This window comes from Paenibacillus sp. P46E, from assembly GCF_001909095.1.
GTDB lineage: Bacteria > Bacillota > Bacilli > Paenibacillales > Paenibacillaceae > Paenibacillus_AQ > Paenibacillus_AQ helianthi.
In genome coordinates this window covers 1-57,671 of record NZ_LVYZ01000014.1, presented here as the reverse complement: position 1 = coordinate 57,671, position 57,671 = coordinate 1, and the positions used below count along the sequence as shown (strand labels likewise).

Here is a 57,671-nt window from a genome sequence, read left to right as displayed (position 1 = left end):
TATTAGTCTCCTGCTTCAAAGCTCCCATCCTGTCGCTATTTATCAAGGATAAGGACGTTGCTGCTTACGGCGTTCAATATGTATCCGTCATCGTATTCGTCTATCTGATCAATTCAGTTAAGGATGTATACGGAAATGCACTCGGCTCGATCGGAAAAATGAAGCTGATGCTGGTGGTTGGCATGATCGGAATGCTGGTCAATGTCCTGCTGGACTACACGCTGATCTATGGAAAGCTTGGATTTCCCAAGTTAGGCATTGTTGGAGCGGGATGGGCGACACTTGCTTCATCCATTCTCAGCGCAGGTATTTTAATAGGCTATGTTTATGGAAGGAAGTACTACGTCAACGTCACGCTGCGGGAGATCTTCTCCTTCAATTGGCCGTTTGTGAAAAGAGTCTATGCCACTACACTGCCGCTCATGTTCCATGAAGGCATGTGGTCGGTCGGGAATATGCTGTATGCGCTGGCCTTCGGTCATATTGGCGTGGCAGCGCTGGCGACTTATCAATTGGCGAACACGTTCAACGGCTACTTCATGATGGGGATCTATGGATTTGCTTATGCGGCAAAAGTAATGGTTGGCCAGAAGCTCAGCCAGGACGACAGGAACGAGGCAGTACTCTATGCCCGGAAATTCACTCGGATCGCTTTGTATTCCGCATTGGCCATGAGTGCTGGAATTCTGATTCTGAGCCCATATATTGTTCACTTATTTCCTAATCTCAGCCGTGAAGTGCAGTCGTCATTCCGTCATATCATGATCATTCAGGCAATCGTTATGGTCATGTTCTTCTTGAACAATCTATGGATTGTCGGACTGTTCAGAGCAGGCGGCGACAACCTGTATACGATGAATCTGGTCCTGGTCACCACATGGCTGATAGCCTTACCTCTAGTGTTTGCAGGAGCTTATCTATTTCACTGGCCGGTGGAATGGGTATACCTCATGTTTTCACTTGAGGAAGTATCAAAAGCATGTATCGGATTCTTCAGATACCGCTCAAATAAATGGGCACGCAACCTTGTCCATAACCTGTAGGAGGAACGATGGAACAACCCTATTTATTACTGACACCCGGTCCCCTGACGACAACCTCATCCGTTAAAGAAGTCATGTTAAAAGACTGGTGCACCTGGGATAGCGACTACAAGGATATCGTTCAGTCGATCAGAAGCAGGCTGCTTCAGCTGGGACAAGCACCCGAAGAAGAGTATACCGCAGTGCTGATACAAGGCAGCGGGACGTTCGGGGTCGAGGCGGTGATAGGCACCGCAGTGCCGGATGACGGCAAGCTGCTGATCCTCGCGAATGGTGCCTATGGCGAGCGCATCCAGGAGATTGCCCGTGTCCTTGGAATCCGGCACCGGACGCTTGAACATGCACCTGATGAGCTTCCCGGTGCAGACCAATTGGATGCCTTGCTCAAGCAGGATACCCTAATTACTCATGTAGCCTTCGTCCATTGCGAGACAACGACGGGGATTCTGAATCCGCTGGAAGCACTCGTTCAGGTAATCAAGAATCATGGCAAAATAGCCATCGTCGACGCCATGAGCAGCTTCGGCGGTACACCTATAGCGGTCGCGGAGCTCGGCATCGATTATCTGGTCAGCAGCGCGAATAAGTGTATCCAGGGCGTCCCGGGCTTCAGTTTTGTGATCAGCAGGAAGAGTGAGCTTATCAAATGCAAGGGACGAGCAAGATCGTTATCCCTGGATTTGTTCGATCAATGGCAGGTAATGGATAACGATGCAGGTAAGTGGCGCTTTACTTCCCCTACGCATGTTGTCCGGGCATTTTATCAGGCGTTGCTCGAATTGGAAGAAGAAGGCGGAGTCGAACAGCGATGTGCAAGATACACCAGGAATCAACAGACACTGGTGCGATTCATGGAGCAGGCAGGCTTTAAGGCCCATTTGCCCGCGGCTGTCCAATCCCCTTTTATCACTACTTTTGAATATCCGGATCTTACATCATTTACATTCGAAGCATTCTATCGATTTCTAAAAGAAAAGGGCTTCGTCATCTACCCCGGCAAATTAAGCAAAGCGCTTGTGTTCCGGATCGGAACCATCGGCGATGTGCACATTGAGGATATTGAAAGGTTATGCGAGGCGGCAGCTTCTTATCTAACTACCCTGCGACTGGAGAGCTGATATGACGAAAAGAGTGCAAGGAATCATTATGGACTGGGCGGGAACCACGGTGGACTATGGCTGCATGGCTCCTGTTCAAGTGTTCCTCGAGATCTTCCATTCCAAAGGAATAGAACCGACTATGGCAGAGGTGCGGGCCCCCATGGGTCTGTTGAAATGGGATCACCTGAAGGCCATGCTCGAAATGCCAAGGATCGGCAGGCTGTTCGAAGAACGCTTGGGCCGTCCTTATACAGACAGTGATGTAGACGAGATGCATGAAGCGTTCGAACCGAAGCTGCTGGGAATTCTGCACCGGTTCTCGGAGCCCATCGGGAATGTGGTGGATGTCGTCGATCAGCTGCGGCAGGAGGGCTTGAAGATCGGTGCAACCACCGGATATAACGGTACGATGATGAAGATTGTGGCAGAGCATGCGCGGGAGAAAGGCTATGCGCCGGACTATTGGGTAACGCCGGACTCGGTGAACGGCAAGGGCCGTCCTTATCCCTATATGATCTACGCCAACATGATTGAGCTGAATATGGGAATGCCGTCACAGGTCATAAAGGTTGGAGATACGGCATCCGATATGCAGGAAGCCAGAAATGCCGGTGTCTGGGCAGTGGGTGTCGTTAACGGCAGTTCGATGCTGGGCTTAACGCAAGAAGAGACTGCCGCGATGGAGCCTGCTGTTCTAAGGGAACTTGCCGAGGCTGCCACACAGCAATTTGTGAATAACGGAGCGCACTATGTGATTGACCGGATATCTGACCTGCCAGATATTATCGCACGGGTGAACCGCCGGCTAGGGGAAGGGGATATGCCTTGTGGACTTTAGAGCTAATACGAGAACGGAGGGGGATATTAATTTATCCTCAGAGCGGCGAAGCTTTCAAGAGGCCTGGCTCAGTCCCGAAACGAAGGAAGTATTAGCAGAAGACAGCCGTTATTTCCTGCACCAGTCCATGTCGACACCATGCCTCAATGTCATCACGAATGCGGAAGGCATCTATCTGGAAGATATGGACGGCCGCAAGATCATGGACTTCCACGGGAACAGCGTACATCAGGTCGGGTATAAGAACCGGTATGTTCTGGATGCAGTTATGGCCCAAATGGAAAATCTCCCTTTTCTGCCCCGCCGCTTTACCAATCCGGTAGCCATCCGGTTAGCGCAAAAGCTGGTCCAGCTGGCTCCAGGTGATTTGAACAAAGTATTATTCACACCCGGCGGAACAAGCGCAATCGGACTTGCGCTGAAGCTCGCCCGTAAGGCAACGGGCAAATTCAAGACCCTATCCACTTGGGATTCGTTCCACGGCGCGAGCCTGGATGCGATCTCCGTGGGGGGAGAAGGCGTATTCCGCAATGGAATAGGGCCGCTCTTACCGGGATCGGAGCATATGATGCCCTATAATTCCTACCGCAGTATTTTCGGAGATCACGATGATGGCACCTATTCCCTTAACTATCTGGAGTACATGCTGGAGAGAGAAGAAGATGTGGGAGCTATCCTCCTGGAGCCGGTTCGGAGTACGGACGTGCAGATTCCTCCTCAAGCCTACTTCCAGAGGCTGCGCCGGCTCTGCGATCAATACGGTGTCCTCCTCATCTTGGACGAGATTCCTACAGCCTTCGGAAGAACCGGAACAATGTTCGTTCATGAGCACTTCGGAATCGTGCCTGATATTGTAGTGATTGGCAAAGGCTTCGGTGGCGGAGTGTTTCCCATGGCCGGGATTATTGCCCGGGAAGGCCTGGATGTGGCACAGGACATATCCCTTGGACATTATACACATGAAAAGAGCTCTGTAGGCTGTGCAGCAGCACTCGCCACCATTGAATTCATTGAAAACAACGGCTTGCTGGAGCATGCCGTACAAATGGGAGCTTACCTTCAGCAGCGGCTTACAGAGATGATGCAAAGGCACGAAGCGATTGGCGATGTGCGTGTCATAGGAATGCTGGCAGGAATTGAACTGGTAACGAATAGGCACACGAAGGAAAAGGCGGTCGGACATACCGAAAAAGTGATGTATCTCTGTATGGAGAAAGGCCTGAGCTTCAAGGTATCGAGTGGAAATGTCATCACGCTTGTCCCGCCCTTAATTACGACTCAGCGACAATTGGACCAGGCATTGGCGATTATTGAGGAAGCTATCGGCATAACTTTCACCACATGAAAACAACTTTTAATGATTAAAAAACAACGAAAACAATATTAAACAACAACAAAACAAAAATAATACGTGGTTTTAATCCCAGGTTTACATGTCCCCTTTATACTAAGCTTGTACAGGAAAAAACAAGAAAATGTGAAAAGGCCATAAGGAGGACTTCGAGGAATGAAGAAGCTTGTTGTTACTGCTTTGAGTGTAGTCTTGAGCACAGGACTGTTGGCGGGATGCGGATCGGGTAACGAACCGGCAGAGGCAACATCGGCAGGTGAGGCGAAGATGAAGGAGATTCAGATTTCTGTCCGTGAGAGTACTTGGGGAGCGCGCAAGGACAACTTCATCGAGGCGGAAAAGCGCCTGAACGAAGAACTGAAGGCTGACAATGTTCATGTAAAGATCGACTGGTGGCCGGGAATCGGCGATGACGAGCTCATTCTTCAGGCCCAGGCCGGAAAAGTAGCCGATATCTTTATGAATTCCAGCGTGGATATTGGCTGGGAGCTCAATGCCGGTATCATCCGTGATGTGGATTGGGTTAAGGATTCTAAAGTATTCAAGAATGTGCCGGATTCCTATACCAATATCATGAAGTACGACGGTCACTATTATGGGGCTATTCAGGATATGGATGCTTCCCCGGTATTCATCAGCCGCAAAGCACTCGAAGGCCTCAGCTGGACGAAGGAGCAGATCGATGGCTTAAGACAGCGTGTGGACTCCGGCGACTTCACATTCGGGGATCTCGAAAAGCTGGCTGAGGAAGCGAAGCAGAAGAACCTGGTCAAGATGGGCTTTGCAGTAGAAGATACACGTTTTGAAGGCTGGAATTACGCGTTTGGCAACTACAACTATAATGTCGATGAGAATAAAATGGTGCTGACCAAAAAAACTAAAGACGTCTATGACTTCTGGGCGGATGCAGTGAAACGCGGTATTATCAACGAATCCATCGGTGATGTAGACACAGATAAGGCAGCGCCTATGTTTGTTAAAGGTGAGATTTTCGCGGAATTCGCCCGCACCGAGTTCTATCAGATGATGCGTGAAGCGAATGGCATGCAGAACGACCTTGAAGGCTTCAACACCTGGTTCAATAAGAATATCGTCTGGATTCCTATTCCCTCTGCTGAAAAGGGCGGCAAACCTGTATCCTACAGTAACCCGGCTATGATCTACGTGGGGCCAACAGTTGATGACGAGAAGATGCCGTATGTCCAAAGATTGATCGAGCACGTACTTGATCCGGACCTGCAAATCAATCACACGCTGGTCAGCGGTAAACTGCCGGTAACACCGGAAGCGCAAGAAGACAAACGCTTTAAGGAAATGGACTTCTATAAGGATCATGCATACCTGCTCGAATTCACGAAGACCCGTCCGGCTCAACCGGATTACGCAACCTATACCAAATCCTACATTTTGGGTGTGGATGCCATCCTGACCAAAGGCCAATCCGCAGAACAGGCATACGAGTTGTTCCAGAAGGATGCGAAGCAGAACGTACCTTCCGATCATCTCATCATTGAACAATAACAGCCTGGGATTCACTCTACGGGAAACGGATACCGTCCTTTGTAGGACTGCGTAGCCGTTTCCTCTTGTTCCATATTATGAAGGCGGGTGAAGGATCGGCATGGATCACACTACAGTTCAACCTATCTACAAAAAACCGTTTAAAAAGAAGATGTACCCTTATTTCTTCATCATGCCGTTCGCGGCATTGGTTCTTGTTTTCTTTGTCTTGCCGGCCATCGCAACGATCGCCATGTCCTTCACGGATTTGAATGCGTCGATGAAGCCGAAATTCGTAGGATTTGAAAATTTCACAAGAGTATTCTCAGACTATAATCTTCCGGCTATTTTATGGAATACGGCTATTTTCTCCATCCTGTCCTTATCGGTCTCCCTGCTCTTTGCTCTGATTATATCCATTGCCACCCAGTACTTCCTCAAGGGAAAAATTACGGCTGTCATCTACAGAGTGCTGTGGCTCATTCCCAGTATTATCCCCGCTGTCGTCTATGTTACCTTCTGGAAGTATATCTTTGATCCTACGGAGGGTGGCCTAATCAACCGCATCCTGCTTCAACTGGGGGTAGAGTCCGATCCCGTATCCTGGTTCTCCAAGGCCGCAATGGGAATTGTCATCCTAGCAACTGTCGTGTCCACGATATCCGGCGGTATGATTCTCTTGTCCGCAGCGATCAACTCGATACCCGAGGACTTATACAAAGCGGCAAGAGTAGACGGCGCAAGCGAGAAATCCGTCATTATGAAAATCATTTTGCCCACCTTAAAGTGGCCGTTAATGTATATTACCATCTCGGAGCTGATCGGCTTTGTATCCTCCTATTTCTTTATCATGCTACTTACAAACGGCGGTCCGATGAGAGATACGACAACCTTGTCCCTGTACGCTTACCAGCAGGCCTTCAATCTGAAATATTATGGCTATGGAGCAGCGGTGTCGCTGATTGTTGTAATTATCTCTTTTATCCTAACGCTACTCTTCTTGCGGTTATTTGATTTTGACCAAATGATCAAACCTTCAAGAATTGAAGACTAATCCGGGAAGGCGGCAGTCTGATGTCAACCAGTACGCTTAAAAAGTTGCTAGTGCACACCTACATGACATTATTTACGTTGCCGATTATCGCAATGATTATCTGGTATTTCCTGGCAGCTACGATGAATTTTACGACAGGGCAGTTTTCAATGGACAACTTTTCCTTCTTCACAGAGCCTGTTGAATATGCCGGGGTGAAGCTCCCCTTAATATGGCCTATTGTACTTAATACCCTTGTGTATTCCTTTTTGATTGTCCTGATCGAAGTCTGCATCTCTGTACCGACGGCATACGCCTTCTCCAGGCTGGACTTCAAAGGAAGAGTATCTGCGATGAAATTTCTGTTTCTGATGAGATCTTTCCCGGGGATCACACTAATTATCGCGACCTTTTTCATCCTCGTTCAAATGAATCTGGTCAATACGTATACGGGTGTATTATTGGTCGCGGTTACCGGTTCCCTTCCAGGGCGGGTCTACATTATGAAGGGGTTCTTTGACGAGGTGCCCTGGGATATTGAGTGGGCGGCCATGGTCGATGGATGTACCCGTTATCGGGCGTTCAAGAAAGTACTTGTTCCCTTCGTGCTGCCCGGGATTGGCGCTATCTCTGTATTTTCCTTTCTCGGAGCTTACGGTGAATGGTTCCTGTTTAAGCTGCTTATTTTCAATGACGATATGCTTACACTGGCCGGCTACTTGTCCAAGCTAGTAACCAAAGAGGATCAGATTATGAACTATGGCCTCATTACAGCGATTGGATTGTTCTACACACTCCCCATCATTCTGTTCTACATTTTCACCCAGAAGATATTCATGAAGGTCAACTTGGGAGGGGCTAAGCAAGTATGATTACCTTAAAAAATATTGTAAAAGAATACGACGGCAAGCAAGACAGCGGCAGAGCGGTAGACGGCCTGAATCTTGAGATTAACAAAGGCGAATTCGTAGCGCTGCTCGGTCCCTCCGGATGCGGAAAGACGACGACACTGATGATGCTCGCGGGGCTGCTGAAGCCGACTTCGGGAGAGATTCACTTTAACGGAAAACTGGTCAATCATGTGGAGCCGAAGGACCGCAATATAGGCATGGTGTTTCAGTCCTATGCGCTTTATCCCCATCTCTCTGTCAGAGACAATATCGCTTTTCCGCTAAGAGAACGGAAGATCCCCAAGCAGGAAGCGTATGAACGGGCCAAAGAAACGAGTAAAATCCTGCAAATTGATCACTTGCTTGACCGCAAGCCCTCACAATTGTCCGGTGGACAACAGCAGCGGGTAGCTATGGCCCGGGCACTCTCCAAAAATCCTGAAATCTTATTGCTGGATGAACCCATGTCCAATTTGGACGCACGCCTGAAGCTGGATGTCCGGGACGAGATCCGCAAGATTCAACGGAATTTGGGAGTGACCACCATTATTGTGACTCATGATCAGGAAGAGGCGCTGGCCATATCCGACCGGGTCGCCATTCTGAACGGCGGCCAGATTCAGCAATACGCGCCTCCACATGAATTATTCAACCATCCGGTGAATCTTTTCGTAGCCAGCTTTCTGGGCAACCCGCCGATGAACCTTGTTCAAGGAGAGCTCAGAGAGATGAACGGCGACCAGGTAGTCGTTACGGAAGGCTTCGAATATCTGTTGCCGGCTGACCGGAGACTGGATAAAGAGCATATGGGGAAATCCGTTAAGTTCGGGATCAGGCCGCATGATATCGCGATTTGCTCTCCGACCGATCATCAGAAGATTAGAATGAAGGTTGATCTGGTTGAGCACCTGGGCAGCGGCAAGCTGGTCAAAGTGATTGACCCGTTAGGGAAGCTGGATACGATGATCCGGCTGTTGACCGGCAATGAGGCGGAGATTGAGTCTGGTGATGAAGTGTACATCAAATTCAAAGAGAACAAATTCCATCTGTTCGATATGAACGATAACGGCCGCAATTTATTGCAATATAAATAGAAGACGAGTGCTTGAGGATGTTATGAATGCCCTTTATTATTGAATGAAGAGCCGATATAATAATAGTTCATAACGTGAAGGGGGTAGGGTAGGGTGTCTCTTGCCAGCGAAGAAAGAAAAGAGACGATCATGACTCTCCTGAATGAGAGAGGTAAAGTGATCGCAAACGAGCTCTCTTTGCTGTTCGAAGTGTCCACTGAAACGATCCGCAGAGACCTCGACGAGCTAGAGAAAGAGAATAAATTGAAAAAGGTATATGGCGGTGCGGTTAAATTCAAGGTTGAAGTGGAGCCTCCTCTTCTCGAAAGAGAGGCCGTTCATGTTGAAGCTAAACGTAAAATTGGCATCCTGGCCGCAGGACTCATTGAGGACAATGATGTGATTGTGGTGGATGAAGGAAGCACAGCGCTGCAAATCATTCATTGCCTGGAAGGCAAGCAGCATTTGACCATCTTAACGAATTCCGTGCCTGCCCTCATGCTGCTCATTGAATTTCAAAAACGCGGGACGTTCAACGGGAAGCTTATCTTTATTGGCGGTGAAGTAAGCGCCAAGCATCTCCGGGTATCCGGCCCGATCGCTGAGAAGGTTCTGGAAGGTTTCTATGTGAATAAATCCTTTGTCTCCGTTGATGGTGTCTCCTTGGAGAACGGCATCACAAGCTATGATTACGAGAAGGCTGTATTCACAAGACAAATGATCCGCAACTCAGAGATGGCAATCGTGGTCGCCGACTCCTCTAAGATTGATAAGCGTACCGTAGCCAAAATAGCCGATCTGGATGAAATCCACATGATCGTAACGGATCAGGCGCCTTCACCCAAGTGGAAGGCGCCGTTACAGAAAATGGCTGTACAGTGGATTTATCCCCAAGGTGAAATCTAAACCAGGAACATGGCGACGATCGTAGTCGCCATAAGGCCGAGCAAGACCGGCTTCAGGTTGCGCCGGGCCAGCTCAAAGGGGCTGACGCCGCAGATGGCAGCCGCAGGAATAAGCGCCCACGGAATCAGGGTGCCGCCGCCGACCCAGATGGCGGCCACCTGTCCCAGGGCGGTCAGCGTCGCCGCGCCGGAATGGATGGCGGCGGCGAACAGCTGGGCAATCGAGCCGGCCAGCGAGATGCCGGAGAAGCCGGAGCCGTCGAGGCCGGTGATCGCACCGATCGCCGTCATCGTCACGGCTCCCACTGCGCCGTTCAGCGGCACGTGATCCGCGAGGGCTACGCCCAGATCGTTCACGATGCCGTGTGAGCCATTCGGCAGCACCTTGCCGAACAGCTCAGTGAACGCCGAATCGCCTAGATAGAAAAAAGCAGCGATGGGAATCACCGGTCCAAACACCCTGAAACCAAAGGTGAAGCCTTCAATCAGGTAAGCAGTGATTTTCTCCAGCCCCTGATTACGGTGGGCCATCAGTGTAACCGAGATTAGAATCAGTACAGCAGTGCCGCCCACCAGTGCTGTGGCATCCCCGCCTTGCAGGCCCAGCGCGAACATCACCGCCACGTCGAGCAGGAAGAGCAGCGGGATGGCGATAGCCAGCGCTTGCCGGAGCCGGGCGTCCAGCAGAACCGGCCGTTCCTCCCCGCCTTCACTCTCCGGCCCCCTCAGCTTGCCCGTGCTGCCCTTAAGGGGAATCAGGCCATCTCTCCATGTACCGTTCCTCTGGTCGCGGCGCATCATCCAGAATGCCGCAACGGTGGTTACCAGCCCCATCACAAGAACCAGCGGGATACTCGCTTCCATCACACTAGATACCGGAAGACCGGCAGCATCTGCGGTGAGCTTCGGAGCGCCCTGAATAATATAATCTCCGGACAATGCTATCCCGTGACCGAACAGGTTCATGGCTACAGCGGCCCCAAGTGCAGGTAACCCCACCCGCAGAGCCACTGGCAGCAGCACCGCCCCCACCAGCGCAACAGCAGGCGAAGGCCAGAAGAAGAAAGAGGTTACCATCATAATAAGTCCAATGCCCCAATAAGCCATTGCCGGTGTACGAATAAACCGGGTAAGCGGGGCAACCATGGTCTCGTTAATGCCAGTAATCATTAGAATCCGGCTCATCGCTACAATAATAGATATAATCATTATGGTCCCTAACAGCTCTTTGGTCGCATAGACAAAAGCGTTGAAAATTCCTGATACCGAGCCGCTGAGCGTCTCTGTAGCAAACAAACCCAAAGCAAAAATCCCGGCCACACAGATCATCGTCGTATCACGCCGCCGGATCAGCAGCACAATAATGAACACAATAAAAACCAGGTAAACCCAGTGTATCGCCGTAAGCTGAATGCCCATTATTGCATACGCCCTCTCTTCACCCTGCCAGGTTGGTGCTATATGCTATGCAGGAGAATAGGCGGTTGTTCGTTTGAGCCTTTTACAGCAATTTGTTGGATCTTCTGGCCCTCATCAGCTGAATCTGGTGCAAGAAGTCATGTGCTGCTACCCCGTCTACCGGGTTCGGTGCGGATTCTGCCCCCTGCAGCGAGGCTTCCGAAGCAGACAGCAGCTTTCTCGATAAAATGGGGAGCGCCGACTCCCAGGCATGCCGCCTCTCCGCTGCCGCGCTTGTCTCCTCTGTCTGTTCTTTCAGGTTTTCCGCATCCTTAAGTTTGCTGATCCCCGCTCCCTTCGGGCTGGCCCATAGAGAACCTACGGTAACCGTACCGTCCGTGTGAATAATCAGACTATGGCTCAAGGTTTTCCCTCCACTTAGCTGCTGCAGCGGGTTCGGGCTCCTCTTATCCGTATGAATGTGCTGATCGATGGTCCCATACACTTTATTCCGCAGGGCAGAGTCTTTGGCCATCTGCTGAAGAATGTTTGGCGCAATGATCATTTCCTGGCCGCCACTTATACCGGAATGCTCCGGCTCTTGATCGTCTGGGGAAACGGTCTGAATACGCACTTTAATCCCATATTTCCGCTTGATCCGCTCCGCCTGATCCTGCGTTGCCGCATTGACTGCTGCCAGGGTTTCATTAAAACTGAGTGCAGAAACCGGGGTAGACGGGTGGAACTCCTGCTGCTGTGGAGGCCGGGTCAAAGAAACGCCCTGGATTCCCGTAATAGGAATATACATACTGCCTTCCTCCTTGGTTCATAATGTTCAAGTTATCCTATTTATCGGCTGGAACTGACCAATTTCTTATAAAGGTCTGCAGACGCAAAAGAGGGAGCCGCCGGCTCCCCCTTCCTTTGAACGTTACTTCTTATTTAGCCACCACACCTGCTGCAGCATCCTCTCCGCCCAAACGGCCGGAGGTGAAGGAATAGCCCAGACCCACGCCGTTGCCGACATAAGTATCATTGAACAATACACCCTCGGATTCGAGTCCAACCGCATATAACCCCTTGATTGGCACACGTTTGTCATTCAGTACCTGGAACTTGGTATTGACCAGCAATCCGCCAACCGAACCCAGATTGTTGACTTCGGCGATGATTGCATAGTATGGACCGCTGTCTCCCATAGGCACCAGGTATTCCTTCGCTTTGCCGAACTCCGTATCCACACCGGTTTTCGTTGCTTCCTGATACTGTTTGAAGTCATTGGCAAAGACCTCTGCATCCAGCCCGGCTTTTTGAGCCAATTCTTCAATGGTGCTGCCTTTATAGCCGTCGCCGTTTGCGACCATGGATTCGAATACTTTATCCGCATCCTTCCATGGCGTGTCCAGCTTGAACTGATCTGCAAAAGAAGCATAGAATTCAGGCGGCATTCCCGGCAGAGCAGGCGCTTTTACACCGTTCATCCCTTTAGCCTTCAAGGCATCTATCTGCGCTTGCGAGACAATAACCAAATGATACGCTCCGTTAAAAGCACTTGTGTTGGCAGCGGCTACCGAGGTGAGCGTAGCGGCCTCGTCTCTGAATCTTGCTCCGGAAGGACCGACATTCATCAATGTAGGCAGGTAAGAGAGCATCAACGGGTAGCTGGCTTCAAACGGCTTATACTCCGTCTTCAGCTTCTCGGTAGCTCTAGCCAGGGTCTGATGCAGCATTTGGCCGCCGAAATTATCGGGAACCTTAGCTCCGGCATCCCAGGACATCTGCAGCCCTTCGCCGATATTCTGGCCCAGCCCCCCGTTGACGCCTTCGAAGCCGAACGCTTCCTTAACCATTTCCTTGTTGCCGGCATACCCTCCGGTTGCCATGATGATGCTTTTTCCGGTAATCTCAAGCGTGGTGCCGTCGGCTTTCTCAGCAACTACACCGGTCACCTCACCGTTAGCGCCTGTAATCAGCTTCTTGGCGGTCGTTTCGGTAATCACCTGTCCGCCGCCCTTCTCTACTGAAGCTGCCAGCATCGCCCGCAGTGTGGGCTGGCGTGTTTCGTAGGCCGGAAGCATATGCAGCTGTTCTCCTGCGAAGTTGATAAAGGTTGTTTTGTAGCCCTTCTTGTTCAGCCAATCATAGGTTTCACCGGACTTGGTTACATACTGGCGGATTGCCGCCGCATCGACTCTCCAGTGGTTATTTACGATCCAGTCGGCGATTTCCTTCTCCACATTGACCTTTAATCCGCTGCTTACAGCTGCCGAAGAGTTGTAGAATTTACCCGCCCAGGACAGGTTGCTTGCTCCGCCAATGGTAGCTGTTTTCTCAATAATAATGACCTTGGCACCTTTATCTGCTGCGGATACCGCTGCCGAGACACCGGATGCTCCGGCGCCTACAACGACAACATCGGCCGACAACTGCTCGGTTTTGCCTTCACCGGCTTTGGCTACGGTTCTGGATTTGAACGCCTCTACGTTGCCGCCTGCCTGCTTCACTGCATCTTCTACAGCGGTCAGAATGGCTGTGCTGGATTCAGAAGCCCCGCTGACAGCATCAATCGCGAGCGTCTGGCCTGCGATGATCTCATCCTTGATCTTGTTGATGGCTTCCACGCCAATTCCTGCGGTTTCCTTCTGGCTGAGCACCTGAATATCGGTGATCTTGGACTGTGCATCCAGGGTAACCTCTACCTGGATTTTGCCGTCTTTGCCATCAGCCTCCGCCTTATAGGTTCCTGCTTTAAAAGAAGCCGGCACCTCGTTATCATTCGCTGCCTGCTGCGTCGCCTCGGGCGATGCAGACGGCTTCACGGAAGCGGCCGGCTCGGCAGCATTATTGCCGCTGCAGCCGCTGATCAGCGACAGAATGAGGACGAGACACACGGATAACATGAACATTTTGCTCTGTGCTTGCTTGCGCATTGGTTTTCCCCCTGTGTGGTTGGTTGGTGGCCCCTTTCTCTCTGGAAGGGCCACCGAATACACACAGAGTGTAAACCTTGGTGCGGCACCAAGGTCAATGAATGTTATGTGAAATTTTTCTCAAATGGAATATTGATCTCCAGATAGGTTTTGGTGCCTCTGCCCATTCGTTCCGTGAACAGGATTTTGCCGTGGATATCCCCGGTGATATGGTAGCCCTCTGCCCTGATATAATCCAGCATGAACTGAAAGGTCTCCCGTCCCAGATCCTCCTCATAAGAGCTGGCAATGACTGCGGAGATACAGGTGGACGGCTCGATATACTCTACGGTCCCATTCATGCACAGCTCCAGCTTCCGCTGATCCTCCTCCAGCAAGGCGAGCCCCCAGCTGTATTCCAGCTCTGCTGTCCCCATAATATTCTCCGAATTTTCAATTCTGAAGGTATAGAACGTAAAGGGAAGCAGCTCCATCCAAGCCTGCACCGTCCGCTTCAGGCACTCCTTCTGCAGCAGCTGATTCTTATCCGTCTGCTGGATGCGGTACATGCCCGGCACCTCTTTGATCCGGCAGGTATAAAAGGAGTCGCCCATCCGGCTCAGGTCTGCATGAATCTCGCTGATCTTCTCCAGCAGCATAACACTGCGCCTGATTTCCTCTTCCAACTGCTGCTGCGCGGCGGCAATAGACTGTATGACCTCCTCCGCAGGCGCGTCATTGATCAGCCCGGCTACATCCTGCAGCGGAATCTGCATACTCCGGTACCACCGGCTCGACAATAAGTTTCTGGCATCCAAATCACTGAAATAACGGTAGTTGTTGTGCTGATCTTTCATCGGGTGCACGATATCATGCTTCTCATAGAGCCGCAAGGTATCCGCCGTTACACCCAGAATCGAGGCAAATTCTCCGATAGAATATTTCATAAAAAGCCCCCCAGCTTCAATATCTATCTTTCCCTGTCATTTATGATAGAGGGTTTTGATGGGGGGCTTTGTGGTTTTTGTCACATCAATGGTTCAGCCAGCATTCATACAGTCAGCATGTCCGCTACTGTACCCGTCCCTCATTCAGCAGACCAACGGCTTTCTCTATACGCCGCTGGCGGGTCTCTGCGGTTTTGGCACTCTCGACGGAGAGGACCAGTCTCCGCCTGTTGCTGTAGGATAATCCGTCAAAAAAGAGTTTTGCCGCCGGCTCACGGTCTATCGCATCACGGAAATCAGCAGGCACCGTAAGCTCACGCGGCTCTGTATCCAGCTCCAGCTCCACTTCAATTTCATCTCCGCTGCTTACTCCTGCGCCTTGACGGTGTTCTGCACTCAGCGGAATCAAAAACTGGCCGCCCATCACAGCAATCGTACTGGCATATGTGTATTCTCCAATCTTCACCTTAACGGCAGGCTTCTTACTGGTCCCGAGTCCCGCCACCACCTCTTCGGGAACCGGAATGCCTGTCGCTGTTTTCCCGCTCAGTTGAACAATAGCCTGAAATTTCATCATGATTACCTCCTGTCAGAGAGCCAAGCTCTGTATATCATCATTGTAGTGGGAGATCTGGCGCTTTTCCAGTCGCTCCGCACACCAGGATCGTTTATACTAAAGGATACTAGTTAATATGATTGGGGAGGAAACCTCATGAATCTGGCGGAAAAAGTAGCAAGCCTCCCTTTGTCTCCAGGGGTCTACCTGATGAAGGACAGTCTGGGCCATATCATCTATGTCGGCAAAGCCAAACAGCTGAAGAAACGGGTCCAATCCTACTTTTACAATGCCAAGGGCCATTCTCCGAAAGTGAAACAACTGGTCCGGAACATCCGGGATCTCGATTACAAGCTGACCGATACGGAATTTGAAGCCTTCATGCTGGAGTGCCAGCTGATTAAGGAAATCAAGCCCATGTATAATAAAAAGATGAAAAACCCGCTCGCCTACAGCTATATTGCCATTCGCACGGATACAGCCTACCGGCAGCTGGCGGTGACCTATGATCCTGCAGAATACGGGGACAGCCTGTATTTCGGCCCATATACCAGCAGAAGCACCGTCGAACGGGCAATACAGGGGATCAAGGAAAGTCAGAAGATCCTCTGCAGCGCACCCCACGCCAAAAACACACTCTGCCTTAATCACTCGCTTGGGTTATGCATTGGCATGTGCGGAGGCGGGGAGGCACTGGCCCGGTACGAGGAGATTATCCACCGTGTGGTCGGACTGCTGAACGGGAACGACCTGCGAATTCTAGAAGACATGCAGCGGCGGATGAATCAGGCAGCCGGGAATTTTGAGTTCGAGACCGCCGCCAAATACCGCGATTATTGTACAGCCGTCAGCTCTCTGCTCCAGAAAGAGAAAGTAATTGGCTTTACCGAGCAGAATAAGAATATTGTAGTGCTTGAGCCCATACATGAGCAGGAACTCAAGCTGATCCTGATCCGGGGCAGTGAGATTCTTGACCGGACCCGGCTGAACACCGGTCAGATGAGCGAAGAGTTGCTGCATACGGTCATCCAATCCGCCATTAGCAGCAGCTTCAGCAAACCGGCGGGCGGGAAGCCGGACGCAATCAGCCGGCATAAGCTGGACGAAGCCCAGATTATCTACAGCTATCTGGCGGGAAGCTCCGGCAACTATTCTATTATTCCTCAGGAATGGCTGGAGACTCCAGATCGCGCGGCTCTTACTGAGGCGGTCAGTGAACTGGTCAAAGGATATTTTAAGGATGCCCCCAGCTAAACCGCTGTCAGGAATTCCGCACAAAAAGAGGCTTCCGCTTACGGTCCATCGACCGTAAGCGGAAGCCTCTTTCTCATGACAGGACGAGCCTTGTATACTTACCCGGCCCGGCTTCCGGCGGAGTAAAGCCGCCGGACTCTGTCTTATGCCTTAACGCCGAGCAAATCACTTACACCTTCACTTAGCGGTGTAAGCGGGCGCTCCAGCAGCTTCACGAAATCGCTGCTGGCAATATCGAGTGCGCCTTCGCGGATCGCACGTTGAATGCCGACTACAATTGGAAGCGCGCCTTCCGGCACTCCGGCTTTTGCCATAATGTCAGCATAAGTGGCATCATCCACCTGCTGTACTTGAACTTCCTTGCCCAGCACCCCGCCGACAACCGCCGCCAGTTCAGCCTGTGTTGCAGGTTGACCGGACAATTCATATACAGTATTCGCATGGCCTTCGCCTGCCAGTACAGCCGCAGCTGCTTCTGCATAATCGCGGCGCGTAGCCCAGCCCACCTTGCCTTCACCAGCAGAGGTCAGCCATGGCGCTCCGGCTTGAACCGCCTGGATCGTGCCAATCTCATTCTCCAGATACCAGTTATTCCGCAGGAAGGAGTATGAAATCCCGGACTCACGGATGAATTGTTCCGTAGCTTTGTGTACAGGTGCCAGGAACAGCGTGCTGCTGTCTGCATGGCCGACACTGGTGTAGACGATGAAGCTGACACCCGCACGTACAGCGGCATCAACGGCAGCCTTGTGCTGGCGAATCCGTGTGTCGTTGTCGCCATCCGCAGATACGATCAGCAGCCGGTCCACACCGGCAAAGGCCTTATCCAGAGTCTCAGGCTGGTCAAAATCACCATGACGTACATCTACTCCAAGCGCGCGGAGATGTTCCGCTTTCTCCGGATTTCTAACACTGACCACCAGGTTCTCTGCCGCTACCGACTTCAGCAAAGCTTCTGCCACAATGGAACCGAAATGTCCTGTTGCTCCTGTTAATGCAATCTTCATTGTCTATTCCTCCTAAGTAATTGAGTTGTATCGTAGAGCCCGCTGTATACCGACAGTGCAGCGGATTTTTCTTCCTGTAACTAATATAGTTACATGTCGAGAAAATGTCAAACAAAAAAACGGCCCGCTCAGAGCCGCCTCCCTGTTCTGCTTCAACTTGATGTCCTGCAGAGCGGAACACGCCCGGACATTTGTTAGCATTGCCGGTTTTTGCTATTCTTAATGAAAATAGAAATGATCTGTTATCAGAAAGGTTCTGCGCCATGTCAAAACCAAGAGCAAGCATTTATCAGCGCTATATTCCTGCCGTCACTCCCCCGCCTGAGTTCAGCGGCTCTGCCTACTGGCTGATCTTCCATTCCGGCAAGCTGCTGGTTACCGAAACGGAAGAGGGCACTGCCATTCCGCTTGTCCCATCCCTTGAACAGCTGTCCATGGCCCCTGTAAGGACCCTGTATCTCGGAACCTGGGAAGATATCCCCTGCTTTACCGCAGAGGTCCCGGCAGAGTCACTTGAACCCGAAGGCATGGCCTTCCGTCCGCTGCGCTCCCTGTATGAGCCGCTGGATGAGGATCTGTTCCATCTCGCAGGCAGGGGCATTCAAATGCTGGCCTGGGATGAAACCCACCAGTTCTGCGGCAGATGCGGCACTGCTACCGAGCTGTCGCAGGCCGAGCATTCCCGCAGCTGTCCGTCCTGCGGACTGGTCAGCTATCCCCGGATTGCCCCAGCGGTCATTACCGCGATTCTTAAGGACAACCGGATTCTGCTCGCACACTCACCGCATTTTGTGAACAATATGTACGGGCTGATTGCCGGATTCGTCGAGCCCGGCGAGACGCTGGAGGATTGCGTACAGCGCGAGACCATGGAGGAGGTCGGCATCAGGGTCAAGAACATCCGCTACTTCGCCAGCCAGCAGTGGCCTTTCCCCCATTCTCTGATGGTTGGCTTTCTGGCCGATTATGAGAGTGGAGACATATCGGTGGACGGTGAAGAGCTGGATCACGCCGACTGGTTCGCACTGGACCAGCTGCCTGTCATTCCGCCCCCTATCAGCATTGCCCGCAAGCTGATTGACTGGGTGGTCGAGAACCATTCCTGAGACCATGCAGAAGCAGAAACGGATACCCTCATACAGGAAGGTATCCGTTTCTGCTTCAACTCTTTACTAACGGGCTGTCTTGAAAAACTGATAGATCCGTTCCAGCTTGCGGGCATGCTTGCCCCGCTTACTCTCCATGCTTCCGAACTCAAAGAACTTCACCCTGCGGATGCCTACGTAATTTAACAATGCCTTGCGCATTAACACCTTGTGCGCGTTATGTAGCCACAACAGCGGGTAATGGGTCGGTCCCTGCATCGTGGAGATGCACACTGCCGACTTCCCCTTCAGCAGGCCCTCCGGTACCAGTCCTCCCTTATCCTGATAGGCGAACCCCGAAGCGAACATCTTATCAATATAGCCCAGCAGCATGGCCGGAGGCCGGCCCCACCAGATCGGATAGACGAACACGATTTGATCCGCCCACAGCAGCTGCTCCCTGTATTTAGCCAGAGCGGGGTCCGTGTGCATATCCCTCCTGCGCTTATGTTCACCAAAGACCAGCACAGGATCAAATCCCTCCTCATACAAATCAAGCACCTGAATCTCTGCCGCCTGTGCATTCTCCCGGCTTCCCCGGAGTACCTCCTGTAGAAATGCATAGCTTAGACTCTGATGATTCGGATGTGTATAGATTACCAATGTGTTCATTCTGCCACCTCTTTAATTATCATTTGATAAGTAAATCGTAGCATCTGTGTATATTGTTGTCAAATGATAATTGTTTTTTGATAATGTTTTTGCTAAGGTTCATGTAGAGGTGATCTTCATGGACAACAACAGCCTATTTCAGAAATTCGTTGCATTTACAACTTCCGTCCACCAAATAACCAGTGAAATAAGCAAAGATGTGAAATCGGAGTCCCTGACTCCCTTACAATATAAAATCCTTGAATATATTGCTGTCAGCCAGCCGGTAACCCTTAGCGAAATCAGCGATTGCATGCATATGTCGATGCCGAACACGAGCCGTGAGCTGAAGAAGCTGGGCGAGAAGCAGCTGTGTGACAAAATCACCGACCCGGCCGACCGCCGCAAGCAGGGCATTACCCTCTCCGCTGCCGGAAAAGCGATGATGAATGAAGCCTTTCAGTATATCGCTGTCCGGTTCACGGAACGGATAGGAAGCGTTACGGACCAGGAACGTAAAGAGATCGAGCGGGCGCTCGATCTCTTGCAGCAGAAGGTATTTTATTAAGGCGGTTCTGCATGGAACCAATAATTATTTTACCGGAATACTCTTCGCGGGACGCTCAACCGGAGCTTCCTTGCGTTTGATAAAGAAGGCCAGGATCAGCGCGAGCACGGCACTACCGGCGGTTACCATTGAAGCCACATTCATCCCGTGAATTAAGCTGTGGACATCACTCGTCTTGCCCAGTCCGCCGCCGCTATAGGTCATTATAGTCACAAGCAGCGCTGTTCCGATGGAACCGGCTACTGTCCGCAGCGTGGTGTTAACGGGAATTCCATGCCGGATCAGATCAGGCGCCAGTGAATTCATACCGCTGGTTACAACAGGAAGCAGGGTCAGGCTGACTCCGATCATGCGTAAGGAATAGCCGATCATCAAAAAGGCATACGAGGTGTGCTCCGTTAAATTAGAGAACAGCAGGGCGGAAACTACCGTTAAGCTAAGCCCTATGATGACCAGCATCCGGGCGCCCATTTTATCAAACAGCTTCCCCGCTACAGGTGACATCACTCCCATAAGAATTGCACCGGGGAGCAGCATCAGACCCGATTTGAGCGCGGTATACCCAAGCATGGTCTGCATATAGATCGGCAGCAGAAGCTGGGCACTCAGCATGATAATCATAAGGATCATACTGATTGCTGTAGCCAAGGTGAACGAGGGGCTTGTGAATACTCTTAATTCCAGCAAAGGATTATCCATGGTCAACTGCCGCCATACGAACAGGCCAAGCGCGATGCATCCGATTCCCAGGGAAATCAGCACTTCTGTGCTCCCCCACCCCTTACTGCCGGAGACGCTGAATCCATATAATACGCCGCCGAACCCAAGAGATGACAGCGCCATGGATAATGCATCGATTCTGCTCTTCACCTGCCGGGTAACATTCTTAATCAACCATAAGCCGGCGATGGTAATCAACAAAGCGAAAGGAAACAGAATATAGAACAACAAGCGCCAGGAATGGTCCTGTACAAGCCAGCCGTTCAACACGGGTCCGATGGCCGGAGCGAAATTAATCGCAAGCCCGATCATTCCCATCGTGAACCCCCTTTTACCGACCGGAATCAGGATGAAGGCCAACGTCTGCACCAAAGGAAGCATAATCCCCACCCCGACCGCCTGCACTATTCTTCCGGTAAGCAACAGACCGAAGTTCGGCGATACCGCACACAGGAGCGTTCCCGCAGTAAGCAGGCCCATGGCGAAGACAAAAACCTGTTTGGTTGTAAATCTCTGAATAAGAAACGCGGTAATCGGAACCACAATGCCTGTAACCAGTGCAAAAGCTGTCGTAAGCCATTGCGCTGTGCTTGTGGATAGCTGGAAATCCCCCATAATATTCGGAAGTGCTGTGTTAAGCGCGGATTGATTCAGCAGCCCCACCATCGCCCCGATAATTAATATAGCCATGATTAGAATAGTTCCCTTTGGTACCTTCTCCATTCTCTTTCCCTCCATTACTAAAATTATATAAATCCGCTTGCTTACGTTTGATCGGCATACCGCCACCAGGCGAGTGTACCCGCTATGCCAATGCCGCCAGTGAGATAAGGAAGCAGCCAGCTTAGAAGCTCTATATGTGAACTCTCGTCTCCTGAAGCACCGCTGAGTATACCGGGAACTGCCCAAGGAATATATTCTGCAAGCCCAACGCCACCGCCAAACTGGGCAATCACAATGGTAAGCACAACAAATCCCAAGGGAGACAGATAACCGCGCCCTACACTAGCCATCCAGGCCACGGGGATACTTAGGCAGATAACCATGAGAGAGAGCAGTCCGTATCCTCTGAAGCCATGAGCGATGGCTCCAAGGCTCCAGCCCTCTAACTGGACCAGCCATGCGGTTACGCAGCCGGCAATGAACATAATCACTGCCAGGACTGCACACAGTGCAGCGGCAACGATCAATTTGGCTGCGGCTACTCCGTACCGGGACAACGGCAATGCCAGCAAATCCTTGACCGTACGGTCGGTATACTCCCGTCCGAACATCCAGCTGAACACAAATCCGAATCCGATGAGCCCCCCCATGGATATCACAATGCCAAGCTCCTTCATGAATCCCTGCATATTGATTTCTCCCTCAAAGGCGTCCTGGGAGCCAAGCCACCCGGAGAAAATCAGCCCAATCATCACTGGCAGCAGTATGCTGGCGGTGAGTGAAATCCACAACAATCTGGATCGGCGAAGCTTCAAAATTTCCACCCAAAGGGCAGATAGCCATTGATTCATCCTTTCATTCCTCCCTCAGCCTCGATCATTCTAAGAAAATAAGCTTCTAAATCCTCTTCCTCCACCTGAATCAGCGTGGGCGGCATATCCGCGTACGCAAGCAGCTTGGAGATCTGGTCCGGGTGGGCTATGGCGCGCTTGTCGATAATCATTAGCGGGCCAGCTTCGGTCGGCCTGACATCATAGCCTGCCTGGAGCAGCCTCATCCGGCCCGCTTCGGGGTCACGGGTCTGCACAAGCAGACGTTTGCGGAGTACATGCTGCAGCTCCTTAACATCCGTCTCCTGCAGCAGCCGGCCCTGATGAACGATTCCAATCCTCGTTGTCAGCCTGGAGACCTCGCCGAGAATATGGCTGGAGATAAAAATCGTTACACCGTGGTTGAGTGCCAGGTCGCGGAGCAGTTCACGCACCTCAACAATCCCGGCCGGATCCAGCCCGTTCGTCGGCTCATCCAGAATCAGCACCTTCGGATGATGCAGCATGGCCTTAGCCAGGCCGAGCCGCTGCCCGTTGCCCAGAGAGAGCGTTCCGGCCTTGCGGTCCCGGTAAGCGGTAAGCTGAAGCTTGTCGATAATGCTGTCAATCGCCTTGCGGTCAGGAATACCCCGCAGCCTGCGGATAATCTCCAGATTCTCGCGGACGGTAAGTTCTGGATAAGAGTACGGTGTTTCCACCATGTAGCCCACACTGGCCCACAGCTTATGGCTGCCGGCGTCCACCCGTTGTCCTGACACATAGGAGGACCCGGAATCGGGACGGATCATGCCCAACAGCATACGGATGGTTGTCGTTTTGCCCGCTCCATTGAGTCCCAGAAATCCGTAGATTTCGCCTTGGTCCACCTCCAGTGACAGCCCATTCACAGCATGGTTGCTCCCGAAATGCTTGGTTAACTCTTTTGTCTGAATCATTGCGGCCATTATCCTCACTCCTGTCTTCAATTTAAAACTAACTAGTTGTTTATATTTTGTTCAAAAAAACAGCCGCCTCTTACAGCAAAGACGGCTCCATGACGCCATGGATGATAAACTTCGCAATCTGCTGGGTGGTCTGCTCTCTCATCTGCGGGGAATCGAGCTTACCGAGCAGTTGTTCAAATCGTGAAGATGACTGCAGTGTAGCTGTAGTCACGTTCATAATCAGAATGGGAAAGAGCGCCGGATCCAAATCCTGACGGAGGATTCCATTCTTCTGGGCAGCTAAGGCCAAGTCATGCATTTGAGTCGCATCATCAGGACGATAGGTAATTTGATTCCAGGTCTTCCAATCTTCAGCCGCTTCCCAGAATAGAATTCTCAGATAGCTCCGATGCTCCAGGAGGAAGGATACCGTTTGCCGGGTCATGGCTTCGAGGAACTCCCGAAAGGCCGCGGGATCCGTTACAAGCTGTTCATTCTTCAATAATCCGGCAATGAACGAGCCTGTAATCTGTTCGCCAATCTGGTCCGCGCGTTTGACCACTTCTGTATAAAGGCCCAATTTGTCACCAAAGTACTGATAGATCAGGCTCTTATTATATCCCGACTCCTTCGCAATCACATCAATCCGTGCCGCCGAATAGCCTAGCTCGGCAAATATCTTCTCGGCAGCATCAAGGATGATTCCTCTGGTTCGGGCGGCATCGTAAATTTTCGAACTTCGTTTGCCTTCTGTCGGTGATATGATTGCCACCCCCATTTATAACTAACTGGTTAGATTTTATATCGGGAACGGACAGAAGTCAAGTGCAAATGACCAATCCCTGTAGGGGACTGTGTGTCCCCTTATGATCCTTCAGTGAATGGATCAGATTCATTATGCTTTTCTGACAAATTCGGATTTGAGCTTCATTGCTCCAAAGCCGTCAATTTTGCAATCAATATCATGATCGCCCTCGACCAGCCGGATATTCTTCACTTTGGTACCAATCTTCAGCACCGAGGAGCTGCCCTTGACCTTCAGGTCCTTGATGACTGTAACCGAGTCCCCGTCGTTCAATATATTCCCGTTAGCATCCCTGACTACTTTGTCTTCCCCGTTGCTTGTGTTCTCTGCTCCAGGTGCCCACTCATGTGCGCATTCCGGACAAACCAGCAGTGACCCGTCCTCGTATGTATACTCCGAGCTGCACTGCGGGCAGTTTGGCAATTCATTCATAATCTCATTTCTCCATTTCTTATCGACAGCTTGGTCTTAAATAAATTCTTCTTATTGTAGCACACCCCTTGAACTCATGCACAAATTACACCGTAAGCATCCCTCCCGCAGCACCGGCCAGAACAATCACCCAGGGCGGAAGCTTCCAGAAGAACAGCAGCACAAACAAAATAGCGGCCAGCGCAAAATCCAGCGGCTTCAGGATGGCCGTGGTCCAGAGCGGATCATACAGGGCAGCCAGCAGAATCCCCACCACAGCCGCATTAATTCCTGTCAGCGCTCCCTGAACCTTCGGATTATTCCTCCAGCCATTCCAGAAGGGCAGTGCGCCGACGACCAGCAGGAACGCAGGCAGGAAGATCCCCACTGTCGCAATCACGGCTCCCCAGATTCCTGAGGTCATCGCCCCAAGGTAGCCGGCAAAAGTAAACAGTGGTCCCGGAACAGCTTGCGTCGCTCCATATCCGGCCAGAAAGTCCTCCCGGCTGACCCATCCGGTAGGTACAACCTCGCGTTCCAGAAGCGGAAGCACCACATGCCCGCCACCGAATACCAAGGAACCGGAACGGTAAAAGCTGTCGAATATCGCAAACCCCCTAGCCTCCACCGATGTTCTAAGCAGCGGCAGCAGGACAAGCAGAAGAAAGAATAACGCCAGACAAAAGACAGCCACAGGGCGGCCGATGGCAATTGGCAGATCCGGCCCTTTAGCCGGTTTTGTCCGGTATATTGCAAGGCCGATCACTCCGGCAGCGGCGAGGATCAGGATCTGACCATATGCGGCATGCCAGGACAGTGCAATTGCTGCCGCCATCACCGCAATGGTGACTCTTCCCCGGTCTGGCGTGAGCTTCTGCCCCATCCCCAGCACCGCTTGTGCCACAATCGCCACAGCCACAATCTTCAGTCCATGAATCCAGCCCGCACCCGAGATGTCGAAGCCCTGCAGCAGAAAGGCAAAAGCAACCAGCGCGATCACCGAAGGCAATGTGAATCCCAGCCAGGCTATGATTCCTCCAAGCAAGCCAGCTCTGACCACACCGATGCCAATCCCGACCTGGCTGCTCGCTGGACCGGGGAGGAACTGGCACAGTGCGACCAGATCAGCGTAGCTTCGTTCGTCCATCCATTTCCGGCGGCGGATATATTCATTATGGAAATAGCCCAGGTGGGCAATGGGTCCTCCAAAGGAGGTTAGCCCGAGCCTCAGGGAAACGCCCAGAACCTCCAGCAGGTCAGCCCCTTTTCCCCGGTTCCTGCCAGCTTCCGCTGACTTCTGCCTTTTTGTCTCCATATCCATGACCCCCTCTTTCCTTCCTCTCAGCCTCATTTATGGCATGTCATTTCATCATAGCACTGAATTGTTAACGTACTATTGGCTGAAGGTCAATTCAGTCCATATCCGCAAGCAGTTGCGCATAAAAGGACTTGAACTCTATGGAGGGGGTAATTCCGATTTCACTTTGCAAAATGTCAGCAAAATGCAGGTATTGCCGGTTGAGCGCTTCTTTATTTTTCTGCATGGCCAATGTTTTCATAAGCAGCATTTGGGATTCTTCGTCGAGTTCATTGCGTTTCAGCAGCTTCAGCAGCAGCCGCATGGCTGTATTGGTCTCTTCCCGGTCCAGCAAGGCAACGCACAGTCTCCGGGTAAACGAGGTATACATGAATGACAGCCGTTCAATCTCATTCCAGGCCCAGGCATAGACCTGATCGCCAAATAGATCGCCTCTGTACAGCCTTTCAAGCTCGAGCGCTTCTTCAATGTTCGTCTGATCTATCACAGACATCCTCCGGCAGCCCTCTTCGAAGTTCAGCACATCAACCTGCACTCCGATAAGACTCAGCCCGTAATGCATGCTGTCTGAATGCAGACTCTTTTTCAGTCCATAGGTGTCTAGCAGCTTCCTCAATTGATATACCGTTGTGTTCAAATAGATTTCCGCATTTTTATCCGGCATCCCGCCATAGATATCCTCGATTAACCGTGCTCTGGAGACAAGTCTCCCTTTATGTACCAGCAGATATCCGAACACCTCAGCACTCTTCTTTGACTTCCATTTCGTCTTCATTCCATGGGCACCATGAATTTCAATCCCGCCTAAGCAGCTGATCTGCACCTCATGGGGAATGGGCTCCGGGTCCTTTCCCGTGGCACGCTCCAGACGAATCTGCGCAATCGCCCTTTGCACTGTGAGGAGAAGTCTCTCTTGTACCACGGGTTTAACAATGTAATCGAAGGCGTACACTTCAAAGGCTGGCAGTGCAAATTCCTTATGGGAGGTAATGAAGACGATCTTCGTACCTCTGCCGCTCTCCAGCAGCCGCCGGGCAAACTCCAGACCATTTTCCCGGGGCATGCTGATATCAACGAAGATCAGGTCGACCTCATGGCTGGACAAATAGGTGTAAGCCTCTGCCGTCTCCGCAAACGTACCCACAATTTCAATATCATCAATTTTGGCCAGCATCCGTTTCATGATTAAGTGCATGGCCTTCTCATCATCAATAAGGATCGCTTTCATTGCTTCATACCGCCTTCCACCCAGCTGCCTGCCGGAACCACTGCGTCCGCTGGCGGGAGCGGGAGCGAGAAAAAGAAGGTGCTCCCCTGAAGCGGTGTGCTGTCAAACCAAATCTCTCCTCCGTTCAGGCGGACAAATTCCCTGCATAACGATAAACCAAGACCCATCCCCCGCTCTCCGTCTGTACCCAGCAAAGAAACCGGATATTGATCCTGCAGCAACGTACCGGCTTGTTCAGGCGCGATGCCTTCACCGGTATCCCTCACAGAAATGACGAGATGCTGATCTTTCCGCTCTGCCTTCAAAAAGATAAATCCCCCATCAGCCGTGAATTTAATCGCATTGGTCAAAAGATTGCGGATAATCAGCTCCAGCATTTCTTTGTCGGCATACACATAGGTTCCCTCCGGAATTTCGGAAATGATTTCAATATGCTTACGTCCGCTTCGCACGGACATCAGGCGTAAATTCTGCTCAACGGCATAGGATACGTCCCTCTCCAGCGGATGGAATACAAGGCCTCCGGCCTGGGTACGAAAAAAGTCCAGCAAACTATCTACCAAAGCAAAGGTATTGTGGATCTGATGGCCCATTTCACGAACGACTTCTTCCCGGTTCTCTCGGCTGCCTTGCATTTCTTCCTCCAGTATTTCCATCAAGTTAACGAGCACCGCTATGGGATCACGGATATCATGGGCAATCACGCTGAACATTCTGTCTTTGAACGTATTCAGCTCACCGAGCTGTCTGGCATTATCCATAAGCCTCTCCTGCGTGAGTACATTTTCAGTTATATCACTTAAGAGGAGCATCTTGCCTATAGGCTTACTGCTGTTGTTCCAGACATAGGACAGCTGTACATTGTAGAATTTGTCACCCGTCTGGCTTGGAAGCTGAAGCTTATCTAACGAGGAAGGCTCTTGCAGAATCTGCCCAAGCAATACAGAAGAGCCGGCGAATATCTCTGAGGCTGTTCTTCCTATACTCTTGTTGTTCAATCCCTGAACTCTCTCACTAGCCGAACGGTTGTAGCTAATCAGTACATGATCGAGATCAAAAACAATAACGGCCTCCTGCATCGATCGGAACACCTGTTGGAGAGCCAAGGGGGCGAGCCGCAGCATATTGAACTGATAAATCCCCCATAAGAAAAAAATCCCCGAGAACAAAAAACCGAAAGGGGATATATCAATAGGCAAGTGAAACACTCCGGTAAGATACACCAATGTAAAACCGTAGGGTCCCCAGGACCCTATAATCATCAATGCCACCGGCGTCTTCATCCGGGGAAGGGCCTTAAGGTACATTTGCACCAGGAATATCATTCCGACAGCGAAGAAACTGTACGAATACACGACATGAAGCTTATATAAGGGGCCTTTCACCAGAGTAACCAGCATAAATCCTTCCGCAGCATTGAGTGTCATACTCTTATAGAACAAATGATGCCATTCATTAGTATAATGGGCGATAAAGGTTATTACCGGTACAATCATCAGCAGCGTTACATTCCTTCGGCTCACCCAGGATTGCCGTCCTGTATATTGCAGGACCATAATAAACCAGAGGACTGTGCCAAAGGGGATGCCGATATACTCAATCCGTAGCCAAAAACGGATATGCTCCAAAGAAGTGCTGGCAATTTCAAACGCATAGCCAAAACTGTACAATGAGCCGGTCAGCATGCCGAGACCATAGCTAATAGCGATCGGAAGACTCTTTCTCTTCCAGCAAAGATATGTCAATATCAGTGAACAGCAGGTAGCTGCCATCAGCAGCGCAGATAAATACAGATTGTAGCCCATCAATGAATGACCTCTATTCTGGAAGAACCCATGCATTCTATGCCTCTTATGTTAACAGATCGACTTCTTATAGAGAACTTAATATTCAAATTTTTCGACAAAAAAAGCCCTTTTTCACCAATTCAGGTGAAACGGGCTTTTTTGGGTTAGCATCACCGGTCCGGTGGCTGCAACATGTTGGTGCCAGGCTTACTTTAAGGTGTCCAGTAGAGCCTTAATCTCCGGGTTGATCTGCAAAACGCGCAGCACAATGGTGATGGCTTCGGCTCGGGATGCCTGCTTCTCCGGCAGGAATTCTCCATTTCCGGTGCCGCTGATAATCCCGGCTGCCGCAGTTTTTTGAATCTGATCCTTATTCCATGTTGTATCAATATCCGAGAAGTCTGCCGTTGCCACTGGGGCTGCGTTGTTAAAGTCTATGATCTTAGAGATGATTGAGATCATCTCGGAACGGGTGATTTCACCGTTTGGCTTAAATGTGCCGTTTGGATAGCCCGAGACCAAGCCTTTTTCCTGCAGAGTACGAATCGAAGCCTCTGCCCAGTGGCCGGAAATATCACTTAATTTGCTTGCGCTGCCGGTACCGGTGAGATCAAACACTTTGGAAATAAGGCTTGCAAACTCCGCACGGGTGATGCTTGCATTCGGGTGAAAGCTTCCATCCGGATAGCCCTGAACCATCCCCAGCTTAACGAACGTTTCTACCGTCGGCTCCGCAAAGTGGGAGGAAATGTCGGTGAATCTCACCGCAGGCGGATTAACATTCGCCTTTTCGATCTTCTTGCTCAAGCTCAATACTACATCTTTAATATTTACTACATTGTCAGCGAAGCGGGCTGCCGGCTGCACTTCCGGCGTCGGTGTCGGTGCTGGTGTTGGTGCTGGTGTTGGTGCTGGTGTAGACGTTGGTGCCGGTGTCGAAGCTGGAACTGCCGCTTGTGCTGGCTCCGTTGGCGCCGGCGTTGTGGTTGGTACTATAGTCGGTCCAGCAGTTGCTGTTGGCAGGCTGCTCTCACTGGATGCTATGACCGTAACCTCTATTTGCCCGTATACCCCGGAACCGTCGTTAGCGGTAGCTTTTACAGTAAGGGTACCTGGGGAGGCGCCCGTTAACAGTCCGTTTTCACTGATCGTACCTGTTCCCGTTCCATAGACAACAGACCAGACAGCGGTCCGATCGGTGGCTTCTACAGGAGCAACAACCATATCCAGTTGAATGGAATCACCCGAGTTCACCAAAGAATCTCCAGCGATCGAAATGGAAGCAACCGGGATCTTGGCAGGCGACTCAGTGGGCGCCGTTGTTGGTGCTTCAGTTGGCGTTGGTGTTGGTGTTGGTGTTGGTGTTGGTGTTGGTGTCGGTACCGGCGCTTCAGTTGGTGTCGGAGCAGCCGTTATAGTTAATTCTGTACTGCCGATTACTAAGCTTCCGTCAGTGGCTTCCGCTTTTACGGTTACAGTACCCGGATCACCTGCCGTGAGCACTCCGCTTACCGCATCAATCGTTGCTGAGCCGGTTCCGTAAACTACGGACCAGACTACACTTTGATTGGCTGCGTCTACCGGTGTTATCCCGGCATTCATCACCAGGGTATCACCAGTATTCAGAGAGCTTACGCCTCCGGCTCCGTTTACTGTGATTCCGGTGGTGAGGTGAAAGATATTATCCGCAATTAATTTGGGACCCGAATATAACGAAATGGGCGATGAAAACTGCACAGTGGGAGATTTAATCAGAAAGGTGACTAAACCTTGGTCTGTATACGAAGAGAATCCTTCAAGAGCCTCATTGGTCCTGAAATTATTATCACTAGGGTCCGTGTTATAGAACACGGTATTGGGATCAGCAGCATGTGCAAAGACTTCAGCCTGGCCGCTCACCAGCTGGTTATCCGCTCCGTACACGGCAAAAGTTACACTAATATATCCGGGATAAGCTACACTCGCCTCCGGCTGCTTAGCAAGCACCACATGATCTGCAGCATAATCAGGCTTATGTGCCTTAATGTTGCTCACAGTTACATAAGAGCCGCCATTGTACGAATAACTGGGAACCCAGCTGATGGTATTGTCATTCACATACCCGCCCACAATGGTCTTTGCGGGATCCGTAGGAGCTGTTACCGAAGAAGCCGCACCGGCATCCGGAACTTGGACTACGCTTCCATCTGCATACCTGAAGAACAAATGCTCTGAGCTATCCGGCTTATCAACCGGGAAGTTCACATATACCGAGCTTGTTTTTAATACACAGCCGCTCAATACAGCGAGTGTCAAGGCTGAAACCAGAAATAGTCTCAATACTGTAGTTTTTTTCATATTGTCGGCCTCACCCTTTCAAGTTTGCAATAATTAAATTTAATAGAATGATAACGCATCTCAATGACAAACTAATGACAAACTTCGGCGAAGAGCTTATATACACACAACAGCTGCCTCAAAATATCTTGAGGCAGCTGTTGTTGTTCTATAAGGCCTGTACTTCTTTAGTTCATAAAACCGGTATACTGCATTAACCGGGTCAACATGACCACCGCTTGAGCACGGCTGGCATTGGCAGCAGGAACGAACGTCTCCGTGGTCATCCCTGTAATAATCTTTGCATTCACAGCTTGAGCCACAGAAGCCTTAGCCCAGCTCCTGATCATAGCTTTATCCTTGAATGAGGCCAATAATATATCCTGTTTTCCTGACGCATCATCTGCTTTGCCCGCCACCGTGATCGCTCTCGAAATCATCACAGCCATTTGCTCACGGGTAATGGTGTTGTTAGGTCTAAAGCTGTTGTCCTGGAATCCATCCACCAGCTTGGCTGCAACAGCTGCACCAATGGCACCGCTATACCAGTCACTGGATGACACATCAGTGAAGGCGGATGATCCTGTAGCCAGCGATAAGCCTAGCGAACGGACTAATAACGCTGCGAATTCCGCTCTTGTAATATTACTGTTCGGAGCAAATCCGTTATCAGATACACCCTTTACAACCAGCTTGGATGCCAGCAGTTCAATGTCCGCTTGCGCCCAGTGTTTGCCGATATCACTAAATGTTTTTGAAGAGGATAGCACCGTGTATACGCTATTACCGTTACGTTTAAAGGTAATCTTAGTAGATCCGTCTGTCTGTTGGTCAAAAACCGCAGGTACAAATGAGAATGATCCGGTTGATTCGTCATAGAGGGCCACCGTTGCACCTGCATTATTTACCGAAGGTTTGACTACAATACTCCGCTCCACAAATGTGGAACCAAAATGGTTAAGCTCTATCGTCTTACCATTCCCGAAGCCCTTGACGGAGAAGTCCATGGCATTCCCTAACTGCGATGCTGCAATGTCCTGTGCATGAAGTTTAATCTTGGCATTAATGTCTGCTGTCACAGGTGAAATATTCACCTGAATGCTTACACCCGTAACTGCAGTCCCTAAGCTTTGGGCGATTGCCGCAAAATCCAAAACACTCAGTGGTAATGAATACTCTCCATCGTTGGTTTGCAGAGAGATGACTGTAGCCGGCGCATTCAGGGCAGCCGCTGCCAACACGGAGGAGGACAGATTGAATTGTACACCCTCGCCAGAGGGATTATTGTAGGTTATATACACAATTGGAGCATCCCCATGATTGTCCTGCTTGGCTGCGGCAGACAGGGCATCAGACAGTGAGGCTGCGTCCTGCGTAACAGCAATCATCGGCACACCATTTGCCGGGGTCCCCGGTACAGCTAGGTTTTTGCCGATATCCACTTTGACCGGGGCAGCATTCGAACCGCGTGGTGTAATTGGTGCACCTGGAGCGGTAATTGTTCCAGTGGCTGTACCTACAGCGGGACTATCACTGCCACTTCCGGTTCCTCCACCTGTTTCTCCGCCAGTTCCTCCGCCAGTTCCTCCGCCGGTTCCTCCGCCAGTAGTTGCCGCTTTTACTACTAAGACCGCTGTAGCTACCTGGCTGCCTTGTCCAGCTATGACCTTATACATTCCGGCTGGCTCACTCTTCGCCAAGGTGAATGTACTGGAGAACTGCCCCCCGCTGACCTTGACGAGGTCATAGAATACGGTACTGCTCGCTGGACGCAACACCTGGATAATCACTTCATCCAGCGTGGAGGTGCCGGAGATCATTACACTCCCGCCAACGTCCACTGCGGCTACCGGGTTTAGCGTAACTGCTGTACTATCGGCGAATACCGCTGCAGGCACCAGTGATACACACAGTGCAATAATCAGCATTAGGCTTAACTTGCGTAACTTCACTTTTACATTCCCCGCTTCCAGGCTAGTCATTATTTTTATTATTGTTGGATTCAAGAATGGCCTTATCCAGCTCCAGCTGCGTTTTTGTCGTAGCCAGGTTTAGCCCCAGATTCGTAATATCATTACTGTATTTACTGACTACAAAAGCCTTAACCGTGTAATTAGGATTGGCGGCACCGTCACTTACATTGAAGCTCGCGGAATAGGTTCCCGTATTCACTTTAAGATTGGCGGCAACGATGCTGACAGGTGTTGTTCCGTCAAACAGTTCAAAGATGATTGTCTGATTGCCAATCGCATCTTCGTCATGGGCATTGTTATACAAATTCATGCTTGCCGTAATTCCGTTACTGCTGCTTATTACCGGAGCTGTTGTATAGAATACTTCGGAGGATTTATAAGCTCTTCCGTCAAAATATTTGCTGCTGAACCCCTCAGCATCAACGGATACCCGGTAGAAGTGCCCTTGTTGAAAGACTTCCTTGGCGAAGGTGAGCTTGCCCTCATTAAGCGTATATTCCGAACTGTTCAATTGTCTGTATACATCAATATTTTCATCATAAATCCGGACCACTCTAACATGTTCTCTCCACAGGACGTTGTCTGTGAAAGTAAACTCGCTTGCAGTATTGCTGAAGAAATACCCTGTTATTTCCGGCGTATTGTATGCAATCTCTGCTTCTACTGCGCTATTTCGGCTAGTGTCGTAAGCATTGCTCAAGACATTTGCAGCCACCTTCACTTTTATAGAACCGACCTGCTGTGCATTATGGAAGATGATATTGATCTGATGGCCTTCTACATAGACAACATCCAGAGGGTCCAAAGCTGTATAAGTAACACCATGATCTGTAGAGATTGTAATTTGCTCATTGAGATGGGATATTCCATCGACCAGGGTCTGATCAACCAAATCAGTATCAGAATTAAACCCTAAGCTCAAAAAACGACCGTCATTGGAGAAATACCCGTTATTCATGGATAGTCCTGAAAGGGACGGATAAAGCCAGTTCGTAGACACATGTGCTTTGATTATATTGCCGGCTGTGTCCTGGAAGTGATCTGGGTAGAACTGAAAGTAATACTGATAACCCGTGAGAGGGTGCGGAAAATGAAGTGTTACCTTAGGTCCGGAAAAATTCACAGAAATATCTGAGGGAAGACTGTAGACCCAGTTCTGGCTGTTGTACCATTGCACATTCTGCAGAAAGCTTGCCGCATCAGCCTTAGCACTGACTACATCCTCATCAAAAGTAAGGATGACATCCTGCTTATCCGCGGATACATAGGAATACAAATAGTTAGGCGCTGTTGTATCTGCCGGGTTGGGGTCAATTCCATCACCCGCTTTAATTAAAGGGGTGAGCTGGGGTTCGCCCTGTACGTTACCGTATTGATCTTTAATCGCTTCGCCGTTAATCACAATTTGGCTGTCCGTTCCTGTCAGTGCCTCTGCAAAATGAAGATGCAGCTTACCCGATTCGATGGCGGCTTCATCCTGGGAGACAAGCCCTTTCCAATTGTTATTGGTATTCGAGCCTTTCACTACATAAATATAGCTTCTAAGGTTACCGTCCGTGTTATCCAGAACATTCTCATCAAACGTGAGGACGACATCATGATTGTTATTGCTGATGAGAGCTCCTTGAACAACGGGAGGGCTGACATGGAGGTTCAACTCTGCATTGAGATTGCCTGCGGAATCCATGAGCGTGCCGCCGGCGATTCGAATCACTGTAGCTGAGCCCAGAATGACTTTCATATCATTATCATAGTTCAAGTATATTTGTGCGTACCCGTTCTTATAGACAGATGCTTGCAGTCCTGCAACAGGCACAAAATGAACTCCATCTGTCGCCACACTTAACCGGCTGGCCAGAAAATCATTGACCTCGGAATCGTCCAACCCTTCCGGGGCGTTGATCGTGAAGTCTTCATCGAAGTTCAGCCGCACAGCATTTCCTGCCTTGGAGATAGCACCGGTAAAAGCAGGCGGGGCCACATCCAGCGCAGTAATTTCTGTGAGCGTAATATCTTCCGCCGATGGAACCTCCTGCTTGTTCATGATAGAGCCGCCTGCCACCTTAATGGCATTGGATGAGCCAGTAAGCGGAGTACCGAGTGTAATGACAAGTTCACCGTCAGCATTCATGCTGATTTCATTCGTAGCGCTGTCCGCATGGAGTGGGGTGAACGCAGTGGAGCCGGAACGTTCAATCTCAATATTCGACATTAAATCTTCCAGGCTACGGGTTGGGAGAGCGTAAGTATTAAATGTCACGGTTACAGCTGTATTGCCGGAGGTAACTGCCGCCGCTGCAGAATCTATCGGAGGGATGGCTTGTATGGCGTATCCCTTTCCGGGTGACAGCGTTGCAACGGTCATGACTGTGAGCACGATTGCCAACATTTTGGATACATTTTGTTTGAATCTCAGCTTGCTTTTTGTAGTACTTCCTACCATTTGGATACCTCACTCCTAAATTTTAGTATTTAAAATTGATATTATTAATCAGTATAGCTGCCCCCAATGACACGAAAATGACAAACTTCAGCAAAAAAGACCCTCTAGTCTTCGAGAGTCTTTTATCGGCTATTTTGTTCCTGGCTGCGCTGCTGATTTCCCCAATCCCCTTCATTTTCAGCCTATGACACTTCCAAGGTGGTTGTATTCTTAGTATGCTGATTATATATTAGAGGCAAGATGTAAGACTTTAGACCCAAAAAACATTCATAATGACTAATAATAGCAGGAAGGTGTAATTTATTGGGTTTCGTGGTATGGATTGATCTCATTTTATTCTTCATTCTGTTCGCACTATTCGTCTATATTTTCGTTACCGTTAACATCACGAAGCTGCATAAAGTTTATTTAGCCTTCCATTTCACTATGATGATATGGCCCTTTTGCCAGTTTGCCATTAAAACAACGGATCATCCTACCTATCAGTTATTTTATGTCAAGGCTGCATTTGTAGATTCGGCACTGCTGAGCACAGGTTGGATCTTTTTCACAATTCTGCTGACCGGACAAACCCGGCTTCTGCACCGCAAAATCATACTGCCGCTGTCGATTCCGGTGATATTAACCGCTGCCGGCATCATCATCAATCCCCACAGCTGGTTTGTGCAGCCGGTAAATGGCGGTTATATTCAGAGAACCTATGGCCCTCTTTTCTGGCTCTTCATTGCCGTGGTTTTTATCCAGGTGACTGCTTCACTGTATGTAATCTCTGCCGCACTGGTCCAGGACATGACCCCGCGTGTGCGCAAGCAAGTAATGCTGGTACTCAAAGGCCTTCTGTCCATAACCTTATTTATTCTGCTGGATATCCTGCTTAATGTGGTTCTGGACCCGTATCTGCCGGTCATCCCGGGATTGACCTCACTGGGAATTTTATTATCGGCTACTTTTTTTGTGATTTCCATCAACCGCGACAAAGTATTTGATATCGTAACCATAGCCCATCAGGATGTAATGGACACGATTGGACATGGGATTCTCGTGCTTGATGAATATGACAACGTGGTTGAGATTAACCGTTCCCTGCATCCTCATCTGCATCTCAAGCGGGGCGAACGGTTTAGCATCCATTTTATTTTTTCGGAACTGTCGCCAGCCATCGAAACGTTCATTCAGACGTATTGCGAACATCCGCTGGAGCGTATCGAAATTGAAATTTTCCATTCGGGTATCCAACGTTATCTAAACATACAGTCTGCGCCTATTATTATCAGCGAATCACAGGTGGGACGGATCATCACGTTTCAGGACATGACTGAGCTGAAACAGCTGATTCATGAGACCAATCACCAGAACATGGCCCTGCAGGAACGCAACCATTCATTAATTGAGATCCAACAGGAGCTGTTCGAGAAAAACCGGCAGCTGCAGCAAATGGCCCTCACAGACAGCCTCACCGGCTGCTATAACCGCCATTATCTGACGCAGCATCTGGAGGATGAAATGGGCCGAAACAGGAAAGAGCATATCCCCTTTGCACTTATTTTGCTGGATATCGATTTCTTCAAGTCGGTGAATGATACTTACGGACACTTAGCCGGCGATGAAGTCCTCTGCCATACGGTGGAGGCATTGAAAGAGGAACTCCGTCCATCCGACGTTTTAGCGCGTTATGGCGGGGAAGAATTTATGGTGTATTTGCCGGATATCGCTCATTCTGAAGCCCAGCGTGTAGCCGAGCGGGTCAAAGCACGGGTTGAAATGAATCAGATTAGGATTGCAAACGTTGCCGAGCCTGTGTCGGTTACTGTCAGCATGGGGCTCCTGAGCATCAGCAGCTTCTCTCCGGGCAACAACCTGTTCGAAGAGGTAGACCAAGCGCTGTACCAGGCCAAAAATAAAGGACGCAACCGAATTGTCCATATCGCATACTGATACTGCTCTAATTATCATTCAACGGCTTCTTTTGGGGGTAATGTAAGTACAACACATAACTGCAAACAGAGAGGAAGTCGTGTATGACGCAGGCTATGATTATTGTGAACCCCTCTTCCGGCAAGGAGGAAGCCCCGGATTATGTCAGTAGTACCGAAGAGCTGCTGAGGAGTCAGGGTTATGAGGTTACGGTTAAGGAGACGCAAAAAGAAGGGGATGCCACTGAATATTGCGTTGCTGCTTGTGAAGCCAAAGCCGATCTGGTGGTGTCTATCGGAGGAGATGGAACGCTTCATGAAACAATCAACGGCCTGTCCGGCCAGTCACACCAGCCGAAGCTGGGGGTTATCCCCCTCGGGACGGTGAATGACTTTGCCCGCGCGCTGCAGATTCCGCTGACTCCGGAAGAAGCCATTCATACACTGGCCTCCTCCCGGGTGCAGCGGGTAGACGCAGGCAGACTAAACGGCCGGCTGTTCGTCAACGTGGTCGCTGCCGGGCCGCTGGCCGAATCCCTGTCTTCCGTATCTTCGCATGACAAATCCAGATTCGGCGCTCTGGCCTATTTCAAAGAAGGTATCAAAGAGCTGGCCGGCAACGCCGCCCATCCGCTTACTATACGGCATGATGGAAACACTTGGGTCGGTGAAACTCCACTGTTCCTTGCTGCACTGACCAATTCCGTAGGGGGTTTCGAGAAACTGGCCCCGGATGCCACTGTTGATGACGGACTGCTCCACTGCTACATCATTAAGGATCTGCATTTCCTCAACACGCTTACGGTCAGTCTCTCTTTATTGCTCGGCACGCTCAAGAACCACAAGGACGTGGATTATTTCACTGCAAGAGAAGTAACCGTAAGCTCGGCAGATGTCATGAGGACCAACGTGGACGGCGAAGAAGGCCCGGCTCTGCCGATCCGGCTGAGCGTACTCCCCCGCCATATTCAGGTAGTGGTGCCGGAGGAGGGGTGAACACGGCCACTACCCGGTTCTGACCCTGCCGCATGATACGAGCTCAGCCGGCCTCCCGGCCCGCTTATCTCCATTACTGTCCTCTTAATACAGCTTAGGCAGCTTGTCCAGGGTGATCGCGTATTCATGGTGGTAGGCCCGGCGCAGCTCCTCTTGTGTATTCCATTCCTCAGATGCACCGTATTCATTAGACCAGGTCATATACCATGTCCACGGAATTCTTGTTTCAGACAGCTGGGACATACTCGGAATCACGCCTATTTCGCCGAGTGACGTGATTTTGGGGGACGGCGTAATCTGAACCAGTTCCTCGTATTCCGGACGCAGATCTGTGTGGACATGCTTCGGCGGGTACAGGTCTCTGGAGATCACGTCGGTTACATCATCACCCGGATAGCCCTCCACGAGCGGCGAGTTCCACACCCAGATCAGGTTATTCAGCTGGTGATGATTGGTGTATCTGTCGTACATAATCCGGTACAGCTTCGCTGCAACCTCAGGTCCCTTGGCTCCCCACCAGAACCACGTACCCTCGGATTCATGGAACGGACGCCACAGGATAGGGATCTGCTTGTCACAAAATTCTTTCAGAATTCCCGCCATCACATCCATGTCCGACAGCAGCGCTTCGTATTCTTCCGTTCCTTCTATGACAGCCTTGGAGGCGTCAAAGGTGGTGTTCTCCGCATAAAAACCCTTAGCCCAGCTGCCAAAAGGTGAAAACCAGTGCCACGTAAATGTAACTAACCCCCTGCGGCCCAGTGCCCAATCCCATGCATTATCCAGTGTATTCTTGTTCTCTTCCACTTCCAGCATGCATTCTGGGGTGGTCTTCTCGACATTGATATTAGGCGAATACGCCAGCAGCTCAAATCCGCAAAGAGCAGGCAGCTTGCCGGTCACCTCTTCGATATAACGCAGCTCCTTCTGCACAGTGGTCTGGGTATGCTGCCCCGTAAGAATTCCCTTACCGGAAATATCGCTAAGATACTTCAAGACGCTCCGGACCTCTTCCGAGGCGTTTGGATTGCAGGGGGTATAATGCTTTAACGTTGCCATTGTAGTGTATCTCTCCTTTTATTTATTTGTTATTATTTTGTTATTGCATTGTTATAAATTCACCATAATTTTAATCTGTATCCGTTTACAGGTCAATGTATAAAATGGGCTGATCCGCTATTGCTGCAATGACACCGGCTGATATAGTATGGAATATATAACCAAAGGGCACTGCTTCCCTGGCTACGCTAGAGACAACCCCGCTGCTTTTGCAGCGGGGTTGTCCTATTTTAATGAAAGGTGGAGGTTTACATGACAACCGGCAAAGAGAACCGCATGATTTTAACGAAAGAGGACTTAGTCACCCAATTCACAAACTGCGGCCTCACCAAAGGGCAGCATATCTTCGTACATGCTTCCTTAAGCCAACTGGGCTATGTTGTAGGAGGACCCGAAACTATCATCCGTTCACTCCTTGAAATCGTGGGTGAAGAAGGCACTCTGATGATGCCTTCCCAGACCTGGAAGAATCTCGATCCATCCACAGGTGTCCACTGGGACGCGCCTGCCGAAGGGTGGCCCCTAATCCGGGAACACTGGCCAGCCTATAATAAAGAAATTACGCCGTCTATAGGGATGGGTGCTGTGGCCGAAATGTTCCGTACATGGCCGGGGGCTGCGCGCTCAGATCATCCGGCCCGCTCCGTCGCCGCGGTAGGCAAGTACGCTGAATATCTTACGCAGGGCCATGACTTAAGCAATATTTTCGGCTCAGGCTCTCCGCTGGATAAGCTGTATCAGTTACATGGTTATGTACTCTTGGCAGGCGTCGGCTATGATAAAAACACTTCTTTGCATCTGGCAGAGACCAGGGCAGACTTCACTTCCAAGAAATGGGTCTGTGAGAGCAGTGCCATCCTGGTGGAAGGCAAGCGCAAGTGGGTGACTTACGAAACCCAGGCTGTTGAAGATGAGGATTTTATCCGGTTAGGAGAAGCGTATGACCAAGAAATGAAGGTTCCGGTATATAAAGTCGGGCAGGCCGATATCCGGTTTCTGGAACAACGTCCTCTGGTGGATTGGGCTGCTTCATGGATGGAGAAAAACAGGCTGTAAACGCTCACTTACCCTCCTCCGGCACGTACTCCCTCAGCTTCCCTTGATAGATCAGCTCCAGCCGTTCACTCTGCCGGAAATCATCCGGCGTAACGAGCGCAGGCAGCTTGTTCCACAGCTTGATGCCGGACCGGTCCAGAATTTCCGCAACAAACTGCGAGCAGAAGTAAGAGTTGCTGAATTCAACGGGTTCCTTGAGGGCAATGCCAATGACGCCCAGCATGTTATAGAGGTACTTTTGGCGGCTGCGGATGAAGATGTGCAGGACCCGGCGCATTTTCTCGACCTCACGTCCTGAAACATGCAGCTTGTAGATCACACAGGTGGTATTCGGATATTTGCTGAAGGTGCCTGTCCGTAGATCTTCATGTACAAAGCCGCCATTCAGGGGATTACTCGGATTCTTCCGGCCGAAGCTGTACAGCTCTGTAAGCTCACGGTCAAACGAGATGGAGGCGTGGTTGTAAGGCGCTTTGGTATAGCCTTGAATAAGCTTCGTGAACAGTGTCCCCGTATTCGTGAGCAGGATATAGACCGAATGATCAGCTTCCATATACAGAAAGTCCCCTTATCGAAGTGTCAAAATCACATGCAACTTGTACTTTTTAATATATTAACATATGATTCCTTTGTTGGAATCCTATCCTGCGACAAGTTGGTGATGGCTTGAACAGTTCACTCGTTACATTCGTGCTTATCTTCACCGCTTTATCCGCCATTCATTTGCTCTACATCCTGGTAAGCAGACTGCAGAAGGATAAGGATTACTCGGGAATTGGCTTCCGGATCAAAACCTGGTGGGGCATGCTCTTCATCTTCTGCCTGGCCACATTGATCAATCCGGTCGTGTCCCTGCTGTCCCTGATGGCACTATCCTTCTTTGCACTGAAAGAATATTTCTCCATGATCCGTACCCGAAAAGCGGACCGCCGGCTGTTCCTGTGGGCCTACCTGTCCATTCCGCTGCAGTTCTACTGGATCTACATAGAGTGGTATGGCATGTTCATCGTCTTCATCCCGGTATATGTCTTCCTGCTTCTGCCGCTGCCCCGGCTCATCAACAAAGGCACGCTCGGATTCCTGCGCAGCGTAAGCGCCACCCAGTGGGGGCTGATGCTCATGGTGTTCGGTCTCAGCCACCTGGCCTACTTCCAATTTGCCACACCGGAGTATGGCGCGGGGCTGGTGCTGTTCCTGGTAGTGCTCACGCAGCTGAATGATGCCGTACATTATCTGGCTTCAATCTATTTCGGCAAACGCAAAGTCGTTCCGACCGCCAACCCGAATCTGACCTGGGAGGGCTTCGCCTGTGCATTTGTGGCAACTACAGGGGTATCGTACCTGATCTACCCTTACTTCACGCCGCTGACCCCGATCTTCGGTCTGTTCTCCGGCGTGCTGATCAGTCTGGCCGGATTCTTCGGCAGCTTAACGGTGTCTGTGCTGAAGCGCGATTTGCTCATCGGCGATGATGACAAATTCGCTGCCCTGCAGACAAGCTACCTGAGCCGCGTCGACAGCCTGGCCTACACCTCACCGGTGTTCTTCCATGTGATCCGGTACTTTTTTGATTTTATGTAACAGCTGTGGGCCGAAGTGGAAAAGGTAGACCTACTCCGTATCTCCCCACTCCCAAACAGGCTCTAGTGGAAAAAAGTAGACCTATTCTGGACGAACAACCTCATATCTAATGAATTCATTGAGAATAAGTATACAAAATCCCACTAATCGCCGCTGCGAGGCAAATTCCCGCAGATTAGTGCTACTTATTCCACTTCGTTCTTCGATAACTAGCAGAAACGGCCCCTCTCCATCCACTGGAGAGGGGCCGCTTGTTATTTAATTTGTAGCTTCACTCGGAGCGTCAGGCGGGGTGCCGCCTGTTCCGCCTTGAGGTGGTGTACCGCCAGCGCCGCGATCCGGTCTGGTGCCTCCGCCGCCACCAAAGCCACCACCAGGGCCACGGCCGGTGTTAGCCGTTGTGACACCTGATTCGTTAAGCCAGGTTACGCTGCTGGAGATTTCGAACGCCACTACCTGAGTGCCTCCGCTGTACTCACCGTCTGTGTACAATCCGTCCACTGCGGTGCCTGTCGAGATGCCGCCTGTTGAGAGGGTATAGGACCCGTCCTTCTTCAGATCAGGGGAGCTGACAACGACTGAGCGGAAATTCTTGGAGGGTGCGAAGGTCAGGATGGTGTTGCCGTCGCTGTCCTCCAGATGAACCATAGTGCCTGACTGCTGATCTGCCGTGAAGCTCATGCTGACCGAGTACTGGCCGGAATCCTCGCTTGGTGCCTGGGCCATGCCGGCGCTGCCCGCAGCGACCAGGAAGCCGCCGGTCATATCGAAGGTGCCGTCATAATCCAGCGGGCCGTTACCGTCATTGGTAGGACCATTAACGATGGCGGTTCCCCCTGTCATCTTGACAGATCCGTTGGAATCCAGGCCATCACCTGTGGAATCAACGGTTATCGTTCCCCCGCTGATCGTAAGCATGTTGCTGCCGGAGCTGGTGAACTGATCCTGCTGCGCTGTTCCCTGCGCAGCATTCGTATCATTCCCGCCAGAAACGTTCACACCGTCATCGGAAGCGACTACGTGGATTTCTCCGCCGGCAATCGTGATATTGCCGCCTTCAATACCTTCATAACTCTTGGTAATATCGATGGTGCCGCCGGACAAGGAGGTCAGGCTGTCTGCATGGATGCCGTCATCTCCCGCAGTTATCTTGAATTCACCGTCCGTAACGGAGACATTGCCGTTGCTGTGCAGCGCATCATCTGCAGAATTAAGTGTGAAGCTGCCGCCATTCACAGTAAGATCTCCACCGGATTTCAGCCCTTTGGCGCTCGTAGATTCCGTTTCAGCCGTGGTGGTGGTTGCTACTGCTGTAGTCACTGATGCTGTAGTCACCGTTGCTGTATCCGTCGCAGCTGCAGCCGTAGTTTTCGCCGGCGTAGCATCGGATGTTGCTGCTGAGGTTCCGTCTACTGCACCCTGACCACCGAAGCCGCCCTGACCGCCACCCATGCCCATACCGCCCGGACCTTGCTCACTCGTCTTCGCCTCTGCATTCTCATAGCCGCCATTCGTCACGATGTTAAATGTCCCGCCGTCAATCACTTCTGCCGTCTCCGACTGAATGCCGTCGTTACCCGCCGTAATATTGAATGTTCCGGCTGCAATCGCCACGAAGCCTTTGGCTGTATCCTCGTCATTGGTGGACTTGATGCCGTCGCCTTCTGCCTTGATGGTAATATTTCCGTCCTTCACCGCTACCAGATCCTTGCCCACGATTCCGTCATCTGCTGCCGTAATAGTCAGGGTGCCGCCCACAATTTTCAGGTCGTCCTTGCTAGAAATGCCGTCCTTGTAGCTGCCGGTAACCGTTAGCTTGCCGGTTCCGTTAATCGTCAGATCAGCTTTGCTGAAGACAGCCGCACCGGGTTCATCCGTGGTACTATCGGCGAACACATAGGTCGCCCCGTCTGAGACGCTGTTCTCCGTACCTTCCTGCAGAGTGATCACAACCTTGCCTGCTTCCTTAATGTAGACAGGAGCACTGTCGCTATCCTTCAGGTTCACACCGTTCAGCACCAGCCGAACGGTTCCTTTGGCCTGCTCATCCACAATAATCTGCCCGTCACTTAGTGACCCGGTGAGGATATAAGTTCCCGCTTCGGTGATCGTTACCGATCCATCCTTGGCTGTAGCACCAGCACCTTCGATCTTCGCTGTCGTCCCTGCAAGGGTAATACCGGTTGAAGCATCTGCCGTCCAGTCTGTAGTGGTATCGTCTTCGTCATACGCTACCAGGTCAGTCGTCTTGACGTTTGCCAGAGCTACAGCAGCAGTGGTTCCGCTCTGTGCACTAGTTGTAACGGCTGTACCTGTTGCCGCACGGTTCGTGGTATTGGTATTCGCTCCGGAAATTGTGCTGCACGCCGTCATGAGTGCCGCGCTCAGCAGCACCATCCCTATCTTGCTTCCTGTAATGAAATTCTTCATATATCATCATTCCCTTCGATTTTAGTACTCCGTGGGGGTTGGACTCATGGTCAGCGACAGATCGAGATTGCCGTTCCGGGTGCGGACCGCATCCAGGAGTTCCTTCTGGCTCGTGTACTCATCAATCGTAACGTCGTAGACCAGCTCGTATAAGCTGCCCAGCTCGGTGGTTCTAATCTTTTTCAGCTCATAGCGGACATTGAATTTCTCGAACACTTCAGCAAAAGCCTCTTCATACCCCAAATCCTCGGGAATGGTCACCTTCAGCGTCTTCTGCTGTGACTTTCTTACGCCGAAGCCGGTGCGGTTCAGGATGAACATCAGCACGCAGAGAATGAGGGTGAACAGTATCGCGTAGCCGAAGGAGCCGACCCCGCAGGCCAGGCCCGAAGCCATGGTGAACAGAACAAATGTGATGTCCTTCGGATCGCCAGGCGCGCTGCGGAAGCGGATAATCGAGAAGGCACCGGCAAGGCTGAAGGCGCGGGCTACGTTGCTGCCAATCAGCAGAATAATGATCGCTACAATCACCGGCAGCAGGACCATCGTCAGCGTGAAGCTTTGCGAATATCCCCCCGGATTGGTCTTCATATAGGTGAAGCTGATTATTCCGCCGAGTGCAATCGCTATAAGTATGGTTAGAATCGCGTTGATAAAGGTTAATTCTGTTGTCGCGGTAGCGGCTGAGAAAATAGAGTCAAGCATAAAGGGCACTCTCCGTTTCTATTCTGCTGTTCTTGAGCATTTTTTTATATTCATTGCCGTATTTGGAGAAGCTGGTGCGGTACATTTGGTGCTCCGAGAGCATCTTGGCCAGCCAGACCGGAATCGTCTTCTCGGCCTTCACTTCCATCAGCCATTGCCCCGGTTCCAGCAGAGGTTCGCCATAGGCACCGCGCTCCAGCTTCACATCGTACCGCCGGCTTCTGATATTCGTGTCGAAGGTGATCCGCAAATCACGGTTATTTTTGCAGAAAAGCGCTTTGCGGTCATAGGACAGATACAGCTTGGGCTGCAGATCGTACCGGGTTAGCATGTACTTGATCTCCCCGATCACCTGCTTGTTCATGTAATCCTTGAATTCCGGCTCCACACCTGTGGCGACGAAATCGTAAGCCTCCTGCAGCTTCAGCGAGGTTCTTCTTTTATTGACCAGGCCGAACACCTTTTTTTTAATTTCCAGATACACCTTGGTGTCCTGGTTGGGGGTGCCGTAGGCTCTTATGCGGAGCTTCTCCTTGTATTTCGGCTTCGCCAGGCTGCTGCGGATCAGGGAATCGTGAGCGGTGTCATAATAAAGATTCGTAATCGGGTAGAATTCATGCTGCTTGTTGTAATCGTCTGGCTCCATATATTCCAGCAGAGCATGGTAGAGTTTCAGATAAGCAGCATGATCGAGCAGATATTTGTTCTCGTATCGGTTGAATACCTCAATCGCCATAGGGTTCAGATCCTTTCGTAGTGGAGTGCTTCATAAGTGCTTATATGTGCTGTATGTGTGTGTTCCATGTGCGTCCCGCTTGCTTATGAATGTATCTTAGTCCCGGAACCTTTAATGAATCTTAAATGAGTTTACACCCCCTTGATCTTTTTACATGGGCTTAACAAATGGGCTGTACTCCCAGGATTCTTACATCTATAGCGCTACCTGCACAGAAAATCCGGTTAAGGTTGGTTAAAGGTAGTCTTGCTATAATGACTTAAGTAATCAGCAAACTTTCGATGCAGAGGATGGGCATACCCATGAGGATATTAATAGTGGAAGACGAAGTGCATCTGGCGGAAGCCTTGACTCAAATATTGAAGAAACAGAACTACTCCGTGGACGCGGTCCATGACGGAAGATCGGGGCTGGACTATGCTCAGAGCGGGATCTATGACCTGCTGCTGCTGGATATTATGTTGCCGGAAATGGATGGAATCACTGTGCTGAAGAAGCTCCGCGGCGAAGGTGTATCCACGCCTGTTATCATGCTGACCGCCAAAGGTGAGATTACCGATATGGTGACAGGGCTTGATTATGGAGCCGATGATTATATCGCCAAGCCCTTCTCGTCGGAGGAGCTGATGGCCAGAATACGTGCGGCGCTGCGGCGCAAAGGAGAGGTCATCCCGGATGATGCCCTGAAGCTGGGGGATATGGAGCTGAATACGGCGAACCTGCGCCTCTCTGTAAAGGGCAAGGAGATCAAGCTGAATCTGAAGGAGAACGAGCTGCTGGAGCTGCTGATCCTGAGGAAGCAGGCGGTAACCTCGAAGGAGCAGATCATCGAGAAGCTGTGGGGCTTCGACTCCGAGGCAGAGCATAATAACGTGGAGGTATACATCTCTTTTTTGCGGAAAAAACTGACCTTCCTGAACTCGGAGGTACGCATTAACACGATTCGAAACGTCGGCTATGTATTAGAGGTGACCCGCTGATGTTCACTAAGCTCAGAAACCGGTTCTTAATTCTTAATCTGACCACCATCTCTGTGATGATGCTGATTGCCTTCGCCACGATCTATGTGATCATGTACCTGAATGTGAAGAACGACATTAATATGGATTTGCACCGGATTGCAGACTACCAGCAGAAAGGCCCGGGCGATGCAGGTCATCCAGGCTCCGTTAACGGGATTCCACTCATAGGCAACGGGCCCATGCAGGGCGGCAATCAGCCGCCGGAGCGCTCCATCTCCTTCACGGTGACTACCGACTCAACCGGGAAGCTGATCGATAAGCAATCCAAATTTACGATGGACGAGGAATTCTATACGGCTGCGCTGAAGGAGGCCCTAAGCATAGGCAAGGACATCGGACGGTTCACTCTGGATGACAGCCGGTGGATCTTCACGGTCAAGCATGTTGGCGGCGGGGAAATCATTGTCTTCCTGGATATCACCGCCCAGCAGAAAATCCTTACCAACCTGATCTATACCTTCACTGCTGTCGGCCTTCTGATGCTGATCATTCTCTACTTCACCAGCCGCTTCTTCGCTAACCGCTCGATTGCGCCGGTCCGGGAAGCCTTTGACAAGCAGAAGCAGTTCATCGCCGATGCCTCCCATGAGCTGAAGACACCACTGACGATCATTAATACCAATGCCGACGTGCTGCTGTCGAACAGTGACGATACGATCCGCAATCAGGCGAAGTGGCTGCAGTATATCAAATCGGAGACGGAGCGGATGACCCGGCTGACCAATGATCTGCTGTACCTGACAGAAATGGACGATACCCGGACAAGCATGATCCACAGCAGGTTCAATATGAGCGATGCCGTAGAGAATATCATTTTGACCATGGAGGCCGTCATTTTTGAGAAGCATATTTCTTTCGAATATGATATCGAACCGGACCTGACCGTGCAGGGCAACAGCGAGCAGCTCATGCAGGTGGTCATGATTCTTCTGGATAACGCCGTGAAATACACCAATCCCAAGGGCTCGGTAGCGGTCACGCTAAAAAAACAGAATACCGATGTGCTGCTGGGCGTCTCGAACACCGGGGATGGCATTGCTGCGGAGCATTTGACCCGTATCTTCGACCGCTTCTATCGTACGGATAATTCCCGAGCGCGCAAGCAGGGCGGTTACGGCCTGGGCCTCGCCATCGCCAAGTCGATTGTGGATCAGCACAAGGGGAAGATATATGCCAAAAGTGTGGCCGGGGAGTCTACTTCATTCTATGTACTACTCTCTTAAGAGGCAGAGGCCTGCAGAGTTTATGTTAGATTATATAACACATAATCCATTAATCAGGCTGTTATAAGCATAAAAATTAATATTTTTAAATTTTTATGTTATAGTTGTTGACATTTCTTATCGAGCTAATTATATTGACAATATAAGATTTCAACGACACAACATTGTGTCAACGAAGGACGCAGGCCGTTTCTGCCCACAATGCTGTGGCCGGATAGCTTGTTGCACCGGTATTCTTACATCACTTATACAGTCAGTCACGATGACGTGGCTGCAATTGGCAACGGGGCCGATTAACAAGATCCGCGAGTCTGCGGGTTCTGTCAGTCGGCCCTTTTTTGTCGATTCACTTACTTGGGGTTCAATTAAAGGAGGATGTCAGCAATGGAAGCAAAGAGTTTTCGCAAGGCGGGTCATGCCCCGAGTTTGTTCTCAGCTTTTATGTACTTTGACGTAAGCTTTATGATTTGGGTGCTGTGCGGAGCTCTATCGCTCTACATTACCAAGGACTTCGGATTGTCAGATACCCAAAAGGCAGCCATGGTCGCCATTCCGATCCTCGGCGGCTCGATATTCCGGATTCCAATGGGCATTCTGGCTGACCGCATCGGCAGTAAAAAAGCAGGCCTGCTCGGGATGTTCCTCACCATTATCCCTCTTCTGTGGGGCTGGCTGGGCGGAACCAGCCTGCTACAGATTCATATGATCGGATTCCTGCTCGGTTTTGCAGGTGCAAGCTTTGCCGTATCGCTGTCTCTTGCAAGCCGCTGGTACCCTCCGCAATATCAGGGGCTGGCGATGGGCATTGCGGGTGCAGGGAACAGCGGAACCGCGCTGGCTACCTTTTTCGGGCCGCAGATCGCCCAGGCCTATGGATGGCACAGTGTGTTTGGGATTGCGCTGATTCCTCTGGCAATCGTGATGATTCTCTTTGCTATATTGGCTAAAGACGCCCCGAATGCCCCTGCACCCAAGCCGCTCAAAGACTACCTCAGCGTCTTCAGACATGCGGATACCTGGTGGTTCTCGATGTTCTATGCCATTACCTTCGGCGGGTTTGTCGGATTCGCCAACTATGCGAGCATCTTCTTCTATGATGTGTACGGCGACGGTGTACACTCTGGGGGCCTGACCAAAATTCAGGTGGGATACCTGGTCACCATCACCGTTATTGCGGGCAGCTTCTTCCGGCCTTTAGGCGGCTGGATCGCGGACCGGATTGGCGGCATGCGGCTGCTTCTTGTTCTGTACAGTGTCATTTCGGTATGTGCTTTTGCCATTGCATCCATGCCCGGCTCATTCCTGGTGATGCTGCTCTATACCAGCGTGATGATGGCCTGCCTCGGGATGGGGAACGGCTCGGTCTTTCAGATCATCCCTCAGCGCTTCTCCAGCGAGATCGGAGTCATTACCGGAATTGTCGGTGCTGCCGGAGGTCTTGGCGGATATTTGCTGCCGACGTATGTCCTGGGCCCGCTGAAGCAGTCCACAGGCTCACAGGTCACCGGATTTCTGGTGGTCGGCTCCATCGTACTCCTTACCACCCTTATCTTCTACGCTGTAACAAGATCCTGGAGAAAGTCCTGGGCGAAGGCGGAATCAGGGGTTAATTTCTAACAGCTTATACAGAAAACTTCGGGGCGGTGAACTCACATGACAACTGGCTTAATCAAAAGCGTCTGTCCATACTGCGGGGTTGGCTGCGGGATCGTACTCGAAGTATCGGATAACCGGGTGGTCAAAATCACCGGAGACAAGGAACATCCGGCCAACTTCGGCCGGCTGTGCACCAAAGGCAGTACGGCAGCAGCCGCGATCACTGAATCGGGCCGGATGGAGTATGCCTACAACCGCCCTTCCCGGGGGACTGAACCTGTAAAAATGGAAATCAATACAGCCATCCGCGAAACCGCGCAGCGGCTGCGCAGCATTCTGGAGGAACACGGTCCGGACGCCCTCTCCGTCTATGTATCGGGCCAAATGTCGCTGGAGGCTCAGTACCTGATTAACAAACTGGCCAAGGGCTTCATCCGGACACCGAATATTGAGTCCAATTCACGTCTGTGTATGGCAGGTGCCGGCAACGGCTACAAGCTCTCCCTGGGAGCGGATGGGCCTCCGGGTTCTTATCAGGATATGGATCAGACAGATTTATTCTTCGTTATCGGCGCCAATATGGCCGATTGCCATCCGATTCTGTTCCTGCGGATGATGGACCGGGTGAAGAGCGGAGCCAAGCTGATTGTCGTGGACCCCCGGCGGACGGTTACTGCGGAGAAAGCAGACCTGTTCATGCAGATCAGACCCGGAACGGATCTCGCCCTGCTGAACGGCCTGCTGCATTTACTTGTGAAGAACGGACATACGGACCCGGCCTTTATCGCCCGGTTCACCTCGGGTTTTGAGAGTATGGAGGCATTCCTGGAGGACTACCCGCCGGATAAAGTCTCCGAAATTACCGGCATCCCGGAAGCGGATATCCGGCAAGCGGCTGATTGGATCGGTGAGGCGCCGGAGTGGATGTCCTGCTGGACTATGGGTCTCAACCAGAGCATTCACGGCACCTGGCACACGAATGCTATCTGCAACCTGCATCTGGCTACAGGAGCCATCTGCCGTCCGGGGAGCGGCCCCTTCTCACTCACCGGCCAGCCCAATGCCATGGGCGGGCGGGAGATGGGCTACATGGGGCCGGGCTTGCCCGGACAGCGTTCTCTGGTGTCTGAGGCTGACCGCAGCTTCATAGAGAAGCTGTGGGAAATCCCCCAAGGCACTCTTCGAACGGATGTCAGCGGCGGTACCATTTCCATGTTCGAAAGCATGATCACAGGCAAGATCAAAGCCTGCTGGATCATCTGTACCAATCCGGTGGCTACCGTCCCCAACCGCAGGAAGGTCATTGCTGCCCTGGAAGCGGCGGAGCTGGTCATTACCCAGGACAGCTTCCTGGATACCGAGACCAACCGGTATGCGGATATCCTGCTGCCCGGAGCCTTATGGGCTGAAGGTGAAGGGGTGATGATTAATTCGGAGCGCAACCTGACCCTGATGCAGCAAGCCGTCGAGCCGCCCGGAGAGGCCATGCCGGACTGGCAGCTTATCGCCAGGGTCGCCGCTGAAATGGGCTATGCGGAGGCTTTCTCCTACTCTTCATCGGAAGAGGTCTATGCGGAAATCCAGCAAGCCTGGAATCCGAAAACAGGATACGACCTACGCGGGGCGACCTACGCACGGCTCCGGGAGACACCAGTACAATGGCCTAGTGGGCCGGATCAGCCGAGCGACCGGAATCCCATCCGGTATCTGAACCGTCAAGGCGGCACAGCACAGATCGAGCTTTCAGATGGCAGTTCGCCGGATCTCGTGTTCCCGACAGAAAACGGAAAGGCCGTATTCTGGGCACGCCCGTATATGCCGCCTGCAGAGATGCCGGACAGCGAGTACTCCTTTGTGCTGAATTCGGGCCGCTTGCAGCACCAGTGGCATACGCTGACCAAAACCGGCAAGGTTCCAAAGCTCAATAAATTGAACCCGGGGCCCTTTGTAGAAATTCACCCGGAAGACGCAGCGGTGCTGGGAATTAAAGACCGGGAGCCGGTGGAGCTCCGTTCGCGGCGGGGGCTGGCCATTCTCCCGGCGGTCCTTTCAGACCGTGTTCGCCCCGGCAACTGTTTTGCCCCTTTTCACTGGAATGATGTCTTTGGATCACAGCTGGCGGTCAATGACGTTACCAATGATGCCGTTGACCCTATGTCCTTACAGCCCGAGTTGAAATTCTGCGCTGTGTCACTCGTCAAGGCGGCTGGCCAGCCCGCCGGGGAACCGCATACGCCGGATATGGACAGCAATCCGGCTTCAACCCCAGCCGGCGCTGAGACCGCCAGCCCGAAGGAGGCCATAACGATGAAGCAGCTCGACACGCTCGCTGGCGTACTTGGGATTGAAGCCCCTGCCGCCCTGACTCTGGATCACCATGAACAGGCATATCTGTCCGGCTTCATCACTAGCCTGCGCACCGAGGCTGGCCGCTCTGCTTCCGGTATTCCGGTTCTGCCGCCCACCGCACCTTTTGAAGCACCCACCCGCTTCTATGTGGATGGCCTGCTCGCGGGCATGTTCTCCCGGACTTCGGTACCCGGAGCAGAAGCTTACTCCAGAACTGAACCGTTACCGACTTCGGCCCCTGCAGAGGCTGCCCCGTTCCCGGAGAGTACCGTTACAACCAAACTTCCCGTAACCATCCTTTGGGCCTCACAGACCGGAAATGCGGAGGGTGCAGCCATTGACTGCGCCAAGAAGCTACAGCAAGCCGGTTATGATGTGCGGCTCGTAAATATGAATCAATATGCCGTGAGTGATCTGGCAGGGAACCGGTTTGTCCTGTTCATTGCCAGCACCTTCGGAGCCGGCGATCCTCCGGACAATGGAGAAAGTTTCTTCCAATCGCTCAAGGCAGAGAATGCCCCACAGCTTCAGGATCTGCATTATGCCGTGCTCGCTTTCGGGGATTCCAATTACGATCTCTTTTGCGGCTTCGGGCGGAATCTGGACACCCGTCTCGCGGAGCTTGGCGCACAGCGGCTGCTTGATTGTGCCCATTGCGATACAGACTTTCAGGAGCAGGTGGATGCATGGACGAGTGATATTTCAGCACTGTTGAGCGGATTTGCAGGCAACCCGAAGCCCAGTATACCTGCCGCAGCAAGCGGTATCTCGTCCACTTCGGCCACTGTATCCGTCCCGGTTGCCCCAGGTTCGGAACCACGCGGATATCACCGGAACCACCCGGTACCTTCACGGCTGCTATTCAAGCAGAATCTGAACCAAGCCGGATCTGAAAAAGAAACCCGCCACTACGCCTTCGACCTCACGCCTGCCGGAGTGCAGTTCGAAGCAGGCGATGCACTGGGCGTGTGGCCTGCCAATTGCCCAGATCTGGCCCGCAGTCTGCTGCATACGCTGGGCATTGAGCCCTCTACCCCGGTAAGGGTCAAAGGCCAGGGAGAAATGCCGGTAACCGAAGCACTGCTGCGTCATTTCGAGATTGCCCGGGTGACACCGGATATGCTCCGGTTCATCCGGGACCGCGCTCAGGATGCCCGGTTAAGCAAACTCCTCGACAGTGAGAACCTGACGGAGCTCAAGCAATGGCTGTGGGGCCGTCAACTGATCGATGTGCTGCAGGAATACCCGGTTTCCCTCAGCGCACAGGAGCTTGCGGAACAGCTCAAGCCTTTGCAGCCCCGCCTCTATTCGATTTCTTCCAGCCCGAAAGCCAATCCGAACGAGGTCCATATTACAGTGTCCACCGTTCGTTACGAGAATAACGGCAATGCCCGTAAGGGAGTATGCTCCACATTTCTCGCAGACCTCGCTACAGAGGATACGGACATTCCCATTTTCATTCACAAGAATGCCCATTTCCGCCCGCCAGCTAATCCCGATGCCCCGATGATTATGGTCGGTCCGGGTACAGGCATCGCTCCGTTCCGCGGCTTCCTGCAGGATCGGAAGGCAGCCGGGGCGAAGGGCAAGAATTGGCTGATCTTCGGGGAACAGCGGGAAGACCGTGATTTTTATTTCCGCGATGAGCTTGAAGCTCTCCGCAAAGAAGGCTTTCTGCATCGGCTGGATACTGCTTTTTCGCGTGATCAGGCGGACAAAATCTATGTACAGCACCGAATCCTTGAGCATGGAGCCGAGCTCTGGGCCTGGCTTCAGGACGGCGCGCACTTCTACGTGTGCGGAGATGCCCAGCAAATGGCCAAAGAAGTAGATGCCGCACTGAAGACGGTAATCCGGCAGCACGGCGGCATGACAGCGGATGAAGCGAATCATTATGTGCAAGAAATGTCGTTAACCAAGCGGTATGCGCGGGATGTCTATTAAGCAGACTATGGATCAGTGGGTGCATAAATAAGAATGTTGGATTCCAAGGAAAATAATGCATAAGATTGTCCGGTAACGATCAACCTACAGGTTAGCGTCCTTGCGGCGCGCTAATCACAGGAGGCGATCCATCAATGGCAAAGCCGGATAACCGGGCAGACAATGTTGAGCATTTACAGCAAAGTATTCAGCACACCATGCAGAACCTGCATGAAGCTGAAGACTATTTGAACGAATTCTCTTCTGAAATCAGCAGCAAAGAACGTGAGCAGATCGAAGCCAAGAACGAACGCCGTAAAGAGAGCATTAATGGCTTCCGCGAGGAAGTTAAGGACGAAGCCGCGCATTCCGAAGAATAGTATAGTAAATGCCAGTTCAAGCGAAAACGGCGGTTCACCCGGATCATTCCGGGCCGAACCGCCATTTCGCTTAGGTAATGAAGTCTACAGACCATTGTATCCAATACTCCAGGAATCGCAATTCATTAGAATCCTTCCAAAACCACTTTACCGACCGTTCTTTCCGTTTCCAGCATAGCATGCGCTTTACGCAGATTCTCTGCATTGATGGGCCTCAGCGTTTCATTCGTCGTCGTCCGGATCACACCAGCGTCTACGAGGCGTGCCACTTCATTCAGCAGCTTGTGCTGCTCTATCATGTCCGGCGTTTGGTAGGTGGAGCGGGTGAACATCAATTCCCAGGCGAACGTGACGCTTTTGTTCTTCAGCAAGGTCAGGTTCAGTAATTCCTCCGTCTCCACAATCGAGCATATTTTGCCTTGCGGTGCGATCGCCTCTGCCATATTCGCCCAGTGCTTCCCGGTACTGTTCAAGCAGAGCACATAGTCCACTTGATCGAATCCGGCAGCCTTTAATTGCGGAACGAACGCCTCGAAATGATTGATGATGTGATCCGCTCCAAGCGCCTTCGCCCAGCTCACGGATTCCGGCCGGGATGCAGTGCCAATAACTGTCAGGCCAGAGTTCTTCGCCAATTGTATGGCAATCGATCCAACGCCACCCGCTGCTCCGATAATCAAAAGCGTCTTGCCTGCATTGTCAGCCTTGCTCAGGGAAACGCCCAGCCGGTCGTACAAGCTTTCCCAGGCGGTAATCGAGGTTAACGGCAAAGCCGCGGCCTGTGCAAAGTCCAGTGTGGACGGCTTCACACCAACAATCCGCTCATCCACCAGATGAAACTCGCTGTTCCCGCCGGGACGTATAATGCTTCCGGCATAGTACACTTCGTCGCCAGGACGGAACAAGGTGGATTCCGGGCCAACCTGTTCAACCACGCCCGCAACATCCCAGCCCAGCACTTTCGGTACGCTCTCCTCACGGTTTTTGGGTGAACGGACTTTATAGTCCACAGGATTCACGGAGACCGCTTGTACCCTCACCAGCAGATCCCGGCCCGTCGGGCTAGGCTTGTCCACTTCCACGTCGATCAGACTCTCCGGATTTTCAATGGGCAAATATTTATACAGGCCTACGGCTTTCATGGTTTCCTTCGTCATTGTTATTCTCTCCTTTGTATGGGGTTACGTGCTAACTTGCTTATACTGGCAGTTTAATGTATACACCACATTTCCGGAAGTACGCACATTATTGTGATCTAGTATCAAAACGTATACTATATGGGGAGCATTTCAATTAGGAGGGTTACCCTTTTTGGTGTGATTCGCTGAGTATAGGCGTAAATAATGACTTTAGTAAGCATTTTAGGGTGATAGTGTCGCGGCCGCTGCCGGGATAGGCAGCGTCAAAAATGGCGTCGTCCAGTCGATTGACGGTGGCATTCACGACACGAACAAGGTGACTTTCTGGAATATCTTCTTCCAGATCGATCGGCAAGCAAAGTTGGTCCATGGTATATTGAAAAAGAAACCTCTCCTTTGAAATGGTTGTGTGGTAACTCCATTTTACCAAAGGATGGTTTCTTTTCGTGATTTTAGAAAGATTTGAAGAAACTTTTTCCGCTTAAACAGCGGAGAGGACGGAACGATTGTGGAAAAGTGGTAGCGATCGCCTTTGTCCCCGGATTTTCACCGCGAAGGAGAATAAATAAAATCTGGGGACAACAGCGATTGGAACAACGGTCCGTTCGCGGAGCGTCCACCCAAGGGCTCACGTTGATCCTACTCCAAAATAAGGGGAAGAGCATTAAGTTCACGGATATATTTCTGTATTAATAGCGGTTTACTGTATAGTTGTTCCCGTAATTATTATCCCAATACGTTTGTCCATTTGCGGTGTAGGAGATAGCGTAATGAATTTGCGTAACACTTGGGTCAATATTGTTAAAGCTGAAATCCCAGATTTCTACGCTGCCATCGGAGTTCGCCGGTATGGAGTAGCTGGCGTATCCTTCCCTGGTTGTATTCCAGTTATCGGTTGTATATTTGATTTTAACCTCTTTGCTGTAGGCTAAATTTTTGACATATACACTTCCCGAGAAGGTGTTCTCATATAAATCATAGTAAGCGCGAAAAACGTTCGGTTTACCAAGAATGGTTGAACTTTCATTAAAACGGCTGACGGAATAGTTTTGTCCGTTGTTACTGTCCCAATACGTTTGTCCATTGACTTCATACTTAATTGCAAATTGAATCGTTTGGGCATTTGTGAGCTGCGGATTATTATTGCTCATGTTATCGGTGGAAACCATAAAACTCCATTTTTCATGCGTGGAGTCCGTTGGGCCTTGATAGGAGGCGTTCGTATCATACCACTGACCGTCTCCAGGAGAATAGTGAATAGTTACAGTTTTTTGGTTGCTCAGGTTGCTTACTTCGATATTGCCGCTGAATCCAACGTATCCATACTTGTAAATATATAGATTGGCTGAAGTCAGTTGAACAGGCTGGTCACTGGCAAAGACCGATTGTGCAAACGTTAGCACAAAAACAGCTGCCAAAACCAAAATCGATACACTCTTCTTCATCTTCTTGAACATTTTACGTCATCTCCTATTTCTCGGTATGAATTTCAGGATAAATATACCATATAATATTCCAATAATAAACATATTTTATGTTATTTTCGATGAAATGGATATGATTAGTTTTCGCGAATAAGAACGTAATGGCAATCGTTTGCGCATTTTGCGTAATCTTTTGAACATAAGAATATCTCTGGAACACAGCGATTGGAACAACGGTCCGTTCGCGGAGCGACCACCCAAGTGCCCACGTTGATCCTACTTAAAAACAAGGGGCAATCCCAAGCAGCCATTACCTGGCTTTTTATACGAAAATGAACACTCCAAAATGCACAAAAAGACCCTCTGCCTCTAAGGATGGGAGTGTCAATTTTTTTTATAAGGTTTCTACAGATTCAACCTTGACGATGAATCCCTGGGCCTCAATTTTCTTTACCCAGTAATCGACGGAGGACTTGGATGAGGTTAAGTAGTCCCAACCTTCTTCACGATAGGTTCTACTGTCCTTGAGCATATGGTAGATCATTCGAAGGATAAGATGAGCTGTTGCTATGGTTGCTTTTTTTTGCCCTCGTCGTTTCTGTATACGATAAAAG

The 57,671-nt window shown here is 51.0% G+C and carries 46 protein-coding genes and 2 pseudogenes (1 of these 48 running past the window's edge); 21 read left to right on the top strand and 27 right to left on the bottom strand.

Annotated elements, in window-relative coordinates; all coding sequences use genetic code 11:
• The 9 genes from A3849_RS03815 to A3849_RS03775 all read left to right on the top strand — a co-directional run.
• A protein-coding gene (locus A3849_RS03815; RefSeq protein ID WP_074110236.1) for an MATE family efflux transporter crosses the window boundary here: on the top strand, positions 1–1,043 show its 3' portion. 310 nt of this gene lie to the left of the window's left edge; the window shows 1,043 of its 1,353 coding nt (coding positions 311–1,353); its start codon lies off the left edge, out of view; it ends in the stop codon at positions 1,041–1,043.
• Positions 1,044–1,051: 8 nt separating this feature from the next.
• Positions 1,052–2,161, top strand: coding sequence for a 2-aminoethylphosphonate--pyruvate transaminase (gene phnW / locus A3849_RS03810; protein WP_074110235.1), 1,110 nt, complete (start codon positions 1,052–1,054; stop codon positions 2,159–2,161).
• A 1-nt stretch (position 2,162) separates the two neighbouring features.
• Positions 2,163–2,981 (top strand): phosphonoacetaldehyde hydrolase, encoded by an 819-nt coding sequence (gene phnX, locus A3849_RS03805; protein WP_074110234.1) that lies wholly within the window; start codon positions 2,163–2,165, stop codon positions 2,979–2,981.
• Positions 2,971–4,326, top strand: a complete 1,356-nt coding sequence (locus A3849_RS03800) for an aspartate aminotransferase family protein (protein ID WP_256700639.1) — start codon at positions 2,971–2,973, stop codon at positions 4,324–4,326. The genes phnX and A3849_RS03800 overlap by 11 nt, the downstream gene beginning before the upstream one ends.
• 162 nt (positions 4,327–4,488) lie before the next feature.
• Positions 4,489–5,853 (top strand): extracellular solute-binding protein, encoded by a 1,365-nt coding sequence (locus A3849_RS03795; protein WP_074100114.1) that lies wholly within the window; start codon positions 4,489–4,491, stop codon positions 5,851–5,853.
• Positions 5,854–5,953: 100 nt separating this feature from the next.
• Positions 5,954–6,886, top strand: a complete 933-nt coding sequence (locus tag A3849_RS03790) for a carbohydrate ABC transporter permease (protein ID WP_074110232.1) — start codon at positions 5,954–5,956, stop codon at positions 6,884–6,886.
• A 20-nt stretch (positions 6,887–6,906) separates the two neighbouring features.
• Positions 6,907–7,737 carry a carbohydrate ABC transporter permease gene (locus A3849_RS03785; RefSeq protein ID WP_074088367.1) on the top strand — a complete coding sequence of 277 codons (831 nt, stop codon included), beginning with the start codon at positions 6,907–6,909 and terminating at the stop codon, positions 7,735–7,737.
• Positions 7,734–8,849: an ABC transporter ATP-binding protein gene (locus A3849_RS03780; protein WP_074110231.1), complete on the top strand. Its 1,116-nt coding sequence runs from the start codon at positions 7,734–7,736 to the stop codon at positions 8,847–8,849. The genes A3849_RS03785 and A3849_RS03780 overlap by 4 nt, the downstream gene beginning before the upstream one ends.
• A gap of 93 nt (positions 8,850–8,942) precedes the next feature.
• Positions 8,943–9,734 carry a DeoR/GlpR family DNA-binding transcription regulator gene (locus tag A3849_RS03775; RefSeq protein WP_074110230.1) on the top strand — a complete coding sequence of 264 codons (792 nt, stop codon included), beginning with the start codon at positions 8,943–8,945 and terminating at the stop codon, positions 9,732–9,734.
• Here A3849_RS03775 and A3849_RS03770 read toward each other — a convergent pair.
• The 5 genes from A3849_RS03770 to A3849_RS03750 form a co-directional block, all read right to left on the bottom strand.
• Complete coding sequence (locus A3849_RS03770; RefSeq protein ID WP_074110229.1) at positions 9,731–11,152, bottom strand: hypothetical protein; 1,422 nt, start codon at positions 11,150–11,152, stop codon at positions 9,731–9,733. The genes A3849_RS03775 and A3849_RS03770 overlap by 4 nt on opposite strands.
• Positions 11,153–11,234: 82 nt before the next feature.
• A complete protein-coding gene (locus tag A3849_RS03765; protein WP_074110228.1) occupies positions 11,235–11,939 on the bottom strand; it encodes a DUF6033 family protein in 705 nt (234 codons plus the stop codon).
• A 130-nt stretch (positions 11,940–12,069) separates the two neighbouring features.
• Positions 12,070–14,061, bottom strand: a complete 1,992-nt coding sequence (locus tag A3849_RS03760) for an FAD-binding protein (RefSeq protein WP_074110227.1) — start codon at positions 14,059–14,061, stop codon at positions 12,070–12,072.
• 104 nt (positions 14,062–14,165) lie between these two features.
• Positions 14,166–14,987 carry a MerR family transcriptional regulator gene (locus A3849_RS03755; protein WP_074110226.1) on the bottom strand — a complete coding sequence of 274 codons (822 nt, stop codon included), beginning with the start codon at positions 14,985–14,987 and terminating at the stop codon, positions 14,166–14,168.
• A gap of 124 nt (positions 14,988–15,111) precedes the next feature.
• Positions 15,112–15,564 (bottom strand): YdeI/OmpD-associated family protein, encoded by a 453-nt coding sequence (locus A3849_RS03750; protein WP_256700638.1) that lies wholly within the window; start codon positions 15,562–15,564, stop codon positions 15,112–15,114.
• Positions 15,565–15,699: 135 nt separating this feature from the next.
• Between A3849_RS03750 and A3849_RS03745 the strand changes: the two genes are divergently transcribed.
• Complete coding sequence (locus tag A3849_RS03745) at positions 15,700–16,797, top strand: UvrB/UvrC motif-containing protein (RefSeq protein ID WP_074110224.1); 1,098 nt, start codon at positions 15,700–15,702, stop codon at positions 16,795–16,797.
• A 143-nt stretch (positions 16,798–16,940) separates the two neighbouring features.
• Here the strand turns inward: A3849_RS03745 and A3849_RS03740 are convergent, their stop codons facing one another.
• Positions 16,941–17,804 (bottom strand): SDR family oxidoreductase, encoded by an 864-nt coding sequence (locus A3849_RS03740; RefSeq protein ID WP_074110223.1) that lies wholly within the window; start codon positions 17,802–17,804, stop codon positions 16,941–16,943.
• 263 nt (positions 17,805–18,067) lie between these two features.
• Here A3849_RS03740 and nudC point away from each other — a divergent pair, with 263 nt between their 5' ends.
• On the top strand, positions 18,068–18,910 hold the full coding sequence (nudC, locus tag A3849_RS03735) for an NAD(+) diphosphatase (protein ID WP_074110222.1): 843 nt from the start codon (positions 18,068–18,070) through the stop codon (positions 18,908–18,910).
• A 66-nt stretch (positions 18,911–18,976) separates the two neighbouring features.
• Here the strand turns inward: nudC and A3849_RS03730 are convergent, their stop codons facing one another.
• Positions 18,977–19,561 (bottom strand): NAD(P)H-dependent oxidoreductase, encoded by a 585-nt coding sequence (locus A3849_RS03730; protein WP_074110221.1) that lies wholly within the window; start codon positions 19,559–19,561, stop codon positions 18,977–18,979.
• A gap of 118 nt (positions 19,562–19,679) precedes the next feature.
• Here A3849_RS03730 and A3849_RS03725 point away from each other — a divergent pair, with 118 nt between their 5' ends.
• A complete protein-coding gene (locus tag A3849_RS03725; RefSeq protein WP_074110220.1) occupies positions 19,680–20,108 on the top strand; it encodes a MarR family winged helix-turn-helix transcriptional regulator in 429 nt (142 codons plus the stop codon).
• Positions 20,109–20,132: 24 nt separating this feature from the next.
• Here the strand turns inward: A3849_RS03725 and A3849_RS03720 are convergent, their stop codons facing one another.
• The 11 genes from A3849_RS03720 to A3849_RS03650 form a co-directional block, all read right to left on the bottom strand.
• On the bottom strand, positions 20,133–21,551 hold the full coding sequence (locus tag A3849_RS03720; protein ID WP_256700637.1) for a DHA2 family efflux MFS transporter permease subunit: 1,419 nt from the start codon (positions 21,549–21,551) through the stop codon (positions 20,133–20,135).
• A gap of 41 nt (positions 21,552–21,592) precedes the next feature.
• Positions 21,593–22,342, bottom strand: coding sequence for an ABC transporter permease (locus A3849_RS03715; protein ID WP_074110218.1), 750 nt, complete (start codon positions 22,340–22,342; stop codon positions 21,593–21,595).
• The gene (locus tag A3849_RS03710) at positions 22,339–23,265 is read right to left on the bottom strand and encodes an ABC transporter ATP-binding protein (protein WP_074110217.1); all 927 of its coding nucleotides are present in this window, start codon (positions 23,263–23,265) and stop codon (positions 22,339–22,341) included. The genes A3849_RS03715 and A3849_RS03710 overlap by 4 nt, the downstream gene beginning before the upstream one ends.
• A gap of 70 nt (positions 23,266–23,335) precedes the next feature.
• The gene (locus tag A3849_RS03705; RefSeq protein ID WP_218619203.1) at positions 23,336–24,016 is read right to left on the bottom strand and encodes a TetR/AcrR family transcriptional regulator; all 681 of its coding nucleotides are present in this window, start codon (positions 24,014–24,016) and stop codon (positions 23,336–23,338) included.
• Positions 24,017–24,139: 123 nt separating this feature from the next.
• Positions 24,140–24,481 (bottom strand): zinc ribbon domain-containing protein YjdM, encoded by a 342-nt coding sequence (locus A3849_RS03700; RefSeq protein WP_074088350.1) that lies wholly within the window; start codon positions 24,479–24,481, stop codon positions 24,140–24,142.
• A gap of 85 nt (positions 24,482–24,566) precedes the next feature.
• Entirely contained in the window at positions 24,567–25,775 is a 1,209-nt protein-coding gene (locus tag A3849_RS03695) for a chromate transporter (RefSeq protein ID WP_074110215.1), read from the bottom strand.
• 97 nt (positions 25,776–25,872) lie between these two features.
• Entirely contained in the window at positions 25,873–27,006 is a 1,134-nt protein-coding gene (locus A3849_RS03690) for a response regulator (RefSeq protein WP_074110214.1), read from the bottom strand.
• On the bottom strand, positions 27,003–28,847 hold the full coding sequence (locus A3849_RS03685) for a sensor histidine kinase (protein WP_083613352.1): 1,845 nt from the start codon (positions 28,845–28,847) through the stop codon (positions 27,003–27,005). Before A3849_RS03685 ends, A3849_RS03690 begins: the two co-directional genes overlap by 4 nt.
• A gap of 153 nt (positions 28,848–29,000) precedes the next feature.
• The gene (locus A3849_RS32010; protein ID WP_083613351.1) at positions 29,001–31,130 is read right to left on the bottom strand and encodes an S-layer homology domain-containing protein; all 2,130 of its coding nucleotides are present in this window, start codon (positions 31,128–31,130) and stop codon (positions 29,001–29,003) included.
• Between the two features lie 167 nt (positions 31,131–31,297).
• Positions 31,298–33,061, bottom strand: a complete 1,764-nt coding sequence (locus A3849_RS03655) for an S-layer homology domain-containing protein (protein WP_143191727.1) — start codon at positions 33,059–33,061, stop codon at positions 31,298–31,300.
• Positions 33,062–33,083: 22 nt separating this feature from the next.
• Complete coding sequence (locus A3849_RS03650) at positions 33,084–35,525, bottom strand: hemoblobin-interacting domain-containing protein (RefSeq protein ID WP_074110211.1); 2,442 nt, start codon at positions 35,523–35,525, stop codon at positions 33,084–33,086.
• A 312-nt stretch (positions 35,526–35,837) separates the two neighbouring features.
• On the opposite strand from A3849_RS03650, the gene A3849_RS03645 reads away from it, so the two are divergent.
• Both A3849_RS03645 and A3849_RS03640 read left to right on the top strand, forming a co-directional pair.
• Entirely contained in the window at positions 35,838–37,460 is a 1,623-nt protein-coding gene (locus A3849_RS03645) for a histidine kinase N-terminal 7TM domain-containing diguanylate cyclase (protein ID WP_256700645.1), read from the top strand.
• An 83-nt stretch (positions 37,461–37,543) separates the two neighbouring features.
• Positions 37,544–38,434 (top strand): diacylglycerol/lipid kinase family protein, encoded by an 891-nt coding sequence (locus tag A3849_RS03640; protein ID WP_074110209.1) that lies wholly within the window; start codon positions 37,544–37,546, stop codon positions 38,432–38,434.
• Positions 38,435–38,518: 84 nt separating this feature from the next.
• Here the strand turns inward: A3849_RS03640 and A3849_RS03635 are convergent, their stop codons facing one another.
• Positions 38,519–39,493, bottom strand: coding sequence for a glycosyl hydrolase (locus tag A3849_RS03635; RefSeq protein WP_074110208.1), 975 nt, complete (start codon positions 39,491–39,493; stop codon positions 38,519–38,521).
• Between the two features lie 252 nt (positions 39,494–39,745).
• Between A3849_RS03635 and A3849_RS03630 the strand changes: the two genes are divergently transcribed.
• Positions 39,746–40,549, top strand: a complete 804-nt coding sequence (locus A3849_RS03630) for an AAC(3) family N-acetyltransferase (protein ID WP_074110207.1) — start codon at positions 39,746–39,748, stop codon at positions 40,547–40,549.
• Positions 40,550–40,553: 4 nt separating this feature from the next.
• Here A3849_RS03630 and A3849_RS03625 read toward each other — a convergent pair whose 3' ends face one another.
• The gene (locus tag A3849_RS03625) at positions 40,554–41,102 is read right to left on the bottom strand and encodes a hypothetical protein (protein WP_074110206.1); all 549 of its coding nucleotides are present in this window, start codon (positions 41,100–41,102) and stop codon (positions 40,554–40,556) included.
• Between the two features lie 113 nt (positions 41,103–41,215).
• On the opposite strand from A3849_RS03625, the gene A3849_RS03620 reads away from it, so the two are divergent.
• Positions 41,216–42,130 (top strand): phosphatidate cytidylyltransferase, encoded by a 915-nt coding sequence (locus tag A3849_RS03620; protein WP_074110205.1) that lies wholly within the window; start codon positions 41,216–41,218, stop codon positions 42,128–42,130.
• A 258-nt stretch (positions 42,131–42,388) separates the two neighbouring features.
• On the opposite strand, the gene A3849_RS03615 is transcribed toward A3849_RS03620, so the two are convergent.
• The 3 genes from A3849_RS03615 to A3849_RS03605 are packed head-to-tail and all read right to left on the bottom strand — an operon-like array spanning position 42,389 to position 46,001.
• Positions 42,389–44,560 carry a carbohydrate-binding domain-containing protein gene (locus tag A3849_RS03615; RefSeq protein ID WP_074110204.1) on the bottom strand — a complete coding sequence of 724 codons (2,172 nt, stop codon included), beginning with the start codon at positions 44,558–44,560 and terminating at the stop codon, positions 42,389–42,391.
• Between the two features lie 21 nt (positions 44,561–44,581).
• Positions 44,582–45,265, bottom strand: coding sequence for a DUF4956 domain-containing protein (locus A3849_RS03610; protein WP_074110203.1), 684 nt, complete (start codon positions 45,263–45,265; stop codon positions 44,582–44,584).
• Positions 45,258–46,001 (bottom strand): polyphosphate polymerase domain-containing protein, encoded by a 744-nt coding sequence (locus A3849_RS03605; protein WP_074110202.1) that lies wholly within the window; start codon positions 45,999–46,001, stop codon positions 45,258–45,260. Before A3849_RS03605 ends, A3849_RS03610 begins: the two co-directional genes overlap by 8 nt.
• 302 nt (positions 46,002–46,303) lie before the next feature.
• Between A3849_RS03605 and A3849_RS03600 the strand changes: the two genes are divergently transcribed.
• From A3849_RS03600 to tlp, 5 genes are all read left to right on the top strand, one after another.
• On the top strand, positions 46,304–46,981 hold the full coding sequence (locus A3849_RS03600) for a response regulator transcription factor (protein WP_074110201.1): 678 nt from the start codon (positions 46,304–46,306) through the stop codon (positions 46,979–46,981).
• A complete protein-coding gene (locus A3849_RS03595) occupies positions 46,981–48,246 on the top strand; it encodes a sensor histidine kinase (RefSeq protein WP_074110200.1) in 1,266 nt (421 codons plus the stop codon). Before A3849_RS03600 ends, A3849_RS03595 begins: the two co-directional genes overlap by 1 nt.
• A 384-nt stretch (positions 48,247–48,630) precedes the next feature.
• The gene (locus A3849_RS03590; RefSeq protein WP_074110199.1) at positions 48,631–49,863 is read left to right on the top strand and encodes an MFS transporter; all 1,233 of its coding nucleotides are present in this window, start codon (positions 48,631–48,633) and stop codon (positions 49,861–49,863) included.
• 36 nt (positions 49,864–49,899) lie between these two features.
• Positions 49,900–54,135, top strand: coding sequence for a bifunctional nitrate reductase/sulfite reductase flavoprotein subunit alpha (locus A3849_RS03585; protein WP_074110198.1), 4,236 nt, complete (start codon positions 49,900–49,902; stop codon positions 54,133–54,135).
• 134 nt (positions 54,136–54,269) lie between these two features.
• A complete protein-coding gene (tlp, locus tag A3849_RS03580) occupies positions 54,270–54,494 on the top strand; it encodes a small acid-soluble spore protein Tlp (RefSeq protein ID WP_074110197.1) in 225 nt (74 codons plus the stop codon).
• Between the two features lie 125 nt (positions 54,495–54,619).
• Here the strand turns inward: tlp and A3849_RS03575 are convergent, their stop codons facing one another.
• The 4 genes and pseudogenes from A3849_RS03575 to A3849_RS32700 form a co-directional block, all read right to left on the bottom strand.
• On the bottom strand, positions 54,620–55,651 hold the full coding sequence (locus A3849_RS03575; RefSeq protein WP_074110196.1) for a zinc-binding alcohol dehydrogenase family protein: 1,032 nt from the start codon (positions 55,649–55,651) through the stop codon (positions 54,620–54,622).
• Positions 55,652–55,800: 149 nt separating this feature from the next.
• Positions 55,801–56,003, bottom strand: a pseudogene (locus A3849_RS34095) (transposase); the annotation flags it as partial.
• A 319-nt stretch (positions 56,004–56,322) separates the two neighbouring features.
• Complete coding sequence (locus A3849_RS03565) at positions 56,323–57,090, bottom strand: carbohydrate-binding protein (protein ID WP_074110195.1); 768 nt, start codon at positions 57,088–57,090, stop codon at positions 56,323–56,325.
• A gap of 361 nt (positions 57,091–57,451) precedes the next feature.
• A pseudogene (locus tag A3849_RS32700) lies at positions 57,452–57,671 on the bottom strand (IS110 family transposase); the annotation flags it as partial.

What these genes read in the sequence shown, in the direction of transcription:
- A3849_RS03585 (WP_074110198.1), top strand. Translation starts at nt 49,900, where the DNA reads ATGACAACTGGCTTAATCAAAAGCGTCTGTCCATACTGCGGGGTTGGC.
- A3849_RS03765 (WP_074110228.1), bottom strand. Translation starts at nt 11,939, where the DNA reads ATGTATATTCCTATTACGGGAATCCAGGGCGTTTCTTTGACCCGGCCT.
- A3849_RS03610 (WP_074110203.1), bottom strand. Translation starts at nt 45,265, where the DNA reads ATGCTTGACTCTATTTTCTCAGCCGCTACCGCGACAACAGAATTAACC.
- A3849_RS03575 (WP_074110196.1), bottom strand. Translation starts at nt 55,651, where the DNA reads ATGACGAAGGAAACCATGAAAGCCGTAGGCCTGTATAAATATTTGCCC.
- A3849_RS03755 (WP_074110226.1), bottom strand. Translation starts at nt 14,987, where the DNA reads ATGAAATATTCTATCGGAGAATTTGCCTCGATTCTGGGTGTAACGGCG.
- A3849_RS03695 (WP_074110215.1), bottom strand. Translation starts at nt 25,775, where the DNA reads ATGGAGACAAAAAGGCAGAAGTCAGCGGAAGCTGGCAGGAACCGGGGA.
- A3849_RS03730 (WP_074110221.1), bottom strand. Translation starts at nt 19,561, where the DNA reads ATGAACACATTGGTAATCTATACACATCCGAATCATCAGAGTCTAAGC.
- tlp (WP_074110197.1), top strand. Translation starts at nt 54,270, where the DNA reads ATGGCAAAGCCGGATAACCGGGCAGACAATGTTGAGCATTTACAGCAA.
- A3849_RS03685 (WP_083613352.1), bottom strand. Translation starts at nt 28,847, where the DNA reads ATGCATGGGTTCTTCCAGAATAGAGGTCATTCATTGATGGGCTACAAT.
- A3849_RS03615 (WP_074110204.1), bottom strand. Translation starts at nt 44,560, where the DNA reads ATGAAGAATTTCATTACAGGAAGCAAGATAGGGATGGTGCTGCTGAGC.
- A3849_RS03590 (WP_074110199.1), top strand. Translation starts at nt 48,631, where the DNA reads ATGGAAGCAAAGAGTTTTCGCAAGGCGGGTCATGCCCCGAGTTTGTTC.
- A3849_RS03635 (WP_074110208.1), bottom strand. Translation starts at nt 39,493, where the DNA reads ATGGCAACGTTAAAGCATTATACCCCCTGCAATCCAAACGCCTCGGAA.
- A3849_RS03600 (WP_074110201.1), top strand. Translation starts at nt 46,304, where the DNA reads ATGAGGATATTAATAGTGGAAGACGAAGTGCATCTGGCGGAAGCCTTG.
- A3849_RS03795 (WP_074100114.1), top strand. Translation starts at nt 4,489, where the DNA reads ATGAAGAAGCTTGTTGTTACTGCTTTGAGTGTAGTCTTGAGCACAGGA.
- A3849_RS03700 (WP_074088350.1), bottom strand. Translation starts at nt 24,481, where the DNA reads ATGAATGAATTGCCAAACTGCCCGCAGTGCAGCTCGGAGTATACATAC.
- A3849_RS03725 (WP_074110220.1), top strand. Translation starts at nt 19,680, where the DNA reads ATGGACAACAACAGCCTATTTCAGAAATTCGTTGCATTTACAACTTCC.
- A3849_RS03605 (WP_074110202.1), bottom strand. Translation starts at nt 46,001, where the DNA reads ATGGCGATTGAGGTATTCAACCGATACGAGAACAAATATCTGCTCGAT.
- A3849_RS03780 (WP_074110231.1), top strand. Translation starts at nt 7,734, where the DNA reads ATGATTACCTTAAAAAATATTGTAAAAGAATACGACGGCAAGCAAGAC.
- A3849_RS03710 (WP_074110217.1), bottom strand. Translation starts at nt 23,265, where the DNA reads ATGGCCGCAATGATTCAGACAAAAGAGTTAACCAAGCATTTCGGGAGC.
- phnX (WP_074110234.1), top strand. Translation starts at nt 2,163, where the DNA reads ATGACGAAAAGAGTGCAAGGAATCATTATGGACTGGGCGGGAACCACG.
- A3849_RS03630 (WP_074110207.1), top strand. Translation starts at nt 39,746, where the DNA reads ATGACAACCGGCAAAGAGAACCGCATGATTTTAACGAAAGAGGACTTA.
- A3849_RS03750 (WP_256700638.1), bottom strand. Translation starts at nt 15,564, where the DNA reads ATGATGAAATTTCAGGCTATTGTTCAACTGAGCGGGAAAACAGCGACA.
- A3849_RS03715 (WP_074110218.1), bottom strand. Translation starts at nt 22,342, where the DNA reads ATGAATCAATGGCTATCTGCCCTTTGGGTGGAAATTTTGAAGCTTCGC.
- A3849_RS03625 (WP_074110206.1), bottom strand. Translation starts at nt 41,102, where the DNA reads ATGGAAGCTGATCATTCGGTCTATATCCTGCTCACGAATACGGGGACA.
- nudC (WP_074110222.1), top strand. Translation starts at nt 18,068, where the DNA reads ATGTCAAAACCAAGAGCAAGCATTTATCAGCGCTATATTCCTGCCGTC.
- A3849_RS03595 (WP_074110200.1), top strand. Translation starts at nt 46,981, where the DNA reads ATGTTCACTAAGCTCAGAAACCGGTTCTTAATTCTTAATCTGACCACC.
- A3849_RS03650 (WP_074110211.1), bottom strand. Translation starts at nt 35,525, where the DNA reads ATGGTAGGAAGTACTACAAAAAGCAAGCTGAGATTCAAACAAAATGTA.
- A3849_RS03565 (WP_074110195.1), bottom strand. Translation starts at nt 57,090, where the DNA reads ATGTTCAAGAAGATGAAGAAGAGTGTATCGATTTTGGTTTTGGCAGCT.
- A3849_RS03690 (WP_074110214.1), bottom strand. Translation starts at nt 27,006, where the DNA reads ATGAAAGCGATCCTTATTGATGATGAGAAGGCCATGCACTTAATCATG.
- A3849_RS03740 (WP_074110223.1), bottom strand. Translation starts at nt 17,804, where the DNA reads ATGAAGATTGCATTAACAGGAGCAACAGGACATTTCGGTTCCATTGTG.
- A3849_RS32010 (WP_083613351.1), bottom strand. Translation starts at nt 31,130, where the DNA reads ATGAAAAAAACTACAGTATTGAGACTATTTCTGGTTTCAGCCTTGACA.
- A3849_RS03785 (WP_074088367.1), top strand. Translation starts at nt 6,907, where the DNA reads ATGTCAACCAGTACGCTTAAAAAGTTGCTAGTGCACACCTACATGACA.
- A3849_RS03720 (WP_256700637.1), bottom strand. Translation starts at nt 21,551, where the DNA reads ATGGAGAAGGTACCAAAGGGAACTATTCTAATCATGGCTATATTAATT.
- phnW (WP_074110235.1), top strand. Translation starts at nt 1,052, where the DNA reads ATGGAACAACCCTATTTATTACTGACACCCGGTCCCCTGACGACAACC.
- A3849_RS03640 (WP_074110209.1), top strand. Translation starts at nt 37,544, where the DNA reads ATGACGCAGGCTATGATTATTGTGAACCCCTCTTCCGGCAAGGAGGAA.
- A3849_RS03790 (WP_074110232.1), top strand. Translation starts at nt 5,954, where the DNA reads ATGGATCACACTACAGTTCAACCTATCTACAAAAAACCGTTTAAAAAG.
- A3849_RS03745 (WP_074110224.1), top strand. Translation starts at nt 15,700, where the DNA reads ATGAATCTGGCGGAAAAAGTAGCAAGCCTCCCTTTGTCTCCAGGGGTC.
- A3849_RS03770 (WP_074110229.1), bottom strand. Translation starts at nt 11,152, where the DNA reads ATGGGCATTCAGCTTACGGCGATACACTGGGTTTACCTGGTTTTTATT.
- A3849_RS03760 (WP_074110227.1), bottom strand. Translation starts at nt 14,061, where the DNA reads ATGCGCAAGCAAGCACAGAGCAAAATGTTCATGTTATCCGTGTGTCTC.